General features: G+C 44.4%; 47 protein-coding genes. 27 read left to right on the top strand and 20 right to left on the bottom strand.

Features of this window, described 5'->3' with window-relative positions; translation table 11 throughout:
• From V7L97_RS00235 to V7L97_RS00205, 7 genes are all read left to right on the top strand, one after another.
• A partial coding sequence (locus V7L97_RS00235) for an anthranilate synthase component I family protein (RefSeq protein WP_333652092.1) occupies positions 1 to 1,313 on the top strand: 1,313 nt, incomplete at its 5' end.
• A 6-nt stretch (positions 1,314 to 1,319) separates the two neighbouring features.
• Positions 1,320 to 2,216 carry a diguanylate cyclase gene (locus V7L97_RS00230; RefSeq protein WP_333652090.1) on the top strand — a complete coding sequence of 299 codons (897 nt, stop codon included), beginning with the start codon at positions 1,320 to 1,322 and terminating at the stop codon, positions 2,214 to 2,216.
• A gap of 55 nt (positions 2,217 to 2,271) precedes the next feature.
• On the top strand, positions 2,272 to 4,092 hold the full coding sequence (locus V7L97_RS00225) for a HAMP domain-containing sensor histidine kinase (protein WP_333652088.1): 1,821 nt from the start codon (positions 2,272 to 2,274) through the stop codon (positions 4,090 to 4,092).
• A 363-nt stretch (positions 4,093 to 4,455) separates the two neighbouring features.
• Entirely contained in the window at positions 4,456 to 5,880 is a 1,425-nt protein-coding gene (resB, locus tag V7L97_RS00220) for a cytochrome c biogenesis protein ResB (RefSeq protein ID WP_333652085.1), read from the top strand.
• Positions 5,873 to 6,958 carry a c-type cytochrome biogenesis protein CcsB gene (ccsB, locus tag V7L97_RS00215; RefSeq protein WP_333652083.1) on the top strand — a complete coding sequence of 362 codons (1,086 nt, stop codon included), beginning with the start codon at positions 5,873 to 5,875 and terminating at the stop codon, positions 6,956 to 6,958. Before resB ends, ccsB begins: the two co-directional genes overlap by 8 nt.
• Positions 6,945 to 8,036, top strand: a complete 1,092-nt coding sequence (gene tsaD / locus V7L97_RS00210) for a tRNA (adenosine(37)-N6)-threonylcarbamoyltransferase complex transferase subunit TsaD (RefSeq protein ID WP_333652080.1) — start codon at positions 6,945 to 6,947, stop codon at positions 8,034 to 8,036. The genes ccsB and tsaD overlap by 14 nt, the downstream gene beginning before the upstream one ends.
• A gap of 12 nt (positions 8,037 to 8,048) precedes the next feature.
• Positions 8,049 to 8,531, top strand: coding sequence for a metallophosphoesterase (locus V7L97_RS00205; RefSeq protein WP_333652077.1), 483 nt, complete (start codon positions 8,049 to 8,051; stop codon positions 8,529 to 8,531).
• A gap of 231 nt (positions 8,532 to 8,762) precedes the next feature.
• Here the strand turns inward: V7L97_RS00205 and V7L97_RS00200 are convergent, their stop codons facing one another.
• From V7L97_RS00200 to V7L97_RS00190, 3 genes are read right to left on the bottom strand one after another with little or no spacing between them, the layout of a single operon-like run.
• Complete coding sequence (locus V7L97_RS00200; protein ID WP_333652074.1) at positions 8,763 to 10,145, bottom strand: MBL fold metallo-hydrolase; 1,383 nt, start codon at positions 10,143 to 10,145, stop codon at positions 8,763 to 8,765.
• Positions 10,146 to 10,177: 32 nt separating this feature from the next.
• Positions 10,178 to 11,092, bottom strand: coding sequence for a radical SAM protein (locus V7L97_RS00195; protein WP_333652071.1), 915 nt, complete (start codon positions 11,090 to 11,092; stop codon positions 10,178 to 10,180).
• Between the two features lie 4 nt (positions 11,093 to 11,096).
• Positions 11,097 to 11,714, bottom strand: coding sequence for a hypothetical protein (locus V7L97_RS00190; RefSeq protein WP_333652068.1), 618 nt, complete (start codon positions 11,712 to 11,714; stop codon positions 11,097 to 11,099).
• 104 nt (positions 11,715 to 11,818) lie between these two features.
• Here V7L97_RS00190 and V7L97_RS00185 point away from each other — a divergent pair, with 104 nt between their 5' ends.
• The 4 genes from V7L97_RS00185 (at position 11,819) to V7L97_RS00170 (ending at position 14,795) form a co-directional block, all read left to right on the top strand.
• Entirely contained in the window at positions 11,819 to 12,655 is an 837-nt protein-coding gene (locus V7L97_RS00185; RefSeq protein ID WP_333652065.1) for an HDOD domain-containing protein, read from the top strand.
• A gap of 76 nt (positions 12,656 to 12,731) precedes the next feature.
• Positions 12,732 to 13,028, top strand: coding sequence for a hypothetical protein (locus V7L97_RS00180; RefSeq protein WP_333652063.1), 297 nt, complete (start codon positions 12,732 to 12,734; stop codon positions 13,026 to 13,028).
• A gap of 2 nt (positions 13,029 to 13,030) precedes the next feature.
• Positions 13,031 to 13,867, top strand: a complete 837-nt coding sequence (locus V7L97_RS00175; RefSeq protein ID WP_333652060.1) for an HDOD domain-containing protein — start codon at positions 13,031 to 13,033, stop codon at positions 13,865 to 13,867.
• A complete protein-coding gene (locus tag V7L97_RS00170) occupies positions 13,860 to 14,795 on the top strand; it encodes a GGDEF domain-containing protein (protein ID WP_333652057.1) in 936 nt (311 codons plus the stop codon). Before V7L97_RS00175 ends, V7L97_RS00170 begins: the two co-directional genes overlap by 8 nt.
• 39 nt (positions 14,796 to 14,834) lie before the next feature.
• On the opposite strand, the gene V7L97_RS00165 is transcribed toward V7L97_RS00170, so the two are convergent.
• The 5 genes from V7L97_RS00165 to aroC all read right to left on the bottom strand — a co-directional run bounded on the left by V7L97_RS00165 (position 14,835) and on the right by aroC (position 19,723).
• Positions 14,835 to 15,110 carry a cell division protein ZapA gene (locus tag V7L97_RS00165; RefSeq protein ID WP_333652053.1) on the bottom strand — a complete coding sequence of 92 codons (276 nt, stop codon included), beginning with the start codon at positions 15,108 to 15,110 and terminating at the stop codon, positions 14,835 to 14,837.
• Positions 15,111 to 15,115: 5 nt separating this feature from the next.
• Positions 15,116 to 15,337: a hypothetical protein gene (locus tag V7L97_RS00160; RefSeq protein ID WP_333652050.1), complete on the bottom strand. Its 222-nt coding sequence runs from the start codon at positions 15,335 to 15,337 to the stop codon at positions 15,116 to 15,118.
• A gap of 71 nt (positions 15,338 to 15,408) precedes the next feature.
• On the bottom strand, positions 15,409 to 17,307 hold the full coding sequence (locus V7L97_RS00155) for a lytic transglycosylase domain-containing protein (protein WP_333652047.1): 1,899 nt from the start codon (positions 17,305 to 17,307) through the stop codon (positions 15,409 to 15,411).
• A gap of 107 nt (positions 17,308 to 17,414) precedes the next feature.
• The gene (gene ald / locus V7L97_RS00150) at positions 17,415 to 18,518 is read right to left on the bottom strand and encodes an alanine dehydrogenase (RefSeq protein ID WP_333652044.1); all 1,104 of its coding nucleotides are present in this window, start codon (positions 18,516 to 18,518) and stop codon (positions 17,415 to 17,417) included.
• 2 nt (positions 18,519 to 18,520) lie between these two features.
• Complete coding sequence (gene aroC / locus V7L97_RS00145) at positions 18,521 to 19,723, bottom strand: chorismate synthase (protein WP_333652041.1); 1,203 nt, start codon at positions 19,721 to 19,723, stop codon at positions 18,521 to 18,523.
• A gap of 90 nt (positions 19,724 to 19,813) precedes the next feature.
• Here aroC and V7L97_RS00140 point away from each other — a divergent pair, with 90 nt between their 5' ends.
• From V7L97_RS00140 to V7L97_RS00120, 5 genes are all read left to right on the top strand, one after another.
• Positions 19,814 to 20,215: a helix-turn-helix domain-containing protein gene (locus V7L97_RS00140; protein WP_333652038.1), complete on the top strand. Its 402-nt coding sequence runs from the start codon at positions 19,814 to 19,816 to the stop codon at positions 20,213 to 20,215.
• Positions 20,216 to 20,337: 122 nt separating this feature from the next.
• On the top strand, positions 20,338 to 22,038 hold the full coding sequence (locus V7L97_RS00135) for a phospholipase D-like domain-containing protein (protein ID WP_333652035.1): 1,701 nt from the start codon (positions 20,338 to 20,340) through the stop codon (positions 22,036 to 22,038).
• Between the two features lie 8 nt (positions 22,039 to 22,046).
• Positions 22,047 to 22,373: a phospholipase D-like domain-containing protein gene (locus V7L97_RS00130; RefSeq protein WP_333652033.1), complete on the top strand. Its 327-nt coding sequence runs from the start codon at positions 22,047 to 22,049 to the stop codon at positions 22,371 to 22,373.
• A 49-nt stretch (positions 22,374 to 22,422) separates the two neighbouring features.
• Positions 22,423 to 24,324 carry a 1,4-alpha-glucan branching protein GlgB gene (gene glgB, locus V7L97_RS00125; RefSeq protein WP_333652031.1) on the top strand — a complete coding sequence of 634 codons (1,902 nt, stop codon included), beginning with the start codon at positions 22,423 to 22,425 and terminating at the stop codon, positions 24,322 to 24,324.
• A gap of 131 nt (positions 24,325 to 24,455) precedes the next feature.
• Entirely contained in the window at positions 24,456 to 24,650 is a 195-nt protein-coding gene (locus V7L97_RS00120; RefSeq protein ID WP_333652029.1) for a YtxH domain-containing protein, read from the top strand.
• Positions 24,651 to 24,654: 4 nt separating this feature from the next.
• Here the strand turns inward: V7L97_RS00120 and V7L97_RS00115 are convergent, their stop codons facing one another.
• The 3 genes from V7L97_RS00115 to V7L97_RS00105 all read right to left on the bottom strand — a co-directional run bounded on the left by V7L97_RS00115 (position 24,655) and on the right by V7L97_RS00105 (position 27,493).
• Positions 24,655 to 25,116, bottom strand: coding sequence for a response regulator (locus tag V7L97_RS00115; RefSeq protein WP_333652027.1), 462 nt, complete (start codon positions 25,114 to 25,116; stop codon positions 24,655 to 24,657).
• 19 nt (positions 25,117 to 25,135) lie between these two features.
• Positions 25,136 to 26,332 carry a type IV pilus twitching motility protein PilT gene (locus tag V7L97_RS00110; protein WP_333652025.1) on the bottom strand — a complete coding sequence of 399 codons (1,197 nt, stop codon included), beginning with the start codon at positions 26,330 to 26,332 and terminating at the stop codon, positions 25,136 to 25,138.
• An 87-nt stretch (positions 26,333 to 26,419) separates the two neighbouring features.
• A complete protein-coding gene (locus V7L97_RS00105) occupies positions 26,420 to 27,493 on the bottom strand; it encodes a type IV pilus twitching motility protein PilT (RefSeq protein ID WP_333652023.1) in 1,074 nt (357 codons plus the stop codon).
• Between the two features lie 133 nt (positions 27,494 to 27,626).
• On the opposite strand from V7L97_RS00105, the gene secA reads away from it, so the two are divergent.
• Positions 27,627 to 30,299, top strand: coding sequence for a preprotein translocase subunit SecA (secA, locus tag V7L97_RS00100; protein WP_442891713.1), 2,673 nt, complete (start codon positions 27,627 to 27,629; stop codon positions 30,297 to 30,299).
• Positions 30,300 to 30,429: 130 nt separating this feature from the next.
• Here secA and V7L97_RS00095 read toward each other — a convergent pair whose 3' ends face one another.
• A complete protein-coding gene (locus V7L97_RS00095) occupies positions 30,430 to 31,152 on the bottom strand; it encodes a hypothetical protein (RefSeq protein ID WP_333652019.1) in 723 nt (240 codons plus the stop codon).
• Here V7L97_RS00095 and V7L97_RS00090 point away from each other — a divergent pair.
• Positions 31,151 to 31,279: a hypothetical protein gene (locus V7L97_RS00090; protein WP_333652016.1), complete on the top strand. Its 129-nt coding sequence runs from the start codon at positions 31,151 to 31,153 to the stop codon at positions 31,277 to 31,279. The two genes, V7L97_RS00095 and V7L97_RS00090, sit on opposite strands and share 2 nt — an antisense overlap.
• 141 nt (positions 31,280 to 31,420) lie before the next feature.
• Here V7L97_RS00090 and V7L97_RS00085 read toward each other — a convergent pair whose 3' ends face one another.
• Complete coding sequence (locus tag V7L97_RS00085) at positions 31,421 to 31,594, bottom strand: hypothetical protein (RefSeq protein WP_333652014.1); 174 nt, start codon at positions 31,592 to 31,594, stop codon at positions 31,421 to 31,423.
• Between the two features lie 50 nt (positions 31,595 to 31,644).
• The gene (locus V7L97_RS00080; RefSeq protein ID WP_333652012.1) at positions 31,645 to 32,145 is read right to left on the bottom strand and encodes a cupin domain-containing protein; all 501 of its coding nucleotides are present in this window, start codon (positions 32,143 to 32,145) and stop codon (positions 31,645 to 31,647) included.
• A 146-nt stretch (positions 32,146 to 32,291) separates the two neighbouring features.
• Between V7L97_RS00080 and V7L97_RS00075 the strand changes: the two genes are divergently transcribed.
• Entirely contained in the window at positions 32,292 to 33,257 is a 966-nt protein-coding gene (locus tag V7L97_RS00075) for a chemotaxis protein (RefSeq protein WP_333652010.1), read from the top strand.
• Between the two features lie 42 nt (positions 33,258 to 33,299).
• Here V7L97_RS00075 and V7L97_RS00070 read toward each other — a convergent pair whose 3' ends face one another.
• Positions 33,300 to 34,337 (bottom strand): zinc-dependent dehydrogenase, encoded by a 1,038-nt coding sequence (locus tag V7L97_RS00070; RefSeq protein ID WP_333652008.1) that lies wholly within the window; start codon positions 34,335 to 34,337, stop codon positions 33,300 to 33,302.
• The gene (locus V7L97_RS00065; RefSeq protein WP_333652006.1) at positions 34,334 to 34,765 is read right to left on the bottom strand and encodes a hypothetical protein; all 432 of its coding nucleotides are present in this window, start codon (positions 34,763 to 34,765) and stop codon (positions 34,334 to 34,336) included. Before V7L97_RS00065 ends, V7L97_RS00070 begins: the two co-directional genes overlap by 4 nt.
• A 107-nt stretch (positions 34,766 to 34,872) precedes the next feature.
• On the opposite strand from V7L97_RS00065, the gene V7L97_RS00060 reads away from it, so the two are divergent.
• Entirely contained in the window at positions 34,873 to 35,559 is a 687-nt protein-coding gene (locus tag V7L97_RS00060) for a transposase (RefSeq protein WP_333652004.1), read from the top strand.
• A gap of 177 nt (positions 35,560 to 35,736) precedes the next feature.
• Here the strand turns inward: V7L97_RS00060 and V7L97_RS00055 are convergent, their stop codons facing one another.
• The 4 genes from V7L97_RS00055 to feoB form a co-directional block, all read right to left on the bottom strand.
• Positions 35,737 to 36,750 (bottom strand): zinc-dependent alcohol dehydrogenase, encoded by a 1,014-nt coding sequence (locus V7L97_RS00055; protein ID WP_333652002.1) that lies wholly within the window; start codon positions 36,748 to 36,750, stop codon positions 35,737 to 35,739.
• Positions 36,750 to 36,986, bottom strand: coding sequence for a hypothetical protein (locus tag V7L97_RS00050; protein ID WP_333652000.1), 237 nt, complete (start codon positions 36,984 to 36,986; stop codon positions 36,750 to 36,752). The genes V7L97_RS00055 and V7L97_RS00050 overlap by 1 nt, the downstream gene beginning before the upstream one ends.
• A 13-nt stretch (positions 36,987 to 36,999) precedes the next feature.
• On the bottom strand, positions 37,000 to 37,422 hold the full coding sequence (locus V7L97_RS00045) for a Fur family transcriptional regulator (RefSeq protein ID WP_333651998.1): 423 nt from the start codon (positions 37,420 to 37,422) through the stop codon (positions 37,000 to 37,002).
• A gap of 78 nt (positions 37,423 to 37,500) precedes the next feature.
• Positions 37,501 to 39,477, bottom strand: a complete 1,977-nt coding sequence (feoB, locus tag V7L97_RS00040; RefSeq protein WP_333651997.1) for a ferrous iron transport protein B — start codon at positions 39,475 to 39,477, stop codon at positions 37,501 to 37,503.
• 544 nt (positions 39,478 to 40,021) lie between these two features.
• Between feoB and V7L97_RS00035 the strand changes: the two genes are divergently transcribed.
• From V7L97_RS00035 to V7L97_RS00005, 7 genes are read left to right on the top strand one after another with little or no spacing between them, the layout of a single operon-like run.
• Positions 40,022 to 41,053 (top strand): N-acetylmuramoyl-L-alanine amidase, encoded by a 1,032-nt coding sequence (locus tag V7L97_RS00035; RefSeq protein ID WP_333651995.1) that lies wholly within the window; start codon positions 40,022 to 40,024, stop codon positions 41,051 to 41,053.
• Positions 41,043 to 41,618 carry a GerMN domain-containing protein gene (locus V7L97_RS00030; protein ID WP_333651993.1) on the top strand — a complete coding sequence of 192 codons (576 nt, stop codon included), beginning with the start codon at positions 41,043 to 41,045 and terminating at the stop codon, positions 41,616 to 41,618. The genes V7L97_RS00035 and V7L97_RS00030 overlap by 11 nt, the downstream gene beginning before the upstream one ends.
• A 22-nt stretch (positions 41,619 to 41,640) precedes the next feature.
• Positions 41,641 to 42,438: a glutamate racemase gene (gene murI / locus V7L97_RS00025; protein ID WP_333651991.1), complete on the top strand. Its 798-nt coding sequence runs from the start codon at positions 41,641 to 41,643 to the stop codon at positions 42,436 to 42,438.
• On the top strand, positions 42,435 to 43,166 hold the full coding sequence (gene rph / locus V7L97_RS00020; protein ID WP_333651989.1) for a ribonuclease PH: 732 nt from the start codon (positions 42,435 to 42,437) through the stop codon (positions 43,164 to 43,166). The genes murI and rph overlap by 4 nt, the downstream gene beginning before the upstream one ends.
• A 4-nt stretch (positions 43,167 to 43,170) precedes the next feature.
• The gene (ftsH, locus tag V7L97_RS00015) at positions 43,171 to 44,985 is read left to right on the top strand and encodes an ATP-dependent zinc metalloprotease FtsH (protein ID WP_333651987.1); all 1,815 of its coding nucleotides are present in this window, start codon (positions 43,171 to 43,173) and stop codon (positions 44,983 to 44,985) included.
• Positions 44,982 to 45,848 carry a dihydropteroate synthase gene (gene folP, locus V7L97_RS00010; RefSeq protein WP_333651985.1) on the top strand — a complete coding sequence of 289 codons (867 nt, stop codon included), beginning with the start codon at positions 44,982 to 44,984 and terminating at the stop codon, positions 45,846 to 45,848. Before ftsH ends, folP begins: the two co-directional genes overlap by 4 nt.
• Positions 45,849 to 45,868: 20 nt before the next feature.
• Positions 45,869 to 46,834, top strand: a complete 966-nt coding sequence (locus V7L97_RS00005; RefSeq protein WP_333651983.1) for a hypothetical protein — start codon at positions 45,869 to 45,871, stop codon at positions 46,832 to 46,834.
• Positions 46,835 to 46,870: the final 36 nt, after the last annotated feature.

Raw genomic sequence — 46,870 nt, 5'->3', positions numbered from 1 at the left:
GGGTCAAGGGTCAAGGGTCAAAGTTTAAAGAAACAGTCTCTTCAAGACCACCGCTGGAAAGATTAAAGGAACTTGTAGCAGCATATCCCCAGAAATACGTACCTGAACTCCCTCCGTTTCAGGGAGGAGCCATCGGATTGTTAAGTTATGACTTTGTCAGATACATCGAAAATATCCCGAAGAATGCCGTTGATGACCTTTGTATTCCCGATGCACATTTCTTTATGGCTGATAATGCGATAGCTTTTGACCATCAGCAGGAAAAGGCATGGCTGATTGTTTCTCCAGGTGCAAGAGATACAGGACTGGGATACAGGGACATTTCACATATTGATTGGAACATGGCGTATGAGGAGGCAGTGGAAAGGCTAAAGGCAATAGGCAATAGGATAAAGGTAAAAGGCAAAAGGAAGGAAGATATATCAAAGCCATTTGCCTTTAACCATTCACCTTTCGCCCCTCTCAATTACGAGATGTCCAAAGAACAATACATGGATATTGTCAGGAGGGCAAAGGAATACATTGCTGCCGGAGACATATTCCAGGCAAATCTTTCACAGAGGATTTCAGCCGAAATAGGCGATAAAGACCCGTGGGAAATCTACAAGGTGCTGAGAATGGTTAATCCATCGCCTTTTGCTGCATACGCCGATTTCGGCAACTACCATGTTGTCAGCTCATCTCCTGAGAGATTGATAAAGGTAAAAGACAATGTCATCGAGACAAGGCCCATTGCAGGGACAAGACCGAGAGGCAGGGACTTCAAGGAAGACAAACAGATGAGGGTTGAGCTGTTATTGAATGAAAAGGAGAGGGCAGAGCATATAATGCTGATAGACCTCGAGAGGAATGACATCGGAAGGGTCTCCCGATACGGCAGTGTTGCAGTGGATGAATTGATGATCACGGAAGACTACTCCCATGTCATTCACATCGTTTCTAATGTCAGAGGCATCCTTGAAAAGGAGAAGACATGTTTTGATGTTATAAAGGCTGCCTTTCCGGGCGGAACAATTACAGGCGTGCCAAAGGTCAGGTGCATGGAGATAATCGATGAGCTTGAGCCGGTCCAGAGAGGTCCTTACACAGGCTCTCTGGGCTATATAGGTTTTTCGGGCAATATGGACCTGAATATCATCATAAGGACATTTGTCATAAAGGACGGCTTTGCTTATGTACAGGCAGGCGCAGGAATTGTGGCTGACTCAGACCCTGAAAGGGAATATTACGAGACCCTGAAAAAGGCAGAGGCCCTTATAAAGACGTTGGAGATAGTAGGCGGAAGAGGTAAGAATGCTCTGTTTGGGTTATAATTAGTTATGAAAGTCCTCATTGCCGACAATGCGAACGATGCGAAAGATGTCCTCGGAAAGATGCTCCTCGAAGAGGGATACGAATGTATCTTTGTGGAAAACAGCAGCGAGGTTATTGACAGGGTTTATGCCGAACTCCCCGATATTATTATTCTCGATGCGAAGCTTTCAAAACCGCACAGCCTCGAAATATTAAGTCATTTGAAATCAGCGCCTTCCACGAGGGATATTCCGGTGATCCTCATAGCCTCTAAAAGGTCTCATCTCAAACTAACAAAGGGATACGAACTCGGTGTATATGACTATATTTCCAGACCGTTTTTTAAACAAGAGATTCTGGCAAGGATCAGCAATATCACATTTGCCTGCGACAGGGTGAAGGAGGAACTCGAAAAGCTTCTGTACAGGGATTACCTTACAGGCCTTTATAACCGCAGGTTTTTCATGGAGAGATTTTTTGAGGAGATGGCGTGGTCTGTCAGGTATAAGGAGCCCCTTTCCCTTATGATGCTCGATATAGACTTTTTTAAAAAGATAAACGATACCTATGGGCACGGCTGCGGCGACGAGATACTGAAACAGATTTCGAATGCCTTATTATCGGTACTCAGGACAGAAGACATTGTTGCAAGATACGGAGGGGAGGAATTTATTATCTTGCTTCCCAATACCAATCCTGAAGGCGCTCTCACCGCCGCAGAAAAATTAAGGGTCACCGTGCAGGATAAGAACTTCCTTTGCGAAAGCGGCGATATACGGCTGTCCGTTACTATCAGTATAGGCGTCACGACATACAATGGCGAGACGGAACTCTCGCCTGACAGGCTCATCGGACAGGCTGATGGCGCTCTCTATAGTGCAAAGGAAGGTGGCAGGAACCGGGTTGTTGTATATAAGCAGTAAACATTGTTATGTTAGGCAATACCTGCGTAATTTGGGTTGAAGAAAGGATGAATTAATGAAGGTAAAGTTTTCCCAGCGGTTAAATACAAGGCTCTCTTTATTTCCCCTGTTTATCATTCTAATTGTTTTTATTGCCGGAGGCATTGGTTTTTATGTATTCGGTTATTCACATTTTCTAAAGGATTTTCATAAGCTGCACCTCATCAATTTGTCGTCAGACAAAAAGCTGATAATGGACTCATGGTTTCAGTATTACAAAACCGACCTCGAAGACTTTTCGAGGCTGGACAGATTCAGGGATAGTGCTGCAATGCTGATGAAGGACACCCAGAAACTTCAAAAGGGTAAAAAGGCCATAGAAGCCTTTAATGAGGCACATCTCAATATTTCGAGGCTCTTTGAAGAAAAGGCCTCGTCTAAAAAATATAATGCCCTTTGTCTTCTTTCGATGGATGGGAGAGTTGTCTCAAGCAGCCGTAACGATCTTGTCGGGGCTGATTGGTCTGACAGTACGTTTTTAAAAGAAATGGCTCCCGGGCTGAAATCAACGGCTGTTGCGGGTTTCGGCGCCGATGCCGGTTCGGATAACAGTATGGAGTTTATAACGCCGGTGTTTGATGTGCATGACAATATGATAGCCCTGCTTTATGCTTCATCGAAGGTCGATGATCTGACAGGTTTTTTAAAGATAAAAAATGGCTTGTATAAAAGCGAAAAAATAGATCTGATAGACAGGGACGGCAATATTGTCCTGACAAGAGAAGGTGCTTATGCCAAAAAGATCAGGTACAACATACCAGAGGACAGCCAGAACATTGTGCAGTATAAAGACGGCATATTCTTTTATGTGGCAGACCTTGAGCAGGCGCCGTTCAGGCTGATTGCTACGGTCAAAAAGTCCGAGGTCGCAAGGCCGTTCACCATACTGTTAATCATGTATCTCTCCTTTGCCGGTGTGGTAATTCTGCTGTTTGTAATACAGAATGCATACCTTGCAAAAAGGCTTATCACAAAACCTGTATCTAAACTGATAAATGCTGTTAAATCGGTTGTTGCAGGTGACTTGAGCGTGGATATTGGCAAAGACTACAAAGGAGAATTCCTGGAGTTGAAGAAGTCATTCGAAAGCATGATCGAGGAATTAAGGGAGCGGGAATCCAACTTAAGGGAAAATATCAGGACAAAGGAACAGTCCAGGCTGAGGTCAATGGTTTTTGGCAAAATGTCACATGAACTGAGGAACCCCTTAAATACAATTGTCCATGGCGCAGGAGCAATACTCGACACCGGGGCAGATATTTCGCCGGACAACAGGAGAACCCTTGAGGAAATCCTCTCTAACGGAAAAAATCTCTTGCAATTAATGAACGATCTCCTCGATCTCTCGCGGCTTGAAGCGGGAAAGCTCGCCATCTCGCAGGAGGAATTCAATATGTGCGAGCTCTTAAAAGAGATTGAAGACGCTGCAAGGAATGTCATAGGGACAAAGGAAATAGAATTGATTGTAGACTGTCAGGATGTGTTTCTGGATAAGCCTGTATATACAGACAGGCAGCGATTAAAGCAAATACTGACCAACCTCGTCACCAATGCAGTAAGATCCACAGAAGTCGGGACAGTGACCGTCCTGTGCTCGGATGCGATAAGGAACAATGTGGAGTATATAGAAGTATCGGTTGCCGATACCGGATCGGGCATCGAACCTGAAATGATGGAGATGATATTCGAGGAATTTTCTAATTATCCGACATCCTTTGGCTTGTTTATATCGAAGAAGCTGACGGACGCCCTCGGCGGCAGGATAGATGTGGAAAGCGCACCGGGCAAAGGCTCTGTTTTCACGGTGACAATCCCTATAAAGGCCATAGTTTACTGACAGCATAATTCGTAATGATATGCCGTAATCCGCGGCCAAACATCTCGAATATGGATGTAGAGTGTGCTGAAAAAGACTTTGCACTCAGAATATTGAGTTGCATTGTCTTGAATCCGTCATCTACTACATTGCTCACTTGTTGAGAAATGCGTTAGTTATCTCTGGCATAAATAAAGATCAAGCCTTTGTAAAGGCTTTTGAAGCATGCTCTACATCCATTATTACGGATGCTAAAAATATTAGACTACAGATTATGGATTATGGTATCATCAAACGCTTTATGAAGAAAACACTGCCTTCATAAAATATTCACACGATTAAGGATAAAGTATAGTTCATAAATAAAAGGGAAGAGGGCACAGAGTGAGCAACAAGAAAGAAAATCAGGGCGTCGTTGACAGGGTGTGGAGCTTTTTCTCGTCCATAACCCTTGCTGTTGTTGTCTTTTCGGTCATATCGCTTACATCGATTGTCGGAACAATAATCGAACAGGGGGCCGAGCCCGAGCGCAATATAAAGCTCCTTTCGAAGTTTTTTGGAGATGCCTCTCCAACGGTATTCAGAATACTGGATTCCCTCGGCTTTACCAATATGTTCCATTCATGGTGGTTCATCGCCCTCCTGTTTGTATTTGCAGCAAACCTCATCATCTGTTCTTTGGACAGGCTTCCAAGGATATGGAATATTGTTAAGGAACCAATAAAGCCGCTCTCTATCGATCTTTTAAATACCATGCCGATAAAAAGGGAGATGGTATTAAAGGGAAAGATCGACAATGCAAAGGGAGTTATGGAATCCGCTCTCAAGCGTATCGGATTTAAGGCAAATATACATCTGCAGGATAATGGGCTGCAGATATATGCGGAGAAGGGCAGACACAGCAGGCTCGGAGTTTATGTAACACACTTCAGCATAATCCTTATACTCATCGGCGCTGTTGCGGGAATATTTTTCGGATTCAATGCATCACTGAATTTATTGGAAGGCACAACCTCTGCAGTTGCATATATGAGGAATGGCAAGGAAATCCCTCTTGGATTTGAGATAGGGTGCAATGACTTTGAGACATCTTTTTACGAGAACTCCGATACCCCAAAGTCATACAAGAGCTGGCTTACAATTTTAGAAAACGGCAGGCCTGTTAAAATAAACGGCAAAGAGGTAACAGAGATAGATGTTAATAGCCCGCTAAGATATAAGGGGATTACATTTTATCAATCGAGCTATGGTTTTTCACCGACAAAGGATTCATTGTTTAAATTCAGTGTGACTTCCAATGACGGCAGGAAGCAGGATGTTCAACTTAAATTCGGGGAGTCGTTCAACATCCCGGGCACAAACATAATGGGCAAGGTTGCCGATTTCAGCCCTGCACTTGGCATTGATGAGGCAGGCAGAATGTTCACATATGCAGAGATGATGAATAATCCCGCAGTATTTGTTGAATTCACAGAAAACGGAAAGCCGAAGCACAACCAATGGATACTCAAGCGATACCCACAGACATGGAGAGTGCCTGACGGCATGGTTGAATTCAAAGACCTCTGGGGAGCCCAGTATACGGGATTGCAGGTGAGGAAAGACCCGGGCGTATGGATTGTATATTTAGGTTTCCTTGTCATGACAGTTGGTCTATATGCGGCATTCTTCATGAGCCATGGGAGGATATGGGTCACTCTCAAGGATGAAAAGGGCAGCACAAAGGTTACCATTGCTGCATCAGTCAACAAGAATAAAGCAGCCTTTGAGCAAAAGATAGAGAAGTTGTTAGGAGGTCTACATGGATAGTTCCCAGTTTTTCGGCATATCGAGCATTGCATATATCCTCGCAATGGTGGCTTATATAGCATACCTTGTTTTCAGGAATTCAACGGTCGGCATCATAGCCACGACAATAACGTCCGTAGGTTTTATATCGCAGACCATTGCATTTTTCATAAGGGGCAAGGAGTTTTATGATATAGGGCAAATGGGCATAATGAGGGCAATACCCCTCACAAATCTCTACGAATCATTGATATTCTTCGTATGGTGTCTGATATTGGGCTATCTCATAATAGAGTGGAAATATAAAAATCGTTCTTTCGGAGCATTCATTACACCCATAGCAGGCATGGCGCTTGCCTTTATTGATATATACGGCATGTCCAAGGATATACATCCTCTAATTCCGGCGCTTCAGAGCAACTGGCTTTTAGCCCATGTTACCCTGAGCTTCATAGCATATGCGACCTTTGCCATATCCTTTGCCACAGCCATAATGTATCTTGCCGTAACAACGGACAACAAAAAAAGCGGGGCGTATATATTCTGGACAGTAACATTGGGAATATTCATTTTAATCCTCGTTGCTATGGGCATAGACTTCCTTACATTTAAGATCGCAGCAAGGACTCCGGAGACATTCATTAAGAGCTATCTGTTCAAGGCAACATTCAGAAGCGCTTCGGGCCTGATAGTTCTTTTCAGTTATGCTGCGTCTGCTGTCTTTGTATATTTAGTATGGAGATACGGTTATGCCCTCAAAAAACTGATCGAGTCATTTTCCATATCCCCTGATCTCCTCGATGACCTGACCTATAAAAACATTGCCATAGGATTCCCCATATTCACACTGGGCGGGCTTATCGTCGGAGCCATATGGGCTGATCAGGCATGGGGCAGGTACTGGAGCTGGGATCCTAAGGAGACATGGTCATTGATATTGTGGTTTGTCTACGCATTCTATCTCCATGCAAGATTTTTGCGGGGATGGAGAGGGCATAAGATAGCCATAGTTGCGGTAATCGGGTTTGTATGCACCATTTTCACATACCTTGGAGTGAATCTCCTTCTGAGCGGATTGCATGCATATGGAGGAGGCTAAAGTTTATGACCTGCTCTGGAAAAGAGCAGAAAACAATGAGGATTGCATGCATATGGAGGAGGCTAAAGACCGTAATGCGTTAAGCGTCTCATCACTGATTTTGGGCATCGATACATCGTGCGACGACACATCTGCCGCTCTGGTTGCGGATGGAAATAAAATCCTCTCCAACATAGTCTCATCACAGTCGGACATCCACAAGAAATACGGCGGCATCGTGCCTGAACTTGCCTCAAGAAGGCATATAGAGATGATATGGCCTGTTGTGGACGAGGCGTTAAGCAATGCCGGCATTACCATAGATGATGTAGATGCAATTGCCGTCTGTTACGGCCCGGGCCTGATAGGCTCCCTGCTTGTTGGATGCGGCTTTGCAAAATCGATTGCTTACGCAAAAAAAATCCCCATTGTTGCAGTAAATCATCTCGAAGGGCATATGTTTTCTGTATTCCTTGAGAACAAGTTGTCATTCCCATTTCTATCTCTTATCGTATCGGGAGGGCATACAAGCCTTCATATCGTCAATGGTTTCGGACAATATATAGAACTCGGAAGGACAAGGGACGATGCTGCAGGAGAGGCATACGACAAGGTGGCAAAACTGCTTGGCCTCGGCTATCCAGGCGGACCTGTAATAGATAAACTTGCAAGGGAAGGCAATCCAAAGGCGTTCGATTTTCCGAGGGCATATGTCCCTGAATCCTTTGACTTCAGCTTCAGCGGATTAAAGACAGCAGTAAAGTCAGCAGTCAGCAGTCAGCAGTCAGCTATCAACATAAACGATATTGCTGCATCCTTTCAGGCTGCTGTTGTTGATGTCCTCGTAAGAAAGGTGGAATGGGCGATAGTAAGAAAGGGTATAAAAAAGATTGCATTGTCAGGCGGTGTTTCTGCGAACAGTGAATTGAGAAGACGCATGGAGGAAATGGCAGAGGAAAGGGAAGTTGAATTATTTCTGCCTTCGATTTCTTTTTGCACGGATAACGCGGCTATGATAGCAGCGGCAGGGTATCATCACTTCAAGACAGGAAATATCGCGGGCATAGATCTAAATCCAAAGGCGTATCTGCCGTTGTGAATGGAGGTTTTTATGATCGCAGGCATTATTTCCGACACGCATGACCACCTCGATAATCTTAGGAGGGTTATAGAGATCTTCAATGCAAAAAATGTTGAGCATATCATCCATGCAGGGGATTTCTGTTCTCCATTTACATGGAGGGTTATAAAGCATTTTAAAGGCGGCTTTACAGGCATATTCGGGAACAATGACGGGGAGAGGATTCTCCTGAAAAAATTATATCAGGATAGGATATATACGCAGCCCTATAAATTTACTCTTCATAACAAAAGAATCGTTGTCATGCATGAGCCTGATGTGGCAGATGAGCTTGCAGACAGCGGGCATTTTGATCTCGTTGTTTATGGACATACGCATGAGCCTGTTATTAAAAAGGTCAAAGACACACTGGTTGTTAATCCCGGAGAGGTCTGCGGCTGGCTCTATGGCAAACCGACGGTTGCTATTGTAAATCTTGAGATAATGGATGCGGAGATAATTTCTATAACCTAAATCCAGCGATAAGGATGGGGCTCTGGAGTGAATAGCTATGTTTTGGTAACAGTTCTTTGCGACTGGAGCGTCAGGCAATGGTATAAGCTTGGAGCGACCATACCATTGCCTGACAGACGCAACTGTTTGAGCAAAGCGAGTTTTGCGGCTGTAGCGCAAGGAGCATTAGAACTGTCAAAACGTAGCTCCTGAACGAAAGAGACTTATCCTTATCGCTGGCTCTCGGATAAGCTAAACCTCAAATTCTTCTCCTCTTTCCGGCACATGCGTGATAAACCCGAATTTCTCTTTTACAATATCTTCGAACTCGATGGAGACTTTTTCTTCGCCGTGAACTATGAATACCTCCGGTTTGTTGGAAAATGCGCCGAGCCACTCCAGAAGCTCCCTCTGGTCTGCGTGGGCCGAGAACCCTCCGATGGTATATAGTTTTGCCTTAACTGCTATCTCCTCTCCGAGGACATGGACTATCTTTGCTCCTTCTATGATTTTGCGGCCGAGTGTTCCCTTTGCCTGAAATCCCATGAAGATTACACTGCATTCAGAGCGCCATAGGTTGTGTTTGAAATGATGCTGTATCCTTCCGCCGTCGCACATTCCGCTTCCTGCAATAATGATGGCGCCTGATTTTATTTTGTTGATTCTCATGGAATCCTCGATTGAATGGGTGAAATGCAGATGCAGGGCTGCGTCATTTTTTCTGTTAAACATCTTCATTGCCTCTTCATCAAAGCATTCAGGATGTGCGAGATAAACTTTTGTGGCATCTTCAGCAAGGGGGCTGTCAACATAGACATGCAGGTTATAAAGCCTTCCTTCCTTGACGAGTTTGTTTAGTGTATAAAGTATGTCCTGTGTCCTTCCCACGGCAAAGGCGGGTATAAGGACATTTCCTCCCTTTTTGAATGTAATTTTTATTGCCTCTGCAAGCTCATCGATGCTTTCTTCTATGCCTTTGTGCATTCTGTTTCCGTAGGTTGATTCCACGACCACATAGTCTGCTGCCTCCACATGCTGGGGGTCATTGATTATGGGATTTCCCTTTTTGCCTATGTCCCCTGAGAACACTATTCTCTTTTCGACAGGACTGTCCTGATACCATAGCTCCAGCGTCCCTGAGCCGAGTATGTGGCCTGCATCTATGAATCGGTATCTTACGCCTCTGCCGAGGTGTTCCATCTTCCCGTAAGATTTCCTCTCAAATAGGGGGATTGCCGCCCTTACGTCTTGTCCTGTATAAAGCGGCTCAAATACGGCATCGACGCCCTTTCTTAATGCCTTTTTCGTCAACCATTCTGCATCCTTCTCCTGTATCTGCGCTGAATCGTAAAGCATTATTTCGGCTAAGTCTGCAGTGGCTGATGTGGTTATTATCCCGCCATTAAATCCGTCCTTTACAAGTTTTGGGATAAGTCCTGAATGGTCTATATGTGCATGTGTCAGAAAAAGATAATCTATCTCCTCCGGCCTGAAATCAAAGGGGGTCTTGTTTGTTTCGTCTGCATTTTCTCCCTGATACATGCCGCAGTCCACAAGTATCTGCATGCCATTCACGGATATGTGAAAACATGTGCCTGTGACAGTCCTGATGCCGCCTAAAAATTTAATCTTCATGGTAAATCTTAACCCTTACCTTTACCTGTCTTTTATATCGTTACTCCGTCAATCCTTTTTAAGCCTGCATCCAATGCCATTTTTACAGCCTCTGAATATTCCTTTGTTGTTATCCTCCTGCCGAGGGGAGGGTGTTCGAATGCCTTATAACACGGGTAATACTGATCCATGATGTTTATGTAGGTGTCTCTGGAAATCTCCTCTGCAATGAATCTCACGACCTCTTTTGTGCCAGCAATGGCTTCGGGCAGGACGAGATGTCTTACGAGGAGGCCCCTCGATGCTATTCCTCTTTCATCAATTATGAGGTCTCCAACCTGTCTGTGCATCTCCTTTATTGCAGCCTTTGCCTTCTCCGGGTAATCCTTTGCCTTTGAGTATTTCAGAGCCATTTGCGGGTCTGAATATTTGAAATCCGGCATGTATATGTCCACAACTCCGTCGAGGATTTTTACTGCTTCAAGGGATTCGTAGCCTCCGCAATTATACACAATAGGAATATTCATGCCCATTTCCGAGGCAATGGCAACGGAATGGAGCATCATTGGCATCTGGTGGGTTGGCGTGACCAAGTTTATATTGTGGCAGCCCATGTCCTGTATCTCCAGCATTATTTTAGCGAGCTTTTCAAAGGATATTTCGTTCCCTTCGCCAAGATGGCTTATGGTCCAGTTCTGGCAGAATATGCATCCAAGGTTGCAGAAACTGAAGAATATGGTTCCCGAGCCGAATCTTCCGACAAGGGGCCTCTCCTCGCCAAAATGAGGCCCCCAGCTTGCAACAAAGGGCTTATCCCCTGTCCTGCAGAAGCCGACGTTACCCGAAGTCCTGTCCACCTTGCAGTTTCTCGGACAGAGGACGCAGTTCTTTAATATATCTTCAGCAACCCTTACCTTATCCCATAGTTCGCCGCTGGAGAGCTTGCGATAAGCAGGTACGAATGTCATATATTCATTGTGCCTTAGGCAATGACCATTCTACAAGCTTTGTTGCTATCTCCTTTGCATGCCATGCAATGTTCTTTATTGCATCAACCATGTTTATATATATAGATGACGCTACAGGGAGACACAATCCCTCGATCAACCTCTCTTCGTGAAGCGTTGCATATTCTGTCGCCCTCTTTACTATACCCACCTCTGATTCCTCCACATATCTCCTCAGAATTGTATTTCTTGCAAGTATCATGTCTGCCGTCGGCCTCAGGACATCACTAAGCCTCTGAAGGAGAAATGTGATTTCCGTGACTGCCTTATCGCTGAAGAGTATGTTGTCCTTTATCTTTTTGTCCATGAACTCCGTTAGTTTTTCGATATTCTCGCCGATCCTCAGGAGGTGTACAGGGATGGAGACGTACGGCTTCAGTTCGGGATTGTCCCGTGCCAGTTCGGCAACCTTCTTTGTGAGCTGGGCCTCTGCTTTTTTAATGGCCTCTACCTTTGAACCACAGTCCTTTAATGGTTTTGAAGAATTATAAATAAATGCGGTTTGCAAAAAAGACATGCAATTTTCTTCATTGCTTGCCATATCATACATTGCCTTCAATAATTCCTTGACCTCCTCTTTCATGGCTTTTCCCTCCTTCTGTATTTTTTTTAAGCATATCAGATTGTATGACCTTCTGCAAGGATGTGCTAAAATAGTAAAAACAGCAAAAGATGGGGATGTAACCAATGGATGCATGGACATTGCGCAGTAAGATCGAAAATATAGACAACCTTCCGACAATTCCTCCTGTCCTGAGAAACCTGCTGAACATCATAGAAAATCCACAGGTTTCTCTCAGCGAGGTAGGCAATTTCATACTGAAAGACCCGGCCCTCACGTCAAGGATACTCAGGGTGGTTAATTCACCGATCTGCGGCTTCCCCGGCAGGATATCCACGATAAGCCAGGCATTGATACTACTCGGTCTGAATGTTGTAAAGGGAATGCTCTTGGGAGTTTCTGTCTTTGATGTTATGAAAAAGGTGATGGTCGGGCTTTGGGAGCACTCTATTGGATGTGCTGTTACTGCACGGATAATTTCTCAGAGAAAGGCATCGGGTTATCTTGAGGAGGTTGCTGTTGCAGCCCTGCTTCACGATATAGGGAAGGTCGTTCTGGGACTGAAGTTTTCGGACAGATATGAGAAAATCATAGCGGATGCCGGAAGCAAGGGCATTTTCATATTTGATTCGGAAATGAACTATTTTACTGTGAACCACGCTGCCGTGGGGGCATGGCTTACAGAGAAATGGAAATTCCCCAGGAGTCTGGCCGAGGTTATAGAATACCACCATAAACCCCATCTCTCGAAGAATGTCCCTGTGCAGGCTGCAATAGTGCACCTTTCCGATATTCTTGTGCGCGCAAAGGGGTTCGGTTTTGCAGGCGATAACTTTGTGCCTGCGATACATCCCTCTGCATTTGAGATGCTTGACCTTACAGAAACCGATATAAAAGACATACTCGATGAGATGGAAGACTCCTTCGGCCACATAGAGGATATTGTCCTCATTGACTTATAAAGGTCTATTTTTTCTGCTGTACTTGTAATTCTTTTATGATATAATACCCTTCAAAAGCATCAGAGGAGGTAATGTCTTGCCAAAGGTTACCGTGAATAATCTCAAACCCGGCATGAAGCTGTCGAAGCCGGTTGTCAATGAAGCAGGAATGATACTCCTTGGAGAGGGCACCGAGATCACCGATGCCCTTATCGAGAGGCTCCAGAACATGAATGTGAGCAGTGTTTTTGTAGAAGGGGCGTCAAAGCCCCAGAAGCCAAAGGAAGATGCCATGGCTGAAATAGACGCACGGTTCAAAAAGACAGAAAACGAGCCGCATATGGGCATGCTGAAAAAGCTGCTTAAAGAACATGTAGAGGAGTTATATAAATAATTATGGGCATACAGGCGCTGCGCAGTCAGATCGAGAGAATAGACACTCTTCCCACGATACCAAGCGTTTTGAGAAAGCTTCTGGGCGTTATCGAGAATCCAAGGATTTCCTTGAGCGAAATAGGCAGTTTCATATTAAACGACCCTGTTCTTACATCACGGGTCCTTAAGGTGGTTAATTCGCCTGTTTACGGCTTTCCCGGCAGGATATCCTCTGTAAGCCAGGCATTGATGCTCCTTGGTCTGAATGTTGTAAAAGGAATGCTCTTAGGAGTCTCTGTGTTTGAGGCGATGCAGAAGACCATGGTCGGTCTCTGGGAGCACTCCCTGGGCTGTGCTGTGACTGCAAGGATAATCGCAAAGAAGAAGGAGTTGAAGGAGCCTGAAGAGGTATCTGTCGCAGCACTCCTCCATGACATAGGGAAGGTTGTTCTGGGATTGAAGTTCCCTGACGAATACAAAAAGATTATGTCAGATGCAGAGACAAAGGACATTTTTATATTCGATTCGGAGAAGAACTATTTCGGCATCAATCATGCCGATGCAGGGGCGTGGATCGCCCAGAAATGGAATTTTCCCAGAAGTCTCGTTGAAGTTATAGAATACCACCACAAACCCCACCTGTCCAAAAATGTAGCCATGCAGACAGCTATAGTGCACCTTTCGGACATCCTTATAAGGGCAAAGGGATTCGGCTTTGCAGGCGATAACTCTGTGCCGGCAATTAATAATGCTGCGTGGCAAATGCTTAATCTGTCGGAAGCAGATGTAAAGGATATACTCGATGAGATAGAAGACTCCTTATCCCAGGCAGAGGACTTCCTTTTTTCCGATGAATAATCTAAAGACGGTTGTAGTCATATCCAGAGACATGGTCTTAACGAGCATTGTCGACAGGCTACTTAAAGACTCCTACATGGTTGCCGACTTTTCGAATATCCAGTCTTCGCTTGATTATATCTACGCCTCCATTCCCGACCTGATGATCATAGATATTGCCATGGATGATGCTTTTGCCATTACCATATTGAACGAAATGAAAAGCGATCCCATATTCGGCAGACTCCCTGTCCTTGCCATATTCGAGGATCAGTTTGTTATCCCGAAGTGGGACCACCTGCTCGTTGACGACTATGTCAGGAGGTCGCGCCTTGAAGCGGATATCCTGCTCAGGGTTGACCTGTGCATACACAGGGCTGAAAGGATGGTCGAGGTTAATCCACTGACAAGGCTCCCCGGTAACATTGCGATAATCAAGCAGATACAGAGAAGACTGGACAATAACGAGGTTTTTGCGCTTGCCTATGCAGACCTCGATTATTTCAAGCCATATAATGACAGGTACGGTTTCAGCCGTGGCGATGAGGCTTTGAAAATGCTCGGGCGCCTTATTCTGAACACTGTCAAAGAAAGGCAGGCACAAGGCAGTTTTGTCGGACATATAGGCGGCGACGATTTTGTGTTTATGATGGATGTAGAGCATATCGAAGAAACTGCCGGCAAAATTATAGATAACTTCAATAAGATAATACCTGCCTTTTATGATCCGGAGGACAGGGCAAGGGGCTTCATAGAATCCGTTGACAGGGAGGGGAATAAAAAGACATTCCCTTTTATAGACATTTCAATAGGGGCAGCCCATAACAGGTTCAGGAAGTTCTCTCACTACGGCGAGATAGCGGAAGTGGCATCGGAAATGAAAAAATACGCCAAGGGTGCAGGAGGCGGTTGCTTTAAGATGGACAAGAGAGGCACCACGAATTTGTGAATTAACCCCGTTAGAAAGCAATCAAGCTTTCTAACGGGGTTAATCAAAGAGCCTTATGATGCTGTCTGCCTTGTTTTCTATGCTCTTTATGCCCTGCGATATGGAATTATATTCGCGTTTGACCCTGTGCAGTTCGTCCGCAATATTCAAGGCAGTCAGGATTGCCGCCTTAAGGGGTGTTATGCCAGGCGCTGTGGCGTAAACCTCCTTGAGTTTTTCGTCCACAAAATCCGCAATCTGTTGAATATACTCCGGAGGCGCGTCACCCTTTATTACATACTTTTGTCCAAGGATGTGTGCTTCTATGCTGCTCATAATCTCTATTTAAGCCCGATTGTTTCAAGCTCGTTCAGCAGGTCTTCTATCTGGTTTTTAATGGACGACTTTTCCATGCCGAGCCTCTCGATTTCCATGTCCTTTAATCTGATCGCATCCTCCAGTTCTTTGACCCTTCTTTCGAGCTTCTCTTTTTCTTCTTTTAATGACCTGACCTTTTCGACTGCAATGGCTATTTTCTCATCGAATGTTTTCAGTGCTTCCACGGTAGCCTCCCTGTAGTAGTTCATTGTTTATTGCACGATAAATAATACACAAATTTTACGTGAAAAATAAACTAAAGATTTCCTATGTATTTTTTGGCTGCATATATGTCTGTATCCCGGCTTGCCCTCATATATTCGAAATAGGTGGTTAAAACCCTTTTCACATAGTTCCTTGTCTCATCGTAAGGTATGTCCTCTATGAACTCATCTACCGTAGTATAGCTGCCCTTTTTCAGCCATTCCCTCACAGCCTCCTCGCCCGCATTGTATGCTGCAATGGCAAGGGGGATGGAGTTGAAGGTCTTTACCAGATGTTTCAGGTAGTATGAGCCGATAAGGATATTGGTCTTTGCATCATGGAGCTGACTCGCATTTTTGAGAGCAATTTTGACATGCTTGTCAAATTTATGAGCAGTAGATGGCATGAGCTGCATTAATCCAAGTGCGCCGGCAATAGACCGTGCATCGGCATCAAACCTCGACTCCTCCCGCATGACCGATATGATTAAAAGGGGATCGATGCCGTTTCTTCTGGATGCCTCTTCAACCTCCTGTTGAAATGCCATTGGATAAAACAGATCATGGATATCTTCGCTGTATTGAACCTTTGTAACGAGATTTACAGACATCTTGTAATTGCCCAGATTTTTAAGCTGAGAGCTTATATAGATGAGCCTGTCATGGTCAGGGTTTTTCTTTGCCAGATGCGTTAATTCTGAAACGGCCTCATTGTTCAGTCCAAGCCTTATCAGGATGTCAACCCTTTCAGATGCACGCGACACGTGGCGGGTAGAGGGCAATGCGCCTCTGGCATTAATTCTTTCATTTAACTCTTTTGCCTCGCTGTTGTTTTTAAGCAGAGACAGAAATCCATAATAGTCCCGGTGAGGGATATTCTTTTTGTGCAGAGATGCCTTGAGTGCGTCCCCCCCTGTTTTTTCCGCACACTTATTTTTCCAGTACATATATTTTGACCCGCCGTATGTTTGGTTGAGATGGGAAAATATTTCCGATGCATTTTTACAATCACCCCACATGTAGTAAGTCCATCCCTTTGCCCAGAGTATTTCCTCCTTTTCAGATGGGTACTTTGATAATGTATTGTTAAATATTTCCAACGCCCTTTCGATATTATTGTCCCTTCTCTGCTTCGAGCCATACGCAATTAATACTGATACAACCCTTTTGTCTCCTGTATTTATTAGCTCCTGCAATTCGGACTCGAAGGTCTCCATGTCGCCTGCCCTGAATACCGACCTTGCCCTCCAGTAGCGGTTATTTACTTCTTTATAAAGTTCCGAGGCCTCTCTATAACGTTTCTGTCTGAAAATGGAGTATGCAAGCTTTTCAAGTATTTGAGTTTTGAGTCCTTCTCCTGACTCCTTTTTCAGGGCTTCTCTCAAGCATTTTTCTGCTTCACCGAACATCCATGCCTTGTTGAGGTTTTCGCCCCTTTTTATGAGGTCTTCTGTTGTTATATCGGAGGGAGACAGTTCATGCAGTGCGCTTTTAGAGAGCGGCGATACCGATACATATATATCCTTGAATATCCTTTTTGCCTTTTCTGTTTCGCCATTTTTCTTGAGCAATGAGGCATATGCATATTTCATATTTAGCTCTGAAGGATAATCCTTTACAAAGCCTTCGAGGAGCTTGATTAAATTCCTGTCATTTTTCTTTTTGGCGAGCTCTATCTCTTTTATGCGGACATTTTTTATCAGGGGGGAATCCTTGAATCGCTCTTTAACTGTTCGCAGGTCGGCAATTGCCCTGTCCATATCCCCTCTGTCCTCATATGCCCTTGCCCTCCAGAGGAGCGCATAGTCGCCTAATACCGGCAATTTTTCATAGGCTGTTGTTAATTGCGATATTGCACTTTCGTAGTCGCCTTTATCGAGGCTGTTTTTACCATTTAACAGATAATTGGAAACATCATCCGATGCAAAGGAAAATGTTGCCAGCAAGGACATAAGCAAAGCCACGGATAACAGAAGACAGAAGATATATTTACAATCTCTCATATACATTTGGACCCAACACTTTTTAAAGTCTTGTAGCCATGTCTGACCCATAAAATCTAAATCTCATCGATGTTTTTGTATTTAATACCCAGTGAATCTGCCAATGCCTTGTTTACAATGTGTCCCATATAAGTATTAAGCGAACTTCTTATTATGGGGTCTTCCCTTAGTACCTTTTCAATGCCGTTTTTAGCAATAGTTTTGATATAAGGCAGTGTTGCATTTGTCAGCGCGATGGTAGATGTCCTCGGATATGCACCCGGCATATTGGCAACAGTATAATGTATTATACCATCGACTTCATAAACAGGATTGTCGTGGGTGGTTGGCTTTGATGTCTCTGCACATCCCCCCTGATCAACAGACACATCGATTATAACAGAACCCTTTTTCATAGTCTTTAGCATCTCTTTTGTTATGAATATAGGCGTCTTCCCTCCCGGCACAAGGACCGCCCCAATTATAATATCGGCGTTTTTAATCTCTTCCTGTATGTTGTGCATGGTGAGGGGCAGTGTTTTTACCCTTCCCATAAACATTTCGTCTATCTTTTGTAATCTATCCATACCCCTATTCATGACCACGGTATCCATCCCGAGACCAATGCATACACGGGCTGCGTTTGTGCCCACGACTCCTGCACCAAGTATTAATGCCTTTGCAGGGGCAACACCACAAACTCCTGTAGGCAGAATGCCTCTGCCGCCATGAATCCTCTGGAGGTAGTACGAACCTACTATTGGAGCCATCCTGCCTGCTATCTCACTCATTGGAGCAAGTAGCGGGAGCGTTCCATCTTTCTGAAGGGTTTCGTATCCGAGGGCAGAGACTTTTTTGTTCAAAAGAAGTTCTGTAAGCTCCCGATTGGGCGCCAGATGGAGATATGTGAATATTGCCTGGCCGTCTTTGATTAAATTATATTCCTGCGGCAGCGGCTCTTTTACCTTCACGATCAAGTCCGATTTTTTGAAGGCGGTTTCTCTATCTACGATGTCGGCATCCGCATTCAGATACTCTTCGTCGGTAAATCCGCTTCCTTCGCCAGCGCTTGTCTCTATGAGGATTGTGTGGCCATCCCTTTTCAGCTCCTCAACACCAAAGGGCGTAATTCCGATCCTGTATTCCTCTTTCTTAATTTCTTTAGGGATGCCTATTATCATGACTAAAACTGTTTCAAATACTCAATATACGAATTAAAGTTCCTCTTTGTCTCCTCTATACTGTCTCCGCCGAATTTTTCTAAAAAGGCGTCGGCAACTACAATTGCTGTCATTGCCTCTCCGATAACAGCAGCAGCAGGGACTGCGCATGTATCAGAACGCTCGTATGCAGCCTCAAAAGGCTCTTTTGTTATTATGTCTACAGATCGCAATGGTTTTCTCAGAGTAGGGATAGGCTTCATTGCTGCTCTGATAACAATCGGCATTCCGTTTGTCATGCCACCTTCGATTCCTCCGGCATGATTTGTCTTTCTATAAAATCCAGACTGCTGACCGCTGATTGCTGACTGCTGACTGCTATAGAATATCTCATCCATAACCTCTGAGCCGAACCTCTCAGCCATTTCAAAACCTGTTCCAATCTCTACCCCTTTTATTGCCTGAATTCCCATCAATGCCTGCGAAAGCCTTCCATCGAGTCTTTTATCCCACTGTATATGGCTTCCGAGACCAACAGGGAGCCCTGTTGCAAATACCTCAAATACTCCTCCAAGTGTATCTCCTTTCTTTGCAGCAGTGTCTATTAATTCCACCATTTTCTTTGACGCATCCTCATCAGGGCATCTTACAGAAGATTCTTCGGTCTTTTTGAAGATTTCTTTGAAATTTGAAATTTGAAATTTGAAATTTGAAATTTTTACGTTGCCTATTTGTATCACATAACTTCCGATATTTATTCCGAACTCCGAAAGAAATTTTTTAGCGACTGCACCAACGGCAACGCGCATGGCTGTCTCCCTTGCGCTTGAGCGTTCAAGGATATTCCTTATGTCTTTATGACCATATTTTAAAGCGCCTGCAAGGTCTGCGTGTCCTGGCCTTGGCCTTGTTACAGGAGGGATGGAGCCTGCGTATTTTTCATCTGATGACATGCCTTCCTGCCAGTTTTTCCAATCTCTATTTTCTATGAGGAGGGATATGGGAGAGCCTATGGTCTTTCCCCACCTCACACCGGAGATTATCTCTGCATGGTCGCTCTCGATCTTCATCCTGCCGCCACGTCCGTATCCCATCTGTCTCCTTTTGAGTTCTTTATCGATGTCCTCTGATGACAGCGGAAGTCCTGATGGAATGCCTTCGAGGATGCCCATTAATCCCTTGCCGTGGGATTCGCCTGCTGTAAGAAACCTGAGCTTGTTTGTCATGCTTTTAAGATAACCTAAATAGATATTGTCGTCAATGATTTTATCGCTTATAATTGAGATACACGAACAAAATCTTTAAAAGGGGCATTGATGGACATTGCAGACCGCAATGATGAAGTGTTGAAACGGCTTGAGATAATACGTCTCCTGACAACAGGCATGCCCCCTGAGGATATTGCATCGCAATTTAATATAGATATTGAATATCTCTATAGGATAAATGCAGCATTTTCACTGAGTGGTGTTTCCGGGATACTTTCAGGGCCTGATATTAGAAATTGGCTTGACAGTTTAAATAAAGACGACCCCATAATAAGAAGGCTGGAGATGATACGGCTGCTCAGGTCTGGCACACCTCCCCATGTAATTGCTAAACAGTATAATGCTGTCCCGGATTATATATGCAGGCTAAATGATAGGTTCTCCAAAAAACGGAGTTATCGGGATACTGACAGAGGACGATTTCCAGAAATTCCGTCTAATCCATCCTGATGTTATCCGCATCTGCTCTTTTAATCTCCATGGAACACACCAAACGGGACCAACAAAATAATCTGGAGTAGCCCATATAGGAGTCTTTGCTGTAATAGAGTAAAGCAGCAGACAGGATTTTTATGCCTCACAGAGCCGGATATTTTGCCATCGCCTGTCAATGGGATCACCACTGCCATGACTTGCTCGAGTCTATACGTGGTAGATTCCAGCACATGCTCTCTGAGTTGGGAGAACTGGAGCATCAGAGTGCATGGGATATGAAATCCCTTTTAAATTACTATAAGAAGTGGCACTACAACAAGGAACTCTATCATTTTACAATCAATGACATAGGCAGAAAACAATTTGTAATAAACTCCCTCGGATACAGAGGCTATGGGGTGAATATGGATTTGCTCGGGGCACTGGAGGCAGCGAAAAATGAACATGCAGGACATCTCTACTGGTTGATGGAAGAGAGATTTAAAAGACATATAGACTTTACAAAAAGGACAATATACCTGCCGCAGGAACTTATCGATTCGATGGATTCTCACTATATAATTACAGAGCTGTGCAAAAAACTAAGATGGAATCCTGAAGAAAACATTCCCAGAGCGGCATATCCTGTGGGTTTAAATCCCGGCCATTATTTCCATGTTATGGGAGGAACCCCATGGCCGGTCAATACCGCCATTTTTCAGAAGCTATTTTTAAATCTTGGCAACTCCTCGATGACGATTATGAAAGGCAGCATGGGTTACCATAATGTCCTTTACTGCGGTGAATGGGGAGACAACTGGCAGAAGTGGCAGACGCACAGGCTTCCCCTTTTTCCATATGAAAGCTGCCACGGCCGCATAAAACATGTCACATTCTCTTACATAATCCACAGGGATGGCAGATCTATTCCATCAAAGTACGACTATAAATTTGCCACCCTCGATGACTTTCATAAAGGATGGATTGATCTCGGTGACTTCCATGACCCTTACTTCAAAACAGAAAATAACTACCCCACATGCGAACTCAATCAGGAGGAATTACAGCAGGCGCTGAAAATGATAAATAACGAATACGATAGCCTCCCTATACGCCCTTTCTTTACAAGGGGCAATACATGGGATACAGGTCATCCTGTCCATGAAATCCACAGGCATATTGATTGGGTGATAGAACGAAAAGGGAATGACCGGAGAGGCAGACATTATATACTGATTGCAATGTTTGACTTTGATAATTATCATGTGGCAGAACATCTTATTTATGCAAAGAACAATGGTATCGATATAGAGTGTATTGCTGATTGGGCTTCCATAAGTTCTATGAACTGCACAGAAAATGTTGCGAGGATGAGACGTGCAGGGATTCCCATATATGGTGTGGTGCGAAACACCCCGTGCAATTCATCCGAAGGCATTGCGAGCATGCATACAAAGTTTATCATCTTTGACGGAGAGGTAGCCCATTCAGGCTCATACAATCTGCATTTTCACCTCTGGGGCGGAAACTGGGAAAACGGGCTTGTTTATTACTCAAGGGATTTTGCCCTCCTTTACTCAAACATCTATAATGCCATAAGGGGAGGAGTTATACAGAGACTGCATGTCGATCCACAGGAACGATATAACCTCTACTACAGTTTCGGCAGTTATTACACGTCATGGAGAGACTATTACCGGCCGCAGGATGCCATTATAACAGAGATAAACAATGCAAGACATTCTATAATTGTGGCCATGTTTGATATGGACTATCTTACAGGTATATCATCCCATGATAGTCATGAAACCGATGTAATAACCGCCCTTATCAATGCAAGGAATAGGGGGTCAGGGTAAGGATAATAATGAATGGAATGGTCACCCATACCGGGCCTCTGCCGGAGCCGTGGGATAGGGATTTTCGCAGGCCATTAAAGGACCCTATCCAGCGGCTTAAAGACGCATGGATGGAGGTTACTTACGTTTATTACCGGGAGGGCATATACTCTCCTTTACATCATAAGTTTGCGGTTTTTGATAATTACACGGTCATAACCGAGTCCTGCAACTGGTGTAGAGTAAGCACTTATTCGGATGAGGTCCTTTCAGTAATAAAGGACAGAAGAATAGCCATGGAGTTTATAAACGAGGCTGACAGGCTATGCAGATCCTTCAGACTTGGATGGGAATAGGTTTAGATTATGATAGAATATTAAAAATAAATATTCACGGAAGGAGAATATGAAAAAGAGAGTTCTTACAGACTTTGACCTCCACCTTATAGGCGAGGGCACGCATTACAAGAATTATGAAAAACTCGGAGCCCATGTTGTTGAGGTTAATGGAGTAAAGGGAGTCCACTTTGCTGTCTGGGCGCCTAATGCCAAAAGGGTAAGCGTTATCGGTGATTTTAATCACTGGGATGGAAAAAAGCATCCAATGAAGCTCCTCGGCGATTCGGGCATATGGGAGATATTTATTCCTGGCCTCGATGAGGGGGAATTATATAAGTTCGAAGTCAAATCAAAGTACAGGGGCTATAAGGAGCAAAAGGCAGACCCCTTTGCCTTCTATTTTGAGGTGAGGCCGAAGAGCGCTGCCATTGTATATAACATAGAAAACAAGCACCAGTGGCAGGATGCTGAGTGGATGGAGATTAGAAGGAAGAAAAACTGGTTCGAATCTCCGGTTGCTATTTATGAAGTGCATTTAGGCTCATGGATGCGTGTGCCAGAAGACAATAACAGGTTCCTTACATACAGAGAACTTGCGGATAAACTGATACCTTATGTCAAGGAACTCGGGTTTACACATATAGAGCTTTTGCCTATTTCAGAGCACCCCCTCGATGCCTCCTGGGGTTACCAGACTATAGGATATTTTGCACCAACGAGCAGGCACGGCAGGCCCGAAGACCTTATGTATTTTGTTGATAAATGCCACCAGAATGAAATCGGCGTAATAATAGACTGGGTTCCTGCCCATTTCCCGAAGGATGCCCATGGCCTCGGCTATTTTGACGGCACATGCCTTTATGAACATGAAGACCCGAGGAAGGGCGAACACAGGGATTGGGGAACGCTGATATTTAATTACGGAAGGAATGAAGTAACAAATTATCTGATCTCAAATGCCCTTTTCTGGCTCGAAAAATACCATATTGACGGATTGAGAGTGGATGCGGTTGCATCAATGCTATATCTCGACTATTCAAGAGAACCGGGAGACTGGATACCAAATATCTACGGAGGCAATGAAAACCTCGAGGCAATAGATTTTTTAAAGAAACTCAACGAGGTCGTGCATCAATACCATCCCGGCGTTCTCACAATAGCCGAGGAATCTACGGCATGGACAGGTGTATCAAGGCCGACATACTTAGGCGGACTCGGCTTCAGCATGAAGTGGAATATGGGCTGGATGCACGATACTCTGGAATATTTTTCAAAAGACCCTATCTATAGAAAGTACCATACAAATAATCTGACATTCAGTATGCTCTATGCATTTACTGAGAATTTTATTTTGCCCTTTTCCCACGATGAGGTTGTTCATGGCAAAAGGTCAATGCTGGATAAGATGCCGGGCGATACGTGGCAGAAATTCGCAAATCTGAGGGCACTTTTAGGATACATGTACGGACATCCGGGGAAAAAACTTCTATTCATGGGATCTGAATTCGGCCAGTGGCGTGAATGGAATTTTGACGAAAGCCTCGACTGGCATTTGCTGCAACACGAGCCTCATAAAAAATTACAGAGATTTCTCTCTGATTTGAACAATCTTTATATAACAGAACCTGCAATGCATGAGGTTGATTTTGAGTGGCACGGCTTTGAATGGATAGACTTCCATGACTCCGACAATAGTGTAATCTCGTTTATCAGAAGGGCAAAGAATCATGACGATTTCCTCGTATTTGTTTTTAATCTTACGCCGATTCCGAGGTTCGGATACAGGGTAGGGGTTCCGGGAGGCGGGTTTTACAGGGAGATTCTGAACAGCGACTCAGAGATATACTGGGGAGGCAATCTCGGAAACGCCGGCGGTGTCTATGCCGATAATGTGCCGTGCCATGCAAGACAATTCTCATTAAACCTTATTCTTCCTCCATTGTCTATATTGATACTCAAGCCTGCGTAAAAGTTCTTGACCATAATCCGTAATCATGGATGGCAGATATACCTCAAAGCGTGGCCTTGACGATTATAATAATATTATGTGTTATAGCTTACTTAATAGATGCGATAAATATGCGTTGCAGGAGGTCTGATATGAAGAGAGACGACAATATAGGATTGGTTGCACTCTTTTCCTTCCTTGTGGGAGGGCTTGTGGGTGCAGGGCTTGCCCTTGTTCTGGCGCCGCAATCCGGCAAGAAAACGAGAAGACAGATAATGGAGTTTGCAGGGGATGTGAAGGAGCAGGCTGCCGGGTATGCAGAAAGGCTGAAGGAAAAGGTGTTTTAGACATCTATCTTTTTCCCAGTTTCCTCAATGTCTCTTTATAGACCTTGTAAAACTGCTCGTTGTCGTCAATGGATTTCTTCAGGATATTCGCCAGATTTGGAATGTCGGATTTGTTAATCGCGACATTAACACTTTTTGAGAATGCCGTCATGTTATCGAGTGTTTTGAGATTCTGGCCTATAAGGGCAAGGAAGATATGCCTCCTTGAAACCATTGGCATGTTTTGAAAGAACTTCAATACTTCATTGTTTTCGGGAGAACTGCCTGCAAAGTTTTCGTTCAGGACAATCACATCATACTGGTTAAATCTCACCTTTTCGAGGGTATCGGCACTGCTTGTAGAAATATCTATTTTGTACTTCAGCTCCTTCAATGCTGAATTTATGACATTTTGCATCTCTGAATTGTCATCACATATAAGGGCTGTTTTAAAGCCTCCGCCGTACTCTTCTGTCTCGGGACTCATAATTAACACCTCACTTCAGTTATATTTTAGGTTTAAACTGCTGCTCCTTTATCTTTTTCTCGTATTCCTTGTCCAGTTTTAATCCTTCTATGGGCGTTGTTTTTTCTCCCCTTTTCGCCTTTATCATGTCGATGCCCCTGCCCACAATCGATTTTTTGGATGCGTACGCGAGGGCTGTGTCTTCTGTTATCTGTCCATCTTCGTAGAGTTTGATGATAGCGCTGTCAAATGTCTGCATCCCGAATGCCTCGCCTGTATCTATGATGTCATAGAATGTCTTGCCCTCGGATTCTCCATTGAGTATAGTGTCTTTCACCCTGATATTCGTTTTCATAATCTCCACAGCAGCTATCCTGCCTCCGCCTATTTTAGGCAACAGCCGCTGGCTCACAATCCATCTGACGGTATCGGCAAGGCGGATTCGCACCTGTTTTTCCTCCTCCTGCTCGAACATGCCGATAATCCTGTTTATGGTCTGTCCGGCATCTATTGTGTGGAGTGTTGAAAGGACAAGGTGTCCGGTCTCTGCTGCAGTCATGCCTATTTCGACAGTTTCCCTGTCCCTCATTTCACCTACGAGGATCACCTTTGGTGCCTGTCTCAACGCAGCCCTCAATCCATTTGCGAATGTATCAAAGTCTATTCCCATCTCCCTTTGATTGAAGGTAGCCTTTTTATGGGGATGAACGAATTCCACAGGGTCTTCGAGTGTGAGTACATGGACGGCCTTGTTTTGATTTATAATATCCAGAACCGCTGCCAGTGTTGATGATTTACCGCTGCCTGTTGCACCTGTTACCAAGACAAGACCGTTTTTCTCCTCTGCTATCTGGGACAGGACTTCAGGCAGTTTTAAATCTGAAAGGGATGGAATGCGTGTAGCAAGCTGTCTTAAGACTATGGAATAGGCACCCCTCTGTGAGAATACATTTACCCTGAACCTTGCCTTTTCGGGAAGTGCATAGGAAAAGTCGCATGAGCCTTCGCTGATAAGGTTTTCTGTAAGACGCCTGTCCGAGTTTATCAAATTCATGGCGATTATTTCTGTCTGGAATGGAGTCAGTGTTTCTATGGCATTGTTTTCGAACGTCACAGGGACAAGCTGTCCTGCAGACTCTACCTGCGCTGGTTTGCCAACCGTAAAGTTAAGGTCGGAGACATTTGAGTGGCTGTCCAGCATTGTGGATAGTATGTAATCTATTTCAGGTTTTCTCATAAATCCCTCTTTTATTAAGCTGTCAGCTATCAGCTTTCAGCTATTTCTTTCATGCTGATTGCTGAGGGCTGACCGCTGATTGCTTATTTAGAACTCCGGCGGAGGCTCTTTCAGATACTGCACAAACTTTTGTTTATCTATTGCCTTGTCGTAAGCATCTTCCGGGCTTATCCATTTTTTTAATAGAAGCTCCATTATTGCATCGTCCAGTGTCTGCATTCCATACTTTTTCCCTGTCTGCATTGCCGAAGGTATCTGGTGTGTTTTGGCTTCCCTTATTAAGGCGCCTACTGCATATGTGCAGACTAAAATTTCCAATGCTGCGCATCTTCCTTTTTTGTCCACCCTCTTAAACAGGTTCTGGGCAATTACCCCTTTCAAGCTTTCGGACAGGGTTGTCCTTATCTGTGCCTGCTGATGCGAAGGGAAGACATCTATTATTCTGTCCACGGTCTTCGGTGCATTTGTGGTATGAAGTGTGCCGAATACGAGATGTCCGGTGGCTGCTGCTTCAAGCGCCAGTTGGATAGTCTCGAGGTCTCTCATTTCTCCAACGAGTATGATGTCGGGGTCTTCTCTCAATGCACTCCTCAACGCGGAGGCAAATGATCTTGTATGTGTTCCTAATTCCCTGTGGTTAACTATGCAGCCCTGGCTTTTATGTACGAACTCTATAGGGTCTTCTATCGTGATTATATGGTCTTTACGGTTTTTATTTGCATAATCTATGATCGCAGCCAGCGTGGTGGATTTACCGCTTCCTGTGGGCCCTGTAACCAGTACCATCCCTTTGCCGAGCATTGCAAACTTCTTGCATATAGGTGGAAGCCCAAGCTGCTCTATGGTCATGATCTCGCTCGGGATGAGCCTGAATACCGATCCTATGCCGTATTTTTGAAGAAATAGGTTGCAGCGAAACCTTGCCATGCCGGGGATTTCATAGCCGAAGTCCACATCCCCTGTCTCTTCAAAGACCTTGATCTTATCTTCAGGCGTGATTTCATAGAGCATCCCCCTCAACTCATCATTATCCAGGACATTGTATTGAACCCTCTCCATATCGCCCCTGATGCGCAGGACAGGCTGCTGACCCGAAACCAGATGGAGGTCTGAGGCTCCCTGATCGAGCATGAGCTTAAAAAAAGCATCGATTTTTGCCATTTTAATCTCCTTTTTTAGAAAGGTAATCTGCAAAGATAATCAGAACATATCAAACGACATATTTTTTGTCAAGGACTGTCCTTGCTTGCACAAAACATCTGTGGTTGTTTACTATAATAAAGAAGGAGATGAAATTATGGTAAGTATCTTACAGAAGATATTCGGCACAAAGAACGAGAGGGAATTAAAGAGACTATTCGAGTTTGTCGATGAAATAAACAGCCTCGAACCTCTAATTTCATCCCTCAGCAACGACCAGTTGAAGGCAAAGACAGAGGAATTCAGAACAAGGCTTGAATCAGGCGAGAGCCTCGATGATATTCTGAAAGAGGCATTTGCCGTTGTCAGGGAAGTCTCAAAACGTCTTTTGAATATGAGACACTTCGATGTGCAGCTTATCGGCGGAATTGTGCTCCACGAAGGAAAGATAGCAGAGATGAAGACAGGCGAGGGCAAGACCCTCGTTGCTACTCTGCCTGTATATCTCAATGCACTCGACGGAAGGGGAGTTCATGTAGTTACCGTGAACGACTACCTCGCAAAAAGGGATGTCCAGTGGATGGGAGTTATTTACAACTTTTTAGGGCTCTCTGTGGGCGTGATACAGCACGACAACTCATTCCTTTTCGACCCAACATATACCTCCCATGACAAGCGTTTTAATCTTCTCAGGCCATGCACGAGGAGGGAGGCGTACTTTGCAGATATAACCTACGGCACCAATAATGAGTTCGGCTTCGATTATTTAAGGGATAATATGAAATACGATCCCTCTGATTTCGCCCAGAGGGAATTGAACTATGCAATCGTTGACGAGGTGGACAGCATCCTTATAGACGAGGCGAGAACCCCGCTTATAATATCTGGCCCTTCAGAAGAATCAACGGACAAGTATTACAAGGTGAATAAGATAATACCGAGCCTTAAGGCCGAAGCAGACTTCAAGATAGACGAAAAGCTCAAGAATGTTGTTCTTACAGAGTCAGGAAGCTCAAAGGTCGAAAGACTCCTCGGTGTCGGCAATCTCTATGACCCATCGAATATAGAGCTCGTCCACCATGTGCTTCAGGCATTGAGGGCTCACCATCTCTTTAAGAAGGATGTAGATTATGTTGTTAAGGAAGGAGAGGTCATCATTGTCGATGAGTTCACAGGCAGGCTCATGCCGGGCAGGCGCTGGAGCGACGGACTGCATCAGGCAATCGAGGCTAAGGAGGGAGTGAAGATAGAAAGCGAAAACCAGACCCTCGCAACCATAACCTTCCAGAACTTCTTTAGAATGTACAATAAGCTCGCAGGTATGACAGGCACGGCAGACACAGAGGCAGAGGAGTTTGCGAAGATATACAACCTCGATGTTGTTGTTATACCCACAAACAGGCCCATGATAAGAAACGACTATCCCGATGTTATATACAAAAGCGAAAAGGCAAAGTTCGATGCAGTTATAAATGACATCGAAGAATGCAATAAAAAGGGACAGCCTGTCCTTGTGGGAACTACATCAATAGAAAAATCAGAGGTATTAAGCCACCTACTCAAAAAGAAGGGAATAAAACACTCTGTCCTTAACGCCAAATACCATGAGAGAGAGGCAGAGATTATTGCTCAGGCTGGAAGGTTAGCTGCTGTGACCATTGCAACAAATATGGCGGGCAGGGGTACAGATATTATATTAGGCGGCAATCCCGACGTTCTTGCAAGGGAGTTATTGAAGGATAAAAAGGAATATACGGAAGACGATTTTAAGACAGCGTATGAGAAGGCAAAAGATATATGCGATAAGGAAAAGGAGCAGGTTCTGTCAGCAGGAGGCCTTCATATAATCGGCACGGAGCGTCACGAGGCAAGGAGAATAGACAATCAGCTCCGCGGAAGGTCAGGAAGGCAGGGCGACCCCGGATCTTCGAGATTCTACCTCTCCCTCGAAGACGACCTCATGAGGATATTCGGCTCTGACAGGATAAACGGCCTTATGAACCTGCTGAAGATGGATGAGAGCATACCCATAGAAAATAAAATGGTGACAAAGGCCATAGAGAATGCACAAAAGAAGGTGGAGGCCCACAACTTCGACATAAGAAAACATCTGCTCGAATACGATGATGTGATGAACAAGCAGAGGAAGGAGATATACTCGTTCAGGCGGGAGGTGCTGGAAAGCGAGTCTCTAAAGGACAAGATATTCGAGATTATAGAAAATGAGGTAGATGAACTCCTCTCCATATATTGTCCTGATGCCGGCGAATGGAATTTGAACGGTCTCAAGGATGCAGTTTACGGCCTGTTCTCCGTGGACCTGCAGCTTGAGGAGTCGAGCCTCGATGAAATGGGCAATTTCATTGCCTCAAAGGCAAAGGAGGCGTACGAGAACAAGGAGAGGGAAGCAGGCCCTGAATTCATGCGTTACATAGAAAAGATGGTGCTCCTTCAGGTCATAGATGCCCAGTGGAAAGACCATCTTTTAAGCATAGACCATATAAAAGAGGGCATAGGATTGAGGGGATATGCCCAGAGGGATCCCCTTGTCGAATATAAAAAAGAGGCATTCGAACTCTTTGCCGACATGTCCCGAAGGATCAATACAGAAGTTTTAATGAGGCTTTTCAAGATTCAGGTGAGACATGAAGAGAAATCAGAGATAAAGATGAAGTCTCAACAAAGGCTTGTTTATAACCGTGGAGACGGCGATTCTTTATCACAGTCAGGGCAGCAGCCCGTGCATAAAGAGAAAAAGATCGGAAGAAACGACCCATGCCCATGCGGAAGCGGAAAGAAATACAAAAAGTGCTGCGGAGCGAGTTAGGGTTTTTATCTTAAACTGTCCTTAATTTCTTCGAGATAGCTCAACATTATATCGGAATCAATCATTATTTTATTGTAAATCCGCAATGCAGCCTCTCTGTCAGCCCCGAATGTTTCGAGGGTCTTGCTTGTTAGCTCGTGAATATCCTTGCGAAGGGTGCATATTTGCTTGTAAATATTAGAATCTCCTGCGAGCTTTTTCCCTCGTTATCGAGCCACTTGCCGAGCATGCATGACTCGCGGCCAGGCAGATGCGAAGGATGAAAATCTGCATGTCCTTTCAGGTGTTCGCCTAATTTGTGGATGCACAGAGTGTGGTTCGTCTTCAACAGGTCGATCATAATTGCGGTCTTTCTGCCTGTCTCCACCGCTGTCTTGCCATCGGATATTGCAGACAGGGATGCCTCCGTCACGGTATCTGCAGCGGCTATTGTCCTGTTTATCATATCTGTGGAATTAGAGGAAATAACTGTCTGCTCCTTCAGAGCATCGGCAGCCCATCGAAGGCTGCCCAGAATATTCTGCAGAGGCTCTGATATATCCTGAGAAAAATCTCCTGAACCGGCAGCTTCGGCCATTGCGTGGGTAATTTTTTCCGATGCCTCTATAATGGTGTTATTTGTGCCGGCCGATTCCGAATTTATCTTTGCAAGGATATCGGATACCTCTTTTATCAGGTCCGCTATGATTTTTGATTCATCCATTGCAGAAGAAAGGCTTCCTGAGATTTCCATATCCGTAGATGCCTCTATTGATTTGTTCATTGTATGAAGATTCGCATGAGTTGCCAGTTCCTGAATCATCGACAGATTATTGTTTATTTGTGAGGTTTTTTCGGAGAATTCTTCCAGCATGGCACAGATCTCTGTTGAAGATTCATTCAATCTTCCGATAGACGCCTTGTCCGGCGATCCTGAATTCTTTGTTGTCTCCATTATAATAGAGCGGCTTAATGCAGCAGTCGCCGATGATATTTTGTAGCCTGTATGATCTGTTTCTCGGCTTCTTTTATGGTCTCGTTTGTAATTCTCATCAGGTCGGCCACGGATATAAAACCGTCGTTTGCCTTCATCGGTCCAAAAAGGCTCGAAAGAGGCTTTGCTGCTGCCGAATTTTTATCCTTTATGCCTTTATTACGAGACCGCAACCGCCGTTTTTGATTTTGTTTAATGCCTGCAACCCGTTGGCAACATCGTCTATATTTTTAAAGCCTATTTGATAGAGAAGATTGACAATAATTGTTCTTATAGGAAGGTAGTCGTCAGCGACCAGTATTTTGGTTTCTAAATAAGACATAGTGTTAAATCTTATCAGTTTTTAGCATGGAAGTGAACAAAATGTGAGGACTAACTGCCGGATATTTTCTTCACAGGCTTGGGCCTGTCCCTTTTTGCATTTACGATGCAGAAGAATCCGAATGGCTCGTCATAAGGGTTTGCGAGTTGATGCACGGTATCGGGCGCTACATAAGCAGTATCGAGATAATTTAAGGAATATGTCTTTTCCCCTATCCGAATTTTTCCCTTACCCCTTATGCACACTACCACATGTTCATGCCTGTGTCTTTCGAGGCTGCTGTATCCATCGGGCTCTATCTCAAAATATCTGAGGTGGAATTTGCAGGTCTCTCCTTGATTTCCGATTAACACATTTCTTGAAATAGCTGACCAGCCGCCGTCCTTTTGTTTGTATTTTTCTGTTTTGACACCGCTCCACCTGAAATTGCCTTTATACCTGTATATTCTATTGCTGTCATCCCTTGCCCCTTTATTTCGCGGAGACCTCCAGTCGCAGGATGGTGCATGTTCAGAATTTTTTTTTGTATTTGATGGATTGGCCCTTTTCATTATTATTGATTATATACAATTCGGGATTTTGCTTGCAAAAGTGTTATCCCGAGGCTATAATGTAAAAATACGGGATACTGCATCATTAAGGAAATTAAAAAAGTCTCGACAATAAAATAATCAGAATTTTCCATAACGGAGGGTATATGGCTCAGAGCGTTGGTGCTTTACCGGAGGTTTTAAAGGTCGGAACAAATGAGATGGAACTCGTTGTCTTCAGGATGTACAGTACACATCCTGACGGCAGTCCCGAGATCCTCGATTACGGTGTAAATGTTGCAAAGGTCAGGGAGATTATTCCAATGCCTACACTTACAAAGGTGCCGGATATGCCTGCCTATGCAGAGGCGCTTGCAGAGGTAAGAGGCGAGGTCATTCCCATAGTAAATCTGGGCAAATGGATGAAGATAGTCCCGCCTTCCAATATGGATATAAGGCCGAAGGTCATAGTCCTCGAAATGCTCGGAACGACCGTTGGCATGATTGTCCATGAGGTGGAGAGGATAAGGAGGATTAAATGGGACCAGATAAAGCCTCCTCCGCCATTACTACAGGCAAAGCACAGCGGCAGGGTAACAGGAGTAACAAAGATAGATGACGAAGGCGAAGCACTCCTTTTGATTCTCGATCTCGAAAGTATCATTTCGGAGATGGGCGGACTTATTCCGAAACACGAGATAGCCCTTGAGGAGATAGAAAGGGTTGGGAAGAAAAAACTCAAAGGCACAGTGCTTATAGCCGATGACTCGGCAGTTGCGAGGAAGATACTCAAGGATACCCTCGAAAACGTGGGACTCCATGTAATAGAGGCAGTGGATGGCAAACAGGCCCTTGATATATTGAATGACTTCATTCAAAGGATTGGCGACCAGCCTATTACCAATTTTGTCCAGCTTATTATCTCTGATGTGGAGATGCCTGAAATGGACGGCCTCACATTCACAAAGAATGTTAAGGCCAATAATAAGCTTCAATCAGTGCCCATAATAGTGAATACATCATTGAGCGGTGGGGAAAACAGGGAAAAGGCAAAGAGTGTTGGTGCCGACGGCTACCTCGTAAAATTTGACGTCACCAAGCTGATACAAGAGGTGTCGAGGTTTTTAAAGTAAATGGGCATATGAGTAAATGAGGTCTTCCAACCCATTCACTCATTAACCAAAGACTATAAGGCATTTCAGGGAATCTTTTGCTTCTACGGTGAGTCTGTATGCCTTTTCTGTCTCGTCTATGCCAAACCTGTGAGTAACGAGTTTGTCAGCAGTAACAAGACCTTTATTTATAAAGTTTAATGCCTCTTTTGTGTCATCAGGCCCGCATGAATAACTGGTGACAATATTAATATCCCTGAAGTAAATATAGTTCGGGTCTATAGTAAGCATCTCATCTGGTTTTGCGGGTGTGAAGAACATAACAGTCCCGCCGGAGGCAACTGCCTCAATCCCCTGTTGCATTGCGCTTGCGCTGTTAGGGCCGACAATGACAATATCAGCCATAAAACCGTTTGTTAAATCGTTTAATTTGTTAGTCAGATTTTCTTTTGAGACATCTATAACATGATCTGCTCCGAACTCAAGTGCCTTTTTAAGTCTAAACGGTATCATATCGGCGCCGATTATTTTTCCCGCTCCGAACTCTCTTGCAAGCAGCGCATGCATCTGCCCCATGATCCCAAGACCGATGATGAGTATGGTGTCGCCTTTTTTTATGGATGCCCTCTTTAAAGATTTAACAACGCAGGCAGTCGGCTCAATCAGTGTGCCGTCTTCATAACTCATATTTTCGGGTAGTTTCAGGGTATCGTTTTTCAGGTTTGTTTCTGGAATGACTATGTACTCAGATATGCCTCCCGGAATTATCTTTGTATTGCGCCATGTCTCGCATTGCACATAATCGCCGCGCTTGCAGTATTTGCAGTTTAGGCACGGCGCATGATGATGTACAAATACCCTATCGCCAACAGAGAATGGAGTATTGGAGTGGTGGAGAGATGAACCGAGTTCAACTATTTCACCAACGGGCTCATGGCCTAAGACAATAGGTGCTTTTTTTTCTATATACCACGGCATCGCATCGCCAGAGCATATGCCGCAGGCCTTTGTCTTTATGAGGGCATCACGTGGGCCTATTTGAGGAACAGGAATATCCTCTATTCGAATGTCATTGAAACTGTAGAGCTTAGCGACTTTCATTTGCTTACTCCATAAAGTGCATCCAGCGGGCTTTGCGGAGCGTTGGACATATTGCGAAGGACATGCGTGTATATCAATCGCTTTGTCTCTCTCAAAGCGTTACCTACATCCGTAATCCCTGCAATACCCTCCGCCTGCCCTCCGGTTTTGCCGAGATAATTGAAATAATAAAGAATTATTGCGTCTTCCGCCTGTCGGGGCTGCCAGTCGAGAATCCGTTTGTCGGACCGCAATTCTTCAATAAATTCCTGAACAGTTATCTCATTATATTCCGTTGCTACGCGCTCAAGCCTACGGCAGAATCCTAAAAACCTGCTTACCCAATACGCTAAAAACGGGATATTCTTTTCAGGAGCAAGTTTTCTTTCCAAAAGGAATTTTTGAAATTCAGGAAGCAGATTATTTTTAGAGCCTGACAATTTTCCCACATTTTCCGCATATTCGCTTTTAGTCCATAATATCATAAAATACGTGACATTAATAAATTAATAAATAAATAAATAGGGACAGCGACCATTTTATTGACATAAATAGAGTGGATGCTTTACTATTAGCACATGCCGAGAATAGCCAGGGCAGTTGCAGTCGGATTCCCCATCATATTACTCAGCGGGGCAACTATCGTCAGAGAGTCTTTGAAAAAGATGACGATTACTTCCAGTATTTGGAATGGCTGCAGATATATAGTAAAAAATATGCTTTGAAGATATGGGGCTACTGCCTAATGAGCAATCATGTGCATTTTATAGCTGTTCCTATGGAAGACGATTCCCTTGCAAAGACATTTAATACCCTTCATATGAGATATTCACAGTACATCAACTCAAGGCAAGAAAACAGAGGGCACCTATGGCAGGGACGCTTCTTTTCATGTGCGCTTGATGAAAAACATCTCTACGCTGCTATGCGATATGTAGAAAATAATTCTGTGAGGGCTCGTATTGTTAAGAAGGCCGAAGATTACCGTTGGTCGAGTGCCTGCGCCCATGTAAGAGGAAAGAAGGATAAGGTTTTAGCAGATGACTGTTATATGGTTGAAAGAATAAAAGATTGGTCAGCATATCTCAGGGAGGAAGAGGATACAGTATTAGTCGAGGCTATTCGGCAAAGCACAAAGACAGGTCGCCCATGTGGTGACGACAGGTTTGTAATGAAGATGGAAAAACTACTCGAAAGAAAACTGACTGCCTTGCCGAAAGGAAGACCTCGCAAAACAAAATAAATGGTCGCTGTCCCTATTTTCCGACTGAAAGACTAAACACCAGAATTTCTGAAAGAGACCTGACTGAACTGCAGAAAAGGGTAGTAAGCGAGGGATTACCTTATCAGACGTATGTTTCCAGTATAATTCATAAATTTGTTACTGGGAAGCTGATAGAGGCAAAAAATTAAAAAGTATTTAAGGCATAACCGCATACTTTATCCCTTCGCCTTTTGAGAGCCTATTAAGTGCGAGATTAAGGTCTTTCAATGGATAACTGCCGCTTATCAGAGGAGAAAGGTTAAGTGTATCTTTTAATAGATTGTAGGCAATTTTTACATCATGGGGAGTAAAATGGAATACCCCCTTTAATGTTAATTCATCGTAATGAAGTCTATATGTATCGTATGTCACTATTGTCCCCTTTTTCACTCCTCCAAAGAGAATGACTGTTCCTCCCCTTCTCACATAATTTACAGAGGTTTCCCAGACGTCTATCTGCCCTGTACACTCAAAGACAAAGTCCATACCAAGGCCATCGGTGACGTAATCTATAGCACTTAGAAGTCCTGACGGCAATACAGTTACGTCCGCTCCGAGGCTTTTGGCAAGTTCGAGCCTTTCGTGCTCCAGCCCTGTAATAATGACCTCAGCTCCCTTTAGTTTTGCCAGAGAAAGGTGCAGAAGCCCAATAGGCCCTGTGCCGATTATCAATACCCTATCACCTTTTTTGATGTTTAATCTATGCATGCCATGAACCACGCATGAAAGCGGCTCGAGGAGTGCCGCCTCTTCAAAGCTCAGATTTGCAGGCTTATGAAAGAGATTTTGTTTGACTATATGCGAGGGCAATAGAATGTATTCTGCAAAGGCGCCTAAGACCTTTGTGTCCATTATATTTTCGCAGAGGTTGTGGAGCTTTTTTTTGCAGTATTTGCATTTAAGGCATGGCGCGCTGTGAACCGCCATTATTTCATCTCCGGCTTTAAAGTCTTTGACCCCTTTGCCGACTTCTGCTATGACGCCAGAAAACTCGTGTCCGAATACTCCGGGCATCGGTATCATGGGATGTCCCCTGAGGAATGCCTTCAGGTCTGTGCCGCAGGTGAGGGCTGATTTTACCTTCACGAGCACCTCACCCCTGGATGGTTTAGGGACAGGTGTTTCCCTTAATTCAATTGTCCCGGGTTTTATTAAATAGCTCGCAAGCATTAATTAAACTCCAGTTTGCCGCCTAAGAACTGTCCGATGACGGCAGCCAATATGAAAAAAAGAGGTATGAATTTATAGTCGGTGTTTGTGATGATCCTTATAAGGATTATAAATGGTATCGGTATATGGATATACATAAACCATTTCAGGGAATACTTTTTTGAACGGCTTCTCAGATAACCGAACGGAATATGCACTACAAAAGCAATCAGGGTTATAAGTAATATCGATGACATGTTGAATTATAGATTAGCCTCTGCATTTTTCACAATATCCCAAAATTTCGAGACTGTGCCGTATCCCCTGAAATTTCTCCTTCTGGCATATCTCATCCTGAAGCATCTCGAGGGTAGGAGAATAGAATTCTATTACCTTTCCGCACTTCGTGCATATCATGTGGTCGTGGTGCCTGTCTTTTGAGACCTTCTCATAATGTGCATGCCTGTCGATCCTTTCAACTTCTTCTATGAGTCCGATCTCTATGAGAAGGGGTATTGTCCTGTAAACAGATGCCCTCGATACCTTTGACCCCTTTGCCTTAAGCCTGATAAACAACTCTTCTGGATCGAAGTGCTTTTTCATGATAAGTATTTCGTTCAGTATCTCGTCCCGTTCTTTTGTTGATTTGAGGCCTTTCGTGGTCAGGAACTCCCTAAATTTTTGCTTTTCCATAATTCCTCCGGAGTAAATGAGTTAATGGGTAAATGAGTATTTGGGGTCTTTAACCCATTCACTCATATACCCATATACTCATATGCTTATATTGAAATATCGTAATATCCAGTTTAGCACTCCCCCGAATAGAAATGCAGCAGGAAATACTATGGCTATAATCCACAGGGCTGTTTTTAGCCCCCGTTCCTTTATGATCATGAAGAAATTGGCAAGGCACGGGACAAACAGGGTTATTGTAACGAGGCTTACGATTGACTGAATCGGCGTTAGGAGGCCCTCTTGAGAGATTACGAACAGTCCTGCCGCACCATAGTCCCTTCTCAGAAATCCGAGGATGAACGCCTCCGATGTTTTTGCAGGAAGGCCGAGGAGATTGACAACAACAGGCGATGTGAGCCTTTCGAGGTAAATAAGGAGATTGAATTTATGCAAAAGGAAAAGGATGAATGTGCCGAGGATGAAGAGCGGCACAGCCTCTTTCAGGTACCATTCAACCCTCCCTATTGTTTTTACCACGATGTTTGTTATATTGGGCATCCTGATGGGCGGTATTTCGAGGAAGAATTCCGTGCGTTCGCCGCTGACGATTTTTGATGCAAGGAAGCCAGAAATGAAGAGAACTACGAGAACGCTCGATACCCATATGATTGCAGCCTTTAAGGAGAGGGCGCCGAGCATTCCCAGTATGACCCCCAATTGTGCAGAGCATGGTATGGCGAGGGCCAAAAGGAATGTGGTGATTATCCTGTCCCTTCTTGTCTCCAGAATTCTCGATGTCATTACTGCCATTGTCCCGCATCCAAGACCCAAAACCATGGGAAGCACTGCCTTGCCATTGAGTCCTATTATATTGAATATCCTGTTGCTCATAGTGGCGAGTCTCGGCAGGTATCCGCTGTCTTCAAGGATTGCAAAGGCTATGAAAAAAGTCACGGTTATGGGGAGTATAATGGCAATGGCATATGTCAGGGCCACTGTTACAAGTCCGTACTCTCCTACGAGCAATTCCTGCAGCAGTTCTATCGGGATAAGGAGCTTGACGGCTTTTGTTACTGCTGGATTGAGGTAACCGTTAAATATGGTCTCCTCCACAAAGTCTACCAGTGTACCTGCGCCGAATACGCCGACAAATTCATAAAAGCCGTATAACACTGCCAGTAAAACCGGGATGCCATAGACAGGGTGCATGCTTATACTGCCTATAAAATTCAGGAATTTTCCCCCTTCAGGACTGACCTTTTTTATGACCCTGCCGGCTATTTCTTCTGCTGCCTCGATCCTTGTCTTATTTATCAAATATCCAACGGAGTCTCTGAACTTCAGCTTGCACTCGTCCCTTAGTCTTTCTATTTCTGAGAGTGCCTCTTCCTTTACATTGGCTTTCAGCCAGTCCCTGAGGCTTTCATCTTCCGACAGTATCATTATGGAGAGCGAACGTCGTGAAATATTTGATGAAGGCAAGAGCCTTGATATCTTCTCGATATAATCCTCGATTACAGGATTGTACTTTATCTGTATCGTGGGCCGCACGGGAGATACCATAGCCTCTTTTAATTCCTTTATTCCCTTTCGCTGAGGCGCTATGGTGCTTGTTACATTAATGCCGAGTGTGTTTTTAAGGCTTTCTACATCTATGGATATTCCCCTGTCCATTGCCTCATCGATCATATTGAGGTCAAGAACCATCGGAAGGCCCATCTCCGAGAGTTGAAGTGTGATCAGGATCGTTCTTTTCAGGTTTTTTGCATCTCCTACCTGTACAACTGTTAAAGGCGCTTCTGTGAGGAGGATATCCCTTGTTACCTTTTCATCTTCGCTCATGGGTATAAGGCTGTTGACGCCGGGTGTATCAACGAGAAGCAATCTTTTACCGTCAAGGGATATATTGCCCTGTGTTATTTCAACAGTGGTACCGGGATAGTTCGATACTGTTACATATTTACCAGTGAGAAGACCGAATATCACGCTTTTACCCACATTGGGATTACCGATAAGTGCGATTTTTTCTAAATTGCCGGTCTGTCTTTTTGTTTTCGGTTTATGTTCGTGCAACGCAATCCTCCATTTGTTGCGATCTAATCGCAGTTACATTTTGAAACATATAGCAGATTATTTTCAACATAAATCTGGCGATAAGGATAAGTCTCTTTCGTTCAGGAGCTATGTTTTGACAGTTCTAATGCTCCTTTCGCTACAGCCGCAAAACTCGCTTTGCTCAGACACTTGCGTCTGTCAGGCAATGGTATGACCTTGGAGCGACTTGGACAGCCCAAGCGTGGCATGGATGCCTAAGCTGGCTGTCTTTGCTTCGGAGACAGGCTGGATGCCTGTCGAGAATGAAGCGGAGAGATTATACCATTGCCTGACACTTCAGTCGCAAAGAACTGTTACCAAAACATAGCTATTCACCCCAGAGACCTATCCTTATCACCGAATCTCGGAAACTATGAGCTATCAGCTATGAGCGATGAGCTAATTAGTTTAACTTGCATCTTATTTAGCGTATCTTGTATCCTTTTAAATTATGCATAGAAGGTTATTTTTTATTGGTTTTTTGCTTTTAACTGCTTGCCAGATTATCGGCCAGGATATAGGATTGTCCGGGGTTTTTGATATTCCTCCCGTTGCTGCGCAGACCGGTAAAGAGCACGCAGCGACTATAAAAATCGGTAAGCATCCCAGTTTTGTGAGGATTGTTTTTTCCGGCATACCGGATGAGTATGTGCAAAAGGCCTCGGTGATACTCACTGGTAATAATATTATCAAGGTGGATTTTCAGTCTCCTTTTACTTTTAAAACACCTGCGAAAGGCATCCTGAAAAGCGAAGCTCCCCTCGAAATAGCATCGGGGGTCAGGATTGGCGTAAAAGGAAGCAGTTGTTCGATTGCTGTAGAAAACCTCGATGATATAAATGTTTTAAAGCTTTCAACACCGACAAGGCTTGTCATAGATGCCTATATTAGCAAGCCGATAAAAGAAGAAAGGGCCATTATGGATACGCCCATCGAAGGCAGTTCCATCCCGATGGAGACATTTATTATAGATCCCGGTCATGGTGGGTACGACAGCGGGATTCGCGGCAGGAATTTTGTGGAGAAGGACTTTGTCATGTCATTCGCAAGGGATTTTTCGCACATGCTCGAAAAAAAGGGTAAAAAGGTCTTTCTTACCAGAAAAGGCGATCAGGTGCTCTCCATAAAGGACAGGGTCAAGGCCGCAAATCAGAAGTCTCCAGAAATATTTATCAGCATACATGTATCATCCAAAAATGAGTTCGGCATATATACTGCGCCAAAGATGCCAAAGATGATGACAATCCAGAGCCAATCCCAGACAGAAAAGGCATCAGAGCAGGATAGCGATAAAAATATTGCGAATGCCATAGCAAGTAATATTAAAAATGAATTGGGTGTAAATGTCAGACGTGAGAGACTGCCCTTGTCGGTCATAGCATATGTCAATGCACCTGCTTTATTAATCGAACTGCCAAACCCCGAGAAATTTCATTATGATAAAAAAAACAAGGAGCGTCTGATAAATATAGTATTAAAGGGGATTGCGTCTTCTTCTGCTCAGGGATCACCCATTAAAAACGGAAAGGGAGAGGTATCAGCAGGTGGAAAATAAGAGGAACTTACTTATAGCCCTGCTGCTCCTTTTAATCGCAGCATCATCCGGATGGCTGTTTACAAGGTATTACTATGCCCCGGCAGAGAAAAGCGATAGTCCATTGATCGAACTGAAGGACGGCATCCCTCAGGATCATCAAAATCAGGCTGCCTTTGGAATAAGCGGGGAGGACACGATTGCAGTAAAGATATTTTATCCATCCGAAGATGGCGTGACCCCTGAAGACAGAACGATCCCGAGCAAGCCGCTGCCTGTGGCAATGGCCGATGTGGTCATCGAAGAATATCTGAAAGTGTTAAGAGAAGGTCTTAAGGATGCAAGACTCCTCGGTGTATACCGTGATAGAAATAATGTGCTTTACATCGATCTTTCGGACGAATTCAGAAGGAATTTTTACGGGGATGCGAGACAGGAGTACTATCTTCTGAAGTCGCTGTTTGATACTGTTATTACAAACGTCGCCGGGACAGAGGATGTGAGGTTATTAATAGAGGGAAAGGAGATAGAGAGCATAGGAGGTCATTTCTCAATTCTTTATGGACTGAAAGGGATAATGAATTGAGAAACAAAGCTTTTGCGAATATATGAGCGATAGACCAATAGGCATTTTCGATTCAGGTGTAGGCGGCCTTACTGTTTTAAAAGAGGTCAGCAGGATATTGCCTTCTGAAAATATTATTTACCTTGGCGACACTGCGAGGGTTCCTTATGGCATCAGATCGCCTGAGACCGTGACCCGATACTCCTTTGAATGCACGGAATTTCTCTTAAGGCAGGACATAAAGCTTCTAATTGTCGCCTGTAATACTGTATCTGCCATAAGCCTGAAAGAAATACAGAAAAAGGTTTCTATACCCGTAATAGGTGTTATAGAGCCGGGTGCGAGGGCTGCTGTGAATTCCACAAAAAATAGAAGGATAGGTATAATAGGTACAGAGGCGACCATCAAGAGCAGTGCCTACCCGAAGGCTATTAAAGCACTTGATAAGGATATAGAGGTCTTTGGATTGCCATGTCCGCTCTTCGTCCCGCTGGTGGAAGAGGACTGGACAGACGGTATTATAGCCAGACTTGTTGTGGAGAAATACCTGAAGGATATGATTGATAAGGGAGTGGATACCCTTGTACTTGGATGCACCCATTATCCGCTTTTGAAGGGTGTGATTCAGGATGTGATGAATAATGTCTGTCTTGTGGATTCAGCCATCGAGACAGCGAAGGTTGTAAGGGATGTGCTAAAGAGTCGAGAGTCAGGAGTTAGTGGTCAAGGAAGGATAAAATTTTATGTGACCGATTCTACCGAAAAGTTTGTGAATGTCGGCGAGAGATTTTTACAGAGCAGGATTGAGGATATAGAAAAAATAACGCTGGAGGTAAGATGAGGCCTGACGGAAGAAAGAACGATGAACTGAGAAGGGTGGAGGTTAAAAGGAATTTCATACCCTCTGCTGAAGGCTCTGTACTGATAGAAATGGGGAACACGAGGATCATATGCACGGCATCCATAGAGGATAAGGTGCCTCCCTTCCTAAGAGACCAGAAAAAGGGATGGGTGACTGCAGAATACGGTATGATCCCGAGGGCTACGCATACAAGGAGCATGAGGGAATCCACCTCTGGACGCATAGGAGGAAGGACGCAGGAGATCCAGAGATTAATCGGAAGGTCGCTAAGGGCGGTGGTTGACCTCGAACTTCTTGGCGAAAGGACAGTATGGATCGACTGCGATGTGATACAGGCTGATGGAGGTACGAGGACTGCCTCCATAACAGGAGCCTTTATCGCGCTTAATGATGCATTGTATCGTGCCCTGAAAAACGGCATAATAGAAAGGAACCCTGTAAAAGACTATCTTGCTGCTGTCAGCGTGGGCATTATCAACAGTGAGCCGCGCCTCGACCTATGTTATGCCGAGGATTCCACGGCAGAGGTCGATATGAATGTGGTCATGACAGGAGACGCCAAAATAGTTGAAATCCAGGGCACTGCAGAATCAGAGCCATTTTCAAAGGATACGCTCAATGTACTTCTTTCGCTGGCAGAAAAGGGCGTTGGGGAGCTGGTTGAAATCCAGAGAGAGATAGTAAAGTCAAATATGTTAAAATATTAGAAATATGCAAGGGAAAGGCCAAAATATGTATAAGAGTCTGTTTGTTTGGTTGCTCATAGGGATGGCAATGATCCTCCTCTTTAATCTCTTCGATGTCCCGCCCAAGAGCGAAAAGGAGATAATATTCTCCGAATTCATCTCGAAAGTGGAATCCGGGGATGTGGATGAGGTCACAATCAAGGAGAACTACATTACCGGCAGGTTCAAGGACGGAAACAAGTTCAGGACATATACGGCGAATTATCCCGACCTTATTAAGGAGTTGAGGGATAAGAATATTAAAATAACTGCCAGGCCGCCTGACCAGAACCCATGGTATGTGAACTTCTTCTTCTCATGGGGTCCTATTATATTCCTCGTTCTGGTATGGATTGTCTTCATGAGGCAGATGCAGATGGGCGGCAATAAGGCAATGTCCTTTGGAAAGGCAAAGGCTAAGCTTGTATCTGAAAAATCGGTGAAGATTACATTCGCAGATGTTGCAGGCATAGAAGAGGCAAAGACAGAGGTTGAGGAAATAATCGAATTCCTTAAAGACCCGCAGAAGTTTTCCAAACTTGGAGGAAAAATCCCGAAGGGTGTCCTTCTGGTAGGATCTCCCGGCACCGGTAAGACCCTTCTTGCAAAGGCAATAGCAGGCGAGGCAGGCGTGCCATTCTTCTCGATATCTGGTTCCGACTTTGTGGAAATGTTTGTCGGTGTCGGTGCATCACGAGTAAGGGACCTCTTTGAACAGGCCAAGAAGAACGCTCCCTGCATAATATTCATAGATGAAATAGATGCTGTCGGAAGACACAGAGGCGCAGGACTCGGAGGCGGACATGACGAAAGGGAGCAGACCCTTAATGCCCTTCTTGTTGAGATGGATGGTTTTGAAGGGAATGAAGGCATTATTATTATTGCTGCAACCAACAGGCCTGATGTCCTCGATCCGGCGCTTTTAAGACCGGGCAGATTTGACAGACAGATAGTTGTGCCAGTGCCTGATGTGAGGGGAAGGAACGAGATACTTAAAGTTCATACTAAGAATATACCCCTTGATGAGAATGTCGATCTCGAAAAGGTAGCAAGAGGAACACCAGGATTTTCCGGCGCAGACCTTGCAAACCTTGTGAATGAAGCTGCACTCCTTGCTGCAAGGAAGACAAAGGATAAAGTAGATATGTCAGATTTTGAATCTGCCAAGGACAAGGTATTGATGGGTGTTGAAAGGCGGAGCATGGTTTTGAGCGATGCAGAAAAGAAGAATACCGCTTATCACGAGGCAGGCCATGCCCTTGTTGCGAAGCTTACGCCTGGAACAGATCCTATACACAAGGTGAGCATCATACCGAGGGGGAGGGCGCTCGGAGTTACGCAGCAGCTTCCCATAGACGACAGATACACATATTCGAAGGACTATCTCGAAAAGACATTGAATGTGCTTTTAGGAGGAAGGGCTGCCGAGGAGATAGCCTTACACCACATGACTACAGGCGCAGGAAATGACCTTGAAAGGGCTACAGAGCTTGCAAGAAAGATGGTCACGGAGTGGGGCATGAGCGAAAAGCTCGGTCCGCTTACATTCGGCAAAAAGGATGAACAGATATTCCTCGGTCGCGAAATAGCAAAACACAAGGACTACAGCGAAAAGACCGCTGTAGATATAGATGAGGAGATAAAGAGGATAGTCACAGGCGCCTATGAAAGGGCAAAGAAGATTTTAGAGGACAACTACGACCTCCTCGATGCCCTTGCACACGCCCTTCTTGAGAGAGAGACCATAGAGGGACACGATATAGATAAACTCATTGAAGATACAAGAGCTGTGGGGGCATGAAGATTGAGTGGTCGGGTTTCTCTTTAAACTTCGATAAGAAGACCTATATCATGGGGGTGCTTAATGTTACCCCCGATTCATTTTCTGATGGAGGTCTTTTTTTTAGTGAAAAAAAGGCCATCGAACATGCCCTCAGACTCATAGAAGACGGAGCCGATATTATAGATATTGGCGGTGAATCCACAAGGCCCGGCTCGGAGCCTGTTTCAGTAGAAGAAGAAATCAGGCGCACCATACCTGTAATAAAGGCTATATCGAGAGAAATAAAAGTCCCGATTTCAATCGACACTTACAAGTCAGATGTTGCAAAACATGCCCTCGATGCAGGAGCGTCAATTGTAAATGACATAAGCGGACTGAGGTTCGACCCTGAAATGCCAAAGGTTGTTTCTGAATATAAGGTTCCGGTAATAATCATGCACATAAAGGGAAGGCCGAAGGATATGCAGCAGAACCCTGTTTATGAGGCATTGATCCCTGAGATTATGGATTATCTGAGAATAAGTATCAGGCTTGCCAACAAATTCGGCATTTCAGATGATAAGATTATCATTGATCCAGGCATCGGTTTTGGAAAGACATTTGAGCATAACCTTGAGGTCATAAAAAACCTTAAAGAATTTACTCTCCTTGGAAAGCCTATTGCAGTAGGCGTATCGAGAAAGGCTTTTATAGGAAAAATACTCGGCGATGTCCCTCCATCCGAAAGGCTTGAAGGCACTACTGCTGCTGTGGCTATCTCCATATTCAATGGTGCAAACATTGTCAGGGTGCATGATGTGAAGGAGATGGCAAGGGTTGCAAAGGTTGCGGATGCTATAAAAAACGGGGTCCCCAAAAAGTCGCAAGACTTTTTGGGGTAGTAGTGATGTAGAATTTAATCATGGCCGATTTCACCCAGGACGACCTCAGAGATTTAATGTCAAAATGGCTCGAGCCTGAGCGCATGCCGAAAAGGTTCAGGATTGTTACCGACACCACGGATTTTTACAGGGTTGATTATGACGATGTAGCAATATTTGAAGGCAGACCGTATCTTATAAGAAATGTCGAAAAGGAGGGCAGGTTCGGCATCGATGAGCAGCCCAAGTTCTGGGTCAAGAGGGCAATAGACCTGATAACCGGAGAGACAAAGATCATAAAACTGGTCTTCTGGGAAAGGTTTACTGCAAAGGTCGGGGGCATTTCATTTGAGTGCTTCAGAAGCCCTAAAAAAGAGGCAAGGATCCTCGATCTGGTAAAAGGTCATCCCAATTTCATGCAGGGATTCTCTGTCGAGGATTCTGTTGGAAACCTCATACGCATCATCGATTATATTAAAGGCAAGACATTGAGCGACCTCGTATTTTCAATAAAGAAACCCCATGAGGAGTATTTTCACGATGACCTTCCTTCACTCTTAAAATCTTATACGGAAATAATAGATGCCGTAAGATTCCTTCATAATCACGGTGAAAAACATGGCGACATCAGGAGAGATCACATACTAAAGGACACAAAGACAGGAGAGTATAAATGGATAGACTTTGATTTCAATTACTATCACGGGGAGAATAAATTCGGCTATGATCTGTTCGGCCTCGGCAATATCCTTATATTTCTCGTGGGCGGAGGTGATGTTACTATACAAGGTCTTGCAGATAAACCCGATATTTTGGATTCAATAAATGGAAATGACACGAACATCGTATTTCATAATCGTGTTGCAAACCTTAAAAAGGTCTATCCATATATCCCCGATGAGCTTAATTACATCCTCCTGCATTTCTCCAACGGAGCGGCTGTGTTCTACGAATCCACGGATGAACTCTTCTCTGATATGGAGAAGGCAATAAACAAAATATGCTAAAATACGCACCCGGAAAAAGGCGTTTTAACAAAGGAG

The sequence above is a fragment of the Dissulfurispira sp. genome (assembly GCF_036745535.1).
In the GTDB taxonomy this organism is placed as follows: Bacteria; Nitrospirota; Thermodesulfovibrionia; order Thermodesulfovibrionales; family Dissulfurispiraceae; genus Dissulfurispira.
The sequence above is the reverse complement of the archived record's forward strand: the minus strand, read 5'-3'. Positions and strand labels throughout refer to the sequence as shown.

Excerpts from the sequence above, each read along its gene's own strand:
- V7L97_RS00230 (WP_333652090.1), top strand. The coding sequence starts at position 1,320 with ATGAAAGTCCTCATTGCCGACAATGCGAACGATGCGAAAGATGTCCTC.
- V7L97_RS00225 (WP_333652088.1), top strand. The coding sequence starts at position 2,272 with ATGAAGGTAAAGTTTTCCCAGCGGTTAAATACAAGGCTCTCTTTATTT.
- ccsB (WP_333652083.1), top strand. The coding sequence starts at position 5,873 with ATGGATAGTTCCCAGTTTTTCGGCATATCGAGCATTGCATATATCCTC.
- tsaD (WP_333652080.1), top strand. The coding sequence starts at position 6,945 with ATGGAGGAGGCTAAAGTTTATGACCTGCTCTGGAAAAGAGCAGAAAAC.
- V7L97_RS00205 (WP_333652077.1), top strand. The coding sequence starts at position 8,049 with ATGATCGCAGGCATTATTTCCGACACGCATGACCACCTCGATAATCTT.
- V7L97_RS00200 (WP_333652074.1), bottom strand. The coding sequence starts at position 10,145 with ATGAAGATTAAATTTTTAGGCGGCATCAGGACTGTCACAGGCACATGT.
- V7L97_RS00195 (WP_333652071.1), bottom strand. The coding sequence starts at position 11,092 with ATGACATTCGTACCTGCTTATCGCAAGCTCTCCAGCGGCGAACTATGG.
- V7L97_RS00190 (WP_333652068.1), bottom strand. The coding sequence starts at position 11,714 with ATGAAAGAGGAGGTCAAGGAATTATTGAAGGCAATGTATGATATGGCA.
- V7L97_RS00185 (WP_333652065.1), top strand. The coding sequence starts at position 11,819 with ATGGATGCATGGACATTGCGCAGTAAGATCGAAAATATAGACAACCTT.
- V7L97_RS00175 (WP_333652060.1), top strand. The coding sequence starts at position 13,031 with ATGGGCATACAGGCGCTGCGCAGTCAGATCGAGAGAATAGACACTCTT.
- V7L97_RS00170 (WP_333652057.1), top strand. The coding sequence starts at position 13,860 with ATGAATAATCTAAAGACGGTTGTAGTCATATCCAGAGACATGGTCTTA.
- V7L97_RS00165 (WP_333652053.1), bottom strand. The coding sequence starts at position 15,110 with ATGAGCAGCATAGAAGCACACATCCTTGGACAAAAGTATGTAATAAAG.
- V7L97_RS00155 (WP_333652047.1), bottom strand. The coding sequence starts at position 17,307 with ATGTCCTTGCTGGCAACATTTTCCTTTGCATCGGATGATGTTTCCAAT.
- ald (WP_333652044.1), bottom strand. The coding sequence starts at position 18,518 with ATGATAATAGGCATCCCTAAAGAAATTAAGAAAGAGGAATACAGGATC.
- aroC (WP_333652041.1), bottom strand. The coding sequence starts at position 19,723 with ATGACAAACAAGCTCAGGTTTCTTACAGCAGGCGAATCCCACGGCAAG.
- V7L97_RS00140 (WP_333652038.1), top strand. The coding sequence starts at position 19,814 with ATGGACATTGCAGACCGCAATGATGAAGTGTTGAAACGGCTTGAGATA.
- V7L97_RS00135 (WP_333652035.1), top strand. The coding sequence starts at position 20,338 with ATGCCTCACAGAGCCGGATATTTTGCCATCGCCTGTCAATGGGATCAC.
- V7L97_RS00130 (WP_333652033.1), top strand. The coding sequence starts at position 22,047 with ATGAATGGAATGGTCACCCATACCGGGCCTCTGCCGGAGCCGTGGGAT.
- glgB (WP_333652031.1), top strand. The coding sequence starts at position 22,423 with ATGAAAAAGAGAGTTCTTACAGACTTTGACCTCCACCTTATAGGCGAG.
- V7L97_RS00120 (WP_333652029.1), top strand. The coding sequence starts at position 24,456 with ATGAAGAGAGACGACAATATAGGATTGGTTGCACTCTTTTCCTTCCTT.
- V7L97_RS00115 (WP_333652027.1), bottom strand. The coding sequence starts at position 25,116 with ATGAGTCCCGAGACAGAAGAGTACGGCGGAGGCTTTAAAACAGCCCTT.
- V7L97_RS00110 (WP_333652025.1), bottom strand. The coding sequence starts at position 26,332 with ATGAGAAAACCTGAAATAGATTACATACTATCCACAATGCTGGACAGC.
- V7L97_RS00105 (WP_333652023.1), bottom strand. The coding sequence starts at position 27,493 with ATGGCAAAAATCGATGCTTTTTTTAAGCTCATGCTCGATCAGGGAGCC.
- V7L97_RS00090 (WP_333652016.1), top strand. The coding sequence starts at position 31,151 with ATGGCACAGATCTCTGTTGAAGATTCATTCAATCTTCCGATAGACGCC.
- V7L97_RS00095 (WP_333652019.1), bottom strand. The coding sequence starts at position 31,152 with ATGCTGGAAGAATTCTCCGAAAAAACCTCACAAATAAACAATAATCTG.
- V7L97_RS00085 (WP_333652014.1), bottom strand. The coding sequence starts at position 31,594 with ATGTCTTATTTAGAAACCAAAATACTGGTCGCTGACGACTACCTTCCT.
- V7L97_RS00080 (WP_333652012.1), bottom strand. The coding sequence starts at position 32,145 with ATGAAAAGGGCCAATCCATCAAATACAAAAAAAAATTCTGAACATGCA.
- V7L97_RS00075 (WP_333652010.1), top strand. The coding sequence starts at position 32,292 with ATGGCTCAGAGCGTTGGTGCTTTACCGGAGGTTTTAAAGGTCGGAACA.
- V7L97_RS00070 (WP_333652008.1), bottom strand. The coding sequence starts at position 34,337 with ATGAAAGTCGCTAAGCTCTACAGTTTCAATGACATTCGAATAGAGGAT.
- V7L97_RS00055 (WP_333652002.1), bottom strand. The coding sequence starts at position 36,750 with ATGCTTGCGAGCTATTTAATAAAACCCGGGACAATTGAATTAAGGGAA.
- V7L97_RS00050 (WP_333652000.1), bottom strand. The coding sequence starts at position 36,986 with ATGTCATCGATATTACTTATAACCCTGATTGCTTTTGTAGTGCATATT.
- V7L97_RS00045 (WP_333651998.1), bottom strand. The coding sequence starts at position 37,422 with ATGGAAAAGCAAAAATTTAGGGAGTTCCTGACCACGAAAGGCCTCAAA.
- murI (WP_333651991.1), top strand. The coding sequence starts at position 41,641 with ATGAGCGATAGACCAATAGGCATTTTCGATTCAGGTGTAGGCGGCCTT.
- rph (WP_333651989.1), top strand. The coding sequence starts at position 42,435 with ATGAGGCCTGACGGAAGAAAGAACGATGAACTGAGAAGGGTGGAGGTT.
- ftsH (WP_333651987.1), top strand. The coding sequence starts at position 43,171 with ATGCAAGGGAAAGGCCAAAATATGTATAAGAGTCTGTTTGTTTGGTTG.
- folP (WP_333651985.1), top strand. The coding sequence starts at position 44,982 with ATGAAGATTGAGTGGTCGGGTTTCTCTTTAAACTTCGATAAGAAGACC.
- V7L97_RS00005 (WP_333651983.1), top strand. The coding sequence starts at position 45,869 with ATGGCCGATTTCACCCAGGACGACCTCAGAGATTTAATGTCAAAATGG.